The organism is Thermomicrobiales bacterium (assembly GCA_023954495.1).
Lineage (GTDB): Bacteria > Chloroflexota > Chloroflexia > Thermomicrobiales > CFX8 > JAMLIA01.
The window spans coordinates 1-48,925 of the sequence record JAMLIA010000017.1 but is presented as its reverse complement, the minus strand read 5'-3'; the positions used below and the strand labels follow the sequence as shown (position 1 = coordinate 48,925).

Sequence of the window (48,925 nt, the reverse complement as noted above, 5' to 3'; positions counted from 1 at the left end):
ATCGTGGTTCGCTATTTGGGGTTCACTCCATCTCACTGCCGGGCGCCCTCCGGGCAGCAAATGGCAGGACATGGGGGCGGCTGCCGATGAGACAGGCCGACGCTAACTGCCCACTCAGGACAGGCTATCGTGTCTGCGGATTCGACTATTGGACGCTGACGACTCGCCTCAGCGACGTTGAACAGAGTCTTTGCCCCTACCCCCGATCACTACGATGTGGCCGTGCGCGTGGGCGGTCGCGTTCGCGGGTGCGTGGGCCGCGGCCACGGTCGCGATCTCTGTCGCGGTTGCTCGGTCGAGGTCCGCGATCGTCGGGTCTGCGTTCGGGCGGTGGCGCACCTTCTTCACGCGGACGAGCGATCTCGACTCGCACGGCCCGACCGCGCAACTTCGTCCGTCCGAGCGCCTCGATGACGCGCTGGACGAGGTCGGTGGGGATCTCAACAAACGAGTAGATATCTCGAATCTCGATCACGCCGATGCTCTTGCCCGAGATACGCGCTTCATTGGCGATCGCTCCGACGATGTCGCTGGGTCGCACGCCGTCCTCGCGGCCGACATTGAGGAAGAGCCGCGCCATGCCGCGCTCTGCGCCAACTGCGCTGACCGGAATCTCGGATTCCTCCGGCTCAGGCTGGAGCAGCATCGAGATGGCCGCCGCCGCGATCTTGGATGGATCGTAGTGAATCGCCAACTCGTCAACCAGCGCCATCGGGCGATCCATCTCATCAGACTCGATCATCTCGCTGAGCGTCGCCGCCAGCCGCTCGCGCTGCTTGGCCGCCACGTCCGAGGCGGTCGGCACGCGGCGCAGCTCCAGGCGCTGCCCGACTGCACGCTCGATCCAGCGCAGCAGGCGGCGCTCGCGCGGCGTCACCAGCGAGATCGCCTCACCGGCGCGTCCAGCGCGACCCGTCCGCCCGATTCGGTGGACGTACGACTCCGGGTCGCCCGGCAGGCTGTAGTTGATGACGTGTGAGACGTGCTCGATGTCGAGGCCGCGCGCAGCGACGTCGGTCGCGACCAGCAATGTCGCCGTGCCGTTGCGGAAGCGGTTCATGACCCGGTCGCGCATCATCTGCGACAGGTCGCCGTGGATCGCTTCGGCGCTGTAGCCGCGGCTCTGCAGCGCCTGCGTCACGTCGTCGACCTCAACCTTGGTCCGGCAGAAGACCATCGCCGACGTCGGATTGTTGATGTCGAGGATGCGGGTCAGCGCCTCCAGCTTCGCGCGCTGGACGACCTCGTAATACGACTGGTGGATCTGCGGGACCGTGACCTGCTCTGGCTCAACCGCAATGCGGATGGGGTTACGCAAATAGCGGCTGGCCAGATGGCTGATGCGCGACGGCAGCGTCGCCGAGAACAGCGCCGTCTGGCGTTCGTCTGGCAGCGCGCCGAGGATTGTCTCGATATCCTCCATGAAGCCCATATCGAGCATCTCGTCCGCCTCGTCGAGGACGACGAAGCGCACCTGATCCAGCTTCAGCGTCTCGCGGCGCATGTGGTCCATCAGGCGGCCCGGTGTGCCGACGACGACATCAACAGGCTTGGAGAGCGCGCGCAGCTGCCGATCAATCGGCTGACCGCCGTAGACCGCGACAACCGACGTGCCGCGATGCTTGCCGAAGCGGTGGATCGCCTCGGCGACCTGCACGGCCAGCTCGCGGGTCGGTGCGACGACCAGCGCTTCCGGGCCGCGCGACTCACCGCTGAGGCGCTCGATCATCGGCAGGCCAAATGCAGCGGTCTTACCGGTGCCGGTCTGCGCCTGCGCGATGACGTCGTTGCCCTGCATCAATGGCGGGATTGCTTCACGCTGGACAGGGGTGGGCTCCTCGAAGCCGATTTCATCGAGCGCCCTCAGGATATCTTCGCCGAGCCCGAGCTCTTGAAACGGTCCTTGCATCCTTACCCCTATCACTGCCTGCTGCCGCATCAGCATCAACCTATAGAGCATACGTCAGCATGTCACCACCCGCGCTGGTTTCGGGTACGATGCTGGCGAGCAGCGGCCAACAATCCGAGCCGCAAGGTCAATAACGGAAAAGGGAGTGCGATGGCTTCGTTCAAACCCGCGGCGCTCGTCAGCGCCATGATGGAGCAGTCCGAGAGGCCGGTGGTGGGTCCAGCACCGGAGGGCTTGATCGGACTCTCATCGGGCGACCCGGATTTCCGGACGCCAGTTCACATTCGCCAGGCGATGATCGACGCTGTCAATGAAGGCTACTCGAACTACCCGCCGGGCAACGGCGACCCTGAGCTCCTGCAGGCGTTCGCCGATCTCCTGAAGCGTCGCTACGATGCCGACTGGAACCCGAACGACATCACCGTGACCAACGCCGGCACCGGCGCGCTCTTCGCGGCTATCGCCGGGTACCTCAATCCGGGTGACGCCGTGCTCATTCCAGAGCCGACCTTCTCGCAGTATGCCGACATCTCCCGGCTGGTCGGTGCCGAGGTCGTCTGGGTCAAGCAGACTCCCGACTTCCACCTGGATCCGGACGCCATCCGGTCGGCCGCCGAGGCGCACCCGAACGCGAAGATGCTCGTCATCAACAACCCGAACAACCCGTCCGGCGTTGTCTATGGCCGTGAAGAGCTGGAGGCAGCGGCGGCGATCGCCCGCGAGCACAACCTGCTGATTCTGGCCGACGAGGTCTACGATCACCTGATTCTCGACGACATCCCGTTCACCTCAATGATGAGCATCCCTGATGCGCAGGATCGCCTGCTGTACTGCAACTCGTTCTCGAAGACGTTCGCGATGACTGGCTGGCGGCTCGGCTGGGTCGCAGCCAGCCCCGGCCTGATCACGGCAGTCTCGCGTGTCGCCCGCAGCAGCGGCGGTGGCGTCAACTGGGCGCTGCAACGCGCCGGTATCGCCGGCATCAACGGCCCGATGGACGCCACTGAGGAGATGCGCGCCGAATACGCCGCGCGCCGTGACCTCATCGAAGAGCTACTGGAGGGCGCGGAAGGCCTGACCTGGACGCGGCCACAGGGCGCGTTCTACGCCTACTTCAAGTACGACGCGCCGGTGACAGCGCGCCGGATGGCCGCGCTGACCCGCGAGGCCGGCGTCGCGCTGCGCTCCGGCACCGAGTACGGGCCGAGTGGTGAGGGCTACATCCGGCTCGCGTTCGCCGCCAGCCGCGCCTCAATCACCGAGGGCATGCTGCGCCTGCGCTCGACAGTCGCCGCCGCCCGCGACGGCAAGATCTCCTGAGACACGCGCAACACGACGCCCCTGCTTTCCGCTCGGAAAGCAGGGGCGTTTCTCGTTTGGTGAGCAGAGCTACGCGCGGAATCCGCCGGCCACGAGCAGCAGCAGGCCGATGCCGAGGGCGACGCGGTAGATGACGAAGATGTCGGTCGAATGGCGCTGCAGGTAGCGGATCAGCACCGCGATGGCGAAGTAGCCCACCACGGCTGCCGTCAATACTCCGGCGATGAACACACCGCGCTCGCCGGCCGGGATGCCATCTCCCGCCAGGCTGATCATCTCCTTCAGCCCGGCACCGAGGATGATCGGCACACCGAGCAGGAACGAGAACCGCGCCGCCGTCGCCCGCTCCAGCCCGGCGAAGAGACCGGCCGTGATTGTGCTGCCGGATCGCGAGACGCCCGGCACGATCGCCAGCATCTGGGCGAACCCGACCAGCAGCGCAGTCCGGAACGTCACCTGTTGCAGGCCGCGACCAGCACGCTGCCGCCCGACGCGATCGGCGATTCCGAGCAGGAGACCCATGCCCATCAGCAGCAACGCCAGCACGACCATCGCCGTCCCGCTGATCGGGTCGGAGTGGAAGTAGTCATCAATCGTCGACTCAAACAGAAACCCGGCGATCGCCGCAGGGACCGTCGCCACCGCGATGAACAGGCCGATCCGACCCATCTGATCGTCCGGCAAGCGACCGCGCCGCAGGTCAGGCAGGCCGGCCAGCACGCCCCGAATCATCGCCAGCAGGTCGTCGCGGAAGTAGACGAGCACGGCCATCAGCGTGCCAAGGTGGGTGGCGACATCGAACGCCAGCCCGAACGGCTCCCAGCCAAGCAACCAGGGCACGATAATGAGGTGCGCCGACGATGAGATCGGCAGGAACTCGGTCAACCCCTGGACGATCCCAAGGATGATCGCCTTGAGAATGTCAGCATCCACTTAGCCAACCGCCTCTTCCGCCGCCCGCGCCTCGCGCCACGAGTAGCTCTCACGCCACCAGAAGATCAGCCCCAGCAGCGTCACCGGGAAATAGAGCACCGCGTGGACGACGATCGCGTAGGAGAGCGCCAGCGGTCGGGCGATGCCCAGCGCGCCATTCAGCACCAGCAGCACGCCCGTTTCGAACGGCCCGACGTAACCCGGCGAGCTGGGGATCAGCGTCGCCAGGTTCGCGACCGCCGTCACCAGCAAAATCGCGGCCGGTGACAGGTCGAGGCTGAACGCCTCCGCGATCAGCAGGTACATCGAGGCTTCCAACAGCCAGGCCAGGATCGACGTCAGGCTGACGCCGATGAGGTCCTGTCGTCGGTTCAGAATACCCAGACCATCAATGAACGAGCGCACCAGCGCCTCGGCACGCAGGCCGATTCGCTCCGGCAGCAGCCGGATGCCGAGACCAACGACCGACTCACGCAGGGAATCGGATCGAGCCACTACCGTCAAACCGATCAGCAGCACCGGGAACAGCACCAGCGCGATCAGCGCGATCGTCCGCAGATCGCCGGTCAGGGCAATCGAGAGCGAGGCAACGGCGATGAACAGCAGCATCGTGAAGCCATCGAAGATACGCTCGATCGCGATGGTACCCAGCGACGACGACTTGCGGATGCCGAAACGCGCCGAGAGCGCATACGAGCGCACGACTTCGCCGGCGCGGAACGGCAAGATGTTGTTCGCCATATAGCCGATAACGACGATGGGAAAGAGGCGGCGCGGCGAGGTATCGCGCACAGATCGGAGCAGGTAATGCCAGCGCACCGAGCGCACCGCGACGCCGAGAAAATAGAGGACAAATGAGGGCACAACCCAGCGGTAATCGGCCTCGCGCAGGGCTTGCCAGATGTGGCCGAAGTCCTGATTGCGCAGCGCGAAGTAGATGAAGAACAGGCTAACGAAAATTCCGACCCAGAATCGCCAAGAGCGCATGCGTATCGTGTTGCTCCGCTACGAAGGCAATGCGCCTCAAGCCATGACGCCGCGCCATGACGCCGGCAACGCCTCGGCACCCAGCCTTGCGTCGTATCCCGAGGGGACACAATCGCGAAGGATACCACCGCCGATGACAACTCCCGCGCCCTCACATCGTCACGTGCGACGAGGCCGCTACCTGGTAGGCCGCAGCACGTCGAACAAGGAGATTCGCGCAAACATTCCGTACGGACAGGACCAGGCCTGTCCTCGCCGTGAGGCGACACCCCCGCCCGGATCAATTGCGCGCCGAACGCGCGCCACACGCATTGGGATTCCGATCCGGAATGGTTGCGCACACCCGGCCAGCAGCACGACCATCCAACATAGGCAAGCGGGCGTCGTGGCTGCCAGTCGGAATGGGCGTATCGCAGTCACTCGACGCGGGAGGGTCACCTCACGGCGAGGGCAGGACCCGGCCTGTTCGTACGGAGGTAAATCTTCCTATCGCACCCCGCCTACCTCCGCGCCTTCCTCTACTTCTTCTGCCGCTTTTTCATAATGCGCGCGATGACCATGCTCGCGGCCAACGTCGAGACGCCGGTGACGATGCGGGTCAATGCGCCCGGCTTGCTCGGCTTGCTCGGCGCTGCCGGTGCTGGCTCGGGCGGCGGGCCGACGAGGATCGGCTGCGCCATGCCTTCGACGATGTGCGTGCCCTTCCGCGCGTCCATCTGGCGCGCGGCCTGTCGCGCGGCCAGCTCGTCGAGCGGGTTCTCGATCTTCTGCAGGTTGTGTGCCAGGTCGCGCACCGTCTCCGGATCGTTCGCCCGCGAGACGACTGCGTTGACCTCCGCGCCGGTGATGAAGATGATCGAGCTGACGTACAGGAAGAACATCAGGACGACGACGCTGCCGACCGTCCCGTAGGCGCTGCCCGGATTGGCGAACGTCGTGTAGTAGCGAAAGCCAAATAACAGGGCGATCCAGGCCACCGTCGCGAACACCGCGCCCGGTGAGACCCAGCGAAACGACTGCTTCACGTTCGGCGCGAAGTAGAACAGGAGCGCCTGCACCAACATGATGAAGATGATCGGCGCGACAATCTGGACGACTGACCAGGAGTAATCGAACACGCTCCCGAGGCCCAACCGATCGGCAACCGCGTCCCCGATCGGCTTGCCGAAGACCAGCATCGCGAAGGCGAGGATCACCAGCACGCCGACGACGAGCGTCAGCCCGATGGCGGTCAGCTTCAGCTTGATGAAGCTGCGGTCCTCGATCACGTCATACGCGCGGTTGAACGCCTTCATGACCGTTGAGACGCCGTTCGAGCCGGACCACAGCGCGATGCCAGCAGTGAGCAGAACGCCGAACAGCGCCGCGCCACCGCTCACCTGGTTCAGTGCGCCATCGACCAGATCCAGCAGCAGCTGGCGTGTCTGATCTGGTGCATTCTCGTTGATCAGGTCGACCAGACGATCAGCAATTGGCACGTCGGCGACACGGTTGAGCAATGCCGCGAGCGCAAGAACCAGCGCGATCAGCGGCGGAATCGCAAAGATCGCGTGATAGGCAACGCCGGCAGCGATCTCCGGCACATCATCTTTCTTGAACTCATCAAGCGTGCGCTTCGCCAGCACGGTTACAGGAATCGTGCCGTCCGACTGCTCAGCATTTCCGCGCGCCATCCCCTACCCTCCCGGAATGTGTTGTCGTCATCGCTTGTTGTGGACGCAAGTGTCATACCATGTGGCTGTCGGGGAATCACGCACTCAACCGATCAAGACGGATCAGGGAGGCAACCATGGGACGTGGCTTTGCAATCGCCGCCGCCGTTGCGCACGATGTCACACGCATCGTCGCCCGCGAGGCGGAGATTCACGGATATACATCATTCTGGGTCAATGACACACCCGGCGCAGACGGGTTGGCAGCCCTCGCTGCCGCCGCCGAGGTGACCGAGCACATCCGGCTCGGTGTCGGTGTCGTCGCGCTGGATCGCCGCTCGCCAGAATCCATCGCCGAGGATGTCGCCCGGCTCAACCTCCCGCAGGACCGCCTCTGGCTCGGTGTCGGATCGGGTGCCGACCGCAAAGGACTGTCGCTGGTGCGCAACGGCGTTGAGGTGCTGCATCAGTCGGTCACCGCTCCGATCATCGTTGGTGCGCTCGGACCGAAGATGTCCGCCCTTGCCGGTGAGGCGTCCGAGGGCGTGCTGTTCAACTGGCTGACGCCCAGCTTCGCCGAGACCGCCGGAACCTGGGTGACCGACGCCGCCGCCGAGCACGGCAAGCCGCGTCCCGCCCTGATCGCCTTCGTCCGCTGCGCGCTGCTGCCGCAGGCCGAGGCGCGGCTGGAGCAGGAGTCCGGGCGCTACGGCAGCTATCCGAAGTACGCCGCGCACTTCCAGCGCATGGGCGTTGATGCGCGCGGCACAACGGTCAACAGCGACCGAGCCGATGTCCTGCAGGCCGGCATCGCGGCCCACGAAGCTGTGCTGGACGAGGTCGTCGTTCGCGCCATCACCGCCGATGACAGCGCCGAAAGCATTCTCGAGTTGCTGCGCGCTTGCGCACCACCAGCAGGGGGGGAGTAATGGGTCGCGGATTCGGCATTATCTCCACGACGCCACTCGATGTCGTCGCGCAGGTCGCCGCCGAGGCGGAGCAGCGCGGCTACTCGTCGCTCTGGACAAACGACATCCCCGGCGGAGACGGACTGGACGTGCTCGCGGCCGCTGCCGGCGCAACGACAACGCTCCGGCTCTATACCGGCGTCCTCGGCGTCAGTCGACGATCTGCTGATGACATCCTGCGCGCGATAGAGCGTCTCGCGCTACCGCTCGATCGCCTCACGATCGGTCTCGGCACCGGTGGCGCAGAACGTCCACTCCGCGCCATTCGCGAGACGATCGAGGCGCTGCGACCGCGTATCGACGTGCCGATCATCATCGCCGCAACCGGACCGAAGATGCGCGCGCTGGCCGGCGAGATCGCCGACGGTGCGCTGTTCAACTGGCCCGTTCCCGAGACAGCGACAGCCGCTCGCGAGCAGGTCCGCGGCGCAGCGGACCGCGCCGGGAGACCGCAGCCATTTACCAGCGGCTACATCCGTTGCGCCCTGATGCCGCAGGCGGAAGCGGCGGTGAACGCCGAGATCGGCCACTTCGCCGCCGGTGGCGTCTACGCCACGCAACTCGCGGCGGTCGGCAAGACTGCGCACGACGCCGTCATTCAGGGCACCGATGCTGCGGGACTTCAGCCGGGGATCGCCGCATTCGAGCCGATCCTCGACGAGGTGGTCGTCCGGGCAGTCACGGCAGACGAATCAGCGGCCAGCTTGCTGGAGCTGCTGCGGGCCGGGGCGCCACCAACCTGACCCGGCGACTGAAGAGAAAGGACCGCGCCATGCAAGCCAAGGAGATCCTCGACCGCGCGCGAGACACCATGTCCGTTCAGCGGGTCTTCGGCGAGCCGATCCGCGATGGCGACCTGACAGTCGTGCCGGTCGCCCGTGTGGCCGGTGGCGCAGGAGCAGGCTCCGGCCAGAACGACGACGGCGGGGGCGGGTTCGGCATGAACGCGCAGGCCATCGGCGTCTTCGAAATCCGCGACGGCACGGCGACCTATAAGCCGGCCATCGACGTCAATCGGGTTATTATGGGCGGGCAAATCATCGCAGTGGTGCTCATCCTCGTTGTCGGGTCGATCATTCGCGCCAAAGCGCGCTCCGGTGACTGAGGACTGGGCGACGCGAAACGGAGCGAGCCGTGCCACGCCGCATCGCCATTCTCGGTCTGACGCACGACCACGTCTGGACACACCTGACTGAGCTGATCCAGCGAGACGATGTGGAGGTGACGGTCGCCGAACCGCGCAACCACCTCCGCGATCAAGCTGCCGCACTCGATCGCGCGATCCGGCTCTACGAGGACGCGTCGACCCTGCTAGAGCGCGAGCATCCCGATGCCGCGCTCATCTTCACAGACAACGCCGCCGCAGCCGATCTGGTTGAACTGGCCGCAGGCGCAGGTGCTGCCGTGATGGCCGAGAAGCCGATGGCCAACAACCTCGCCAACGCCGACCGCATGGTCGTCGCCTGCCAACGCGCCAGCGTCCCACTCATGGTCAACTGGCCGACCGCCTGGAACCCCGCCATCCGCGCCGCGCTAACGATGGCGCGCACCGGAGCGATCGGCGAGATCACGCGCTTCACGTTTCGCGGAGGCCACGCCGGCCCGCGCGCCTTCGGCGTCTCGGACGACTTCGCCGAGTGGCTCTACGATCCCGCGCGCAACGGTGCCGGTGCCTACATGGACTACAGCGGCTACGGCACATCGATGGCGCGCTGGCTCCTTGGCGTGCCTGAGCGGGTGCAGGCCACGATCGGCCGCCTGCGCACCGATGACATCGAGGTCGACGACAACGCCGTGCTGACGCTGCGCTACCCGCGTGCGCTGGCAGTGATCGAAGCGACCTGGACAGCAGCCGGCCCGGTGCCGCAGCCTGGCCCGATCATCTCCGGCGCGCAGGCCAGCCTCGTCGTCCTGCCCCGCACCAGCACCGAGCCACCGCGACTGCTGCGCTACGCAGCCGACACACCCGAAGGCGAACCCATCATCGTCCCGCCCCTCCCGACCGGCGAAGACACCGCGATGGGCTACCTGCTCGCCCGCCTGGACGACGGCAAACCCATCGACGGCCTCGTCAGCGCAACCGTCGGCCGCGACACCCAGGAGATCCTCGAAGCCGGCCTCGTCGCCGACCACCGGGGAACGACGGTCTCACTGCCACTGCATCGAGAGTGATTGGTGGTGTGTCGGCTGCGTCAGCACTCAGGTACGCTGCGCAGTCGGCTTTTCCGGGCGGCTTGCCTGATAGAAACATTGCGGTCGACTATTGAAATCGCAACCGAGCGATCTTCCACCCGTTCGACCCAGTCCAACGCCGGGGCAGATTTTTCTCGCGTACGCGCATTCGATCCACTCACACCACCGCGCTCCCCACGACCGCAACCAGCAACCCAACTGCGAGGCACACCCAGACCTTGCGGGTCAGCCAGGCAGCGGCGGCACCGGACGCGAGGGCGACGAACCCGATGGCGTCCGGCCGGCCGGTCCCGCCGATGAGCGCGACCGTCACTGCCGCGAGCACGGCGATTGGCGTGAAGCGCAAGCCGCGCTCGACCGTTGGCGGCAGCCCGACTCCGGAGAGCACGAAACCGCTCAGGCGCACGGCGAAGAGCGCCACAGCCATGACGACGATCGCAGTCGCCGTCATTGAAGCCTCGCGCATCGGTTGAGGCGGCTGTCCCACCAACTGCCTGCTGCGCTGCCCGCCACCGCCGCGGCCAGCAGGGCGACGCCGACAGGCACGACGCCGCTGAGCAGCAGCATCGTCGCCCCGGCGGCCAGCAACGTCACCAGCGCTGGCGACGTGCGGATGATCGGAGCCAGCACGGCCAGGAATGTCAACGGGGCGACGAGCGCGATCCGCGCTGATGGCAGATCCGACACGACACTACCGGCAAGCGAACCTGCGAGCGTGCCGACGTTCCAGCCGACGTACATGCTCAACCCGGCCCCCAGCAACACCTGCCAACGGATCACGCCGCCGCGCGCTGCAATGGCGAACGAGCTATCGGTCAGGGAGAACGCAACCAGTACTTTGCGCCAGTGCGACAGGCGATTCGATCGCCCGGCCACCACGCCGAGCAGCACCAGATGGATATTGATCGCGGCGACGACCAGTGCGTACGCCCCGAGCGACGGCGAATCGGCAGCGACGGCCAGCGCAGCCAGCTGCGCTCCGGCCGAGAAGATCGTCAGGCTCATCGCCTGAATCTCGACGAACGACAGCCCGGCATTGTGCGCGGCCACGGCGAACGCGATGCCAGTCGGTATCGCCCCGGACCAGAGCGGGACCATCGCGACAAACCCATCGCGCAGCAGTCGCCGGTCGGACTGTTCGTCGGCGACTCGCAGATCGCCAGTGGATGCAATATCCATCTGCCCAGGCTCCTGTTCGGTTCTTGACGCAATGCGGTCACCTGCGCACCATGCTAGGGAGCGACCGCCGCGCGGTCATCGTCATCGGAGTCGAATTCGACGGAACTGGTACTGGGTCATGCCGAAGAACCTGAGCGCGCAACAGCCAACCGCAGACGCAGACGCCACGCTCGATGCAGGCTGGACGGGCACCCACACCGGTGGGGAGCTGATCCGCGCGCTGCGTCAGGCCGCGCAGCGAACCCAGCTGTGGGTCGAGGCTGAGGCCGGGCTAGGCACCGGCTATCTCCAGCGCGTCGAGGCCGGCAAGGTCGCGCAGCCGACGCGCGAGACGGTCGAGCGCATCCTCACAGCGCTCGATGCGCGCCACAGTGAGCGCCGTCTCGTCCTCGCGCAATACGGCTACGCCCTGCCGACGCTACCGCCAACTGACGCCGAGCGCGACTGGGCGCGAGCCGAGATCGAGCCGGACCTGCAGGCGACGCCATTCCCCGCCTATCTGCTCGACTGCCTGCATCGCCTGATGAGCTGGAATAGGCTCGTCCCGCGCATGTTTGGCATCGTTGCCGAGGACCCGACGCTCGGCGGCCTGGCCGGTTGCTCGCTGCCGGCTGCCTGGTTCGATCCAGCCTCGACACTGCCGGATCGCGTCGCCGACCCGGAGCGTTTCTTCCCGGCCATGATCCAGACGCTGCGCTACGAGATGCGGCAATACGGCGCTGAGCCGTGGCAGGGCGACATCCTCGCCGAGCTCCAGCCGCTGCCCCTCTTTCGCCACTATTGGGACATGGCAATGCAGCAGCCGCTAGCTGCGATCTCGCAGCGCGCACTCGTCCCGATCCGCCTGCGGGTGCCGCAGGCCGGCATGCTGACGTTCCGGCTCGTCTCCGAACCGCTCACCCGCGACCACCGCTTCCGCACGATCGGCTACGTACCGGCTGACACGGCGGCGATGCAGTGGTGCGTGGCTGCAACCGGCAGCAACGCGGGCAGGGGATGACCGCCGGCGGCTCGTCGCGTACGATGGCGGCATCGAACAACGAGCGTCAGCGAAGGACCTGTGCATATGGCGGACCCGATTCGGATCGGCGTGATCGGTTGTGGGCGTATCCTGCCGGCGCATCTGCGCGGGCTGCACGCGCTCCGCGAGGCGGGTGTTGACGACTTTCGGGTGACTGCGCTCGTTGCGCGCAACCCCGACGACGCGCACCGCTTCCGCAAGCGTGGCGAAGGACCAGCACCGCGTCCACCGGTCTCGCTGAACCCCAGCGATTCGCTGGCTGCGCCGCACCGCTACGTCAGCGACTTTCAGGACGATGTCGATGCTGCGGTCTACCCCGATGTCGCTGCGATGCTGGCGTCTGGCACTGTCGATGCCGTCACGATCACGGCGTCTCTGTCGCTGCATCATTCGATCGGTCTGCAATGCCTCGCTGCCGGGCGGCATGTCATGGTCGAGAAGCCGCTGGCCGTCTCGATCCGCGCCGGTCGGGCGATGGTCGAGGCAGCCGACAGCGCCGGACTGACACTCGGCGTGATGGAGATGGTGCGCTACGCACCGGCGCTGCGGCAGACGCGCTGGGCGATCGAGCGCGGCGAGATCGGCGAGGTGCAGATGGTCGCATCCGTGTCGATCGGCACCGAGGAGTGGTCGCCGGACATCATCGTCGCCGACACGCCCTGGCGGCACCACAAGGTCGAGGCCGGTGCGGGACCGGCGCTGGACATCGGCGTCCACATCGCGCACCGCCTGCGCTACCTGGCCGGAGACGTCGCCCGCGTCTCAGCCATCACCCGTACGTTCGAGCCGGAGCGCGTCCGCCGCCCCGCCGCGCCACCAAGCGTGGCAGCCTCAACGAGCGCCGATGTCGACGACGCGTTCTTCGCGTTGGTCGAGATGGAGTCCGGCGCGGCCGGCACGCTCTCGTTCACCTGGGCGGGGCACGGCGCGCCGATCGGGCTGCCGGGCGGCATGGCAATCTACGGCGCACGCGGCTGCATCCACGGCACGACGATCATCCGCGACGACGGCACGCGCGTCGATATCGCCGACCTGTTCGAGCAGCAGGCAACCCCCGCAGAACGCGAATCTGCCGCTCCCCACGGCGTCACCGATCCGTTCGGCCTCGCCTACCTCGACTGGCTGCAGTCCATCCGCACCGGCACCCAGCCAGAAACGAGCGGCACAGAAGGCTTGCGCGATCTGGCCACAGCCTTCGCCATCAGCGAATCATCCGTTGCAGGTGCTTCCGTGTCCGTCGCCGATGTCGAATCCGGACAGATCAATACCTGGCAACGTGAGATCGACGCGCACTACGGTCTGTGAACAGGATTTCGCTACTCCCCTTACCAACCATGTAGGGGCGTATTGCATACGCCCGTCTGGCCCCCGACCCGCGCGACCGGCACGGGCCGACAGGGCCGGGGGCTGGACAGGCGTATTACATGCACCCTTCGAGCAGATCCTCCGCGCCTACGGTACCGCCGGTGCCTGCACCTCCGGCGTCGAGCCGATCTGGGTGAGTTGGTAGTCAATGGCGAACTTGCCGTCACTGCCGTCGGCGTTCGTCCAGGTGAGATCGCCCTGCATCTGCAGCGGCGTCTGCAGCTCGGAATCGATCCAGACATCCAGCACGCCGTCCGGGTTGGTGACGGCTGTGCCGCCGAGGAAGGACGCCTGCTGCAGGTACGTCTCGGCAGCGACGCGGCGATGCTGGGCGGTCCGACCATCGATCGTCTCGGTGCCGAGATCCTGCGCGTTCGTCTCAGCCGGGATAGTCGGGACGATCTGCAGGAACGTTGCCGGCGAGAAAAGCGTCGTGTCGGTGCCCTCCGGCTGTCGCGCCGGATCGCCACCGGCCTGGGCGATAAAGGCATCGTCGCCGATCTTCCACAGCTCCAGCTCGGTGCCGCTGTTGTTGGCCTTCAGGTGGAATCGGTCGGTTGCCGACTGTTCGATCTGGTAGTCGATCGTCGCGTCGCCCGGTCCGCCAATGCCGGTCGCCTGGATCTTGATCGCCAGGGTGAAGTTCGGCACCTGGTTGGAATCGAGCGGGGCCATCTCGCCAATCGGCGACTCCGGCACGGCTGTCGCGGTTGGCGAAGCGGCGATGGTCGCGGTCGGCGAGGCGCTGCTCGTCGGTGACGCTGCGGCGGTCGGCGAGGCGGCGGTCGTCGGCGTGGCAGCCGAGGCCTCCGTCGCGGTCGGCGAGGCGCTGGCTTCAGTGGTGGATGTCGCTGTCGGTTCCGTTGGCGCAGTCGTCGCCGTCGGCGTGGCGTCGCTACCGCCGATCGAGCAACCGGCCAGCAGCAGCATGAGGATCAGACCGGCGATGAACGCGATGAAACGACGACGTTGGGCAACCATCAGTCGGTTTCCTTTCGGACCTGGGCGCGGGCTTGTTGGCAACGTGCCAACAGCATCACCAGCGGACATCTGCAGCGGGGCGGCCGCTGTCATCAAACGACGAGATCACCCAGGCGCACGAGCGCACGAAGCCGCCGAGACCGTCCTCAATCAGCAGCTCCCGCAGGGCAGCCGGTTCAAGCTCGGTGTCGGCGCTGACCCGCACAAAGCGCGCACCGGTCTTGCTCTCGACATCGTCGGCGTCAACCAGCGCACAGAGGACGCAGACCGTGAGCTGCCGACCGGCCTGCTCAACAAGGTAAACGATCCGCTCCGGCTGGACGACCGCACCAACGGCAGTCAGCGCGATCCGGCGCGCCGCCTGCTGCAGGCTCTCGCCCTTGCGCACCTCGCCGTTCGGCAACGTCGCGCTGCCGAATGCGGCCAGCAGCAGCACCTCGCCGCTGCCGCCCATGTCCGACGGCATCGGGATGATCGGCGCGACGCGCAATTCGATCCCGCTCGACTCCGGGCTGGCCGGTTTCGGCAGCCAATCTTCTTCGATCATCGTGGCTCTCTCCCTGCCGCGCTGAGCGCCTACCAGCGTTCGCGGTGCGCGAAATCGTCTAGCGACCGCCGGCCGCGCTTCAGCGATGGCGACGGAGTGTCTGTGTCTGGGTAGCCAATCGGGATCACACCGACCGGCGTCACCTCGTCGGGGATGCCGAGCAGCGCCTTCAACCCGGGCGTGTCCGGGATGCCCGCGTAGCCCGCCGCGAGCCCGACATCGACGACCGCCAGCAGCAGCGTCTGTACCGAGCAGCCGATGTCGATGAACCAGAACGGCACCGGCCACTCGATCTCGCTGCCGTCATCCTGAATCTTGTCCGATTCCTGATAGCGACGATGATAAGCGGCCTCGCTGACGCACGGGATCGCCTGCACCGGCGCTTCGGAAATCCACGGATGCCCGAAGGCGGTTTCGTAGTGCTCGTCCTCCCCGCAGCAGCGGGCAACAGCCTTGCGCATCTCCGGGTCGGTCACGATGATGAACGATTGTCCCTGCGTGAAACCGGCGCTCGGCGCGCGCTGCGCCAGCGTCATCAGCGAATCGATGACTTCGGGGGCGATCGGATCGGGCTTGAAGTGGCGGACCATCCGTCGCTTTCGGACGACATCTGCAAATTCCATAGCTGCCTCGTCCATCGTCTGTTGTGCGGCTTTTCGGCATCTGTCCGGCAGGCGGACCGCGGCTGACGATACCCCCTTCGTGCCACCGAGGCAAGCGCAGAGGGTATCCTCTCCACAGGCCAATGGTGGGAAATGGAGGAAGTGATGAGCGACAGGCAGCAGGCACAGGAGCGCCTCTTCGCCGAGCTTGAGAAGCGCGAAGGGGAGCTGATCGAGCTGATCCAGAACCTTGTCCGGGCGAAATCGACGCTCGGCAACGAGCGCGAAGCGCAGGACATCGTCGCGCGCTATGTCCGCGAGGGTGGCGTTGAGCCGGACGTCTGGGAACTCGACGACTCGGTCCTCGATCTCCCGGGTGCCGGCAACAGCGGCGTACCGTTCGCCGAGCGCCCGAACGTCACCGCAACCTACCCCGGTGCGGGCGGTGGCAAATCCCTGATTCTCAATGGACATATCGATGTCGTCAGCTCAGAGCCGAATGTGAACTGGACACGCGACCCGTGGGCGGCGGAGATCGAAGGCCGTCGGATGTACGGGCGCGGCGCGTACGACATGAAGTGCGGCACGGCGCTGAACTTCTTCATCGCGCGCGTCATCCGCGACCTCGGCATCCAGCTCGACGGCGATCTGATCGTCGAGAGCGTCATTGAGGAAGAGTGCACCGGCAACGGCGCGCTGGCCGGACGCTTCCGCGACGGTGCAGATTCCACGCGCTACCGCGCCGACGCGGCCATCATCGCTGAGCCGACCGACGGTGAATACATCGCAGCCCACGTCGGCGTCACCTGGTTCCGCGTCACCGTACTGGGCGCGATGGCGCACGCAGCCGTCGCCTGGTCGGGCGTCAACGCGATCTATCGCATGCTCCCGATCATTGAGCAGCTTCGCGCGCTTGATGCCGAGCTGAACACCGAGAGCCATCCGGCCTACGAGCATGTCCATCACCCGATCAACCTCAACATCGGCGTCATTCGCGGCGGCGACTGGCCATCGAGCGTGGCCGGCGAGTGCACGATCGAGTGCCGCCTGTCGATGTACCCGGGCGTGACCGTCGAGCAGACTCGGGCTCGCGTCCACGCAGCCATCGACCATGCCGTCGAGCGCGACGAATGGCTCAGCCAGCACCCACCGACAGTCGAGTGGTACGGCTTCCAGAGTCCGGGCTCGATGATCGAACCGACCGAGCCGATTCTGGAGACGCTGGCGCGCCACCACCTGGCGATTCGCGGCGAGCAGCTCGCGCCGCGCTCGCTGGCCGGCACGACCGACATGCGCAACTTCAATATCTACGCCGACATCCCGGTCTTCTGCTACGGGCCGGGCGGCTTCGGCGCGCATGCTGCCGACGAGTGGCTCGATCTCGATACGCTCGTTCCGACCGCCAAGGTCATCGGTGCGACGATCCTGGAGTGGTGCGGCGTGCATCTCGCTTGACAGGTTTGTCTCGCCATCCCGATAATCAGCAGCGTCGGCCGCCCCTCGGGCGGTCGACGCATGTCGTGCAATACGTGCCTGCCGGAACTGGAATGCCCACATGACGACGCTGCTCCACCTTGCTGACTCTTACCAGCGCGAGTTCTCCGCGACGGTCACCGCCGTCGACGCAGACGGCGTCATGCTTGACCAGACCGCGTTCTACCCTACCGGCGGCGGCCAGCCACACGACACCGGCACGCTGATGAGCGGTGGCCGCGTCTGGGACGTCATCAAGGTCAGCAAGCGCGGCAGCGATGTCGTGCATGCGCTGGAAGAGGGCAGCGACCCTCCGGCAGTCGGCACCGAGGTACACGGCGTCATCGACTGGGAGCGCCGCTACCGGCTGATGCGCACACACACGGCGCTGCACGTGCTCTGCGGCGTCGTCTTCCGCGAGTTCGGCGCACTCGTCACCGGCGGCAACATGGCCACCGACAAGGCGCGGATGGACTTCGAGCTGGAAGATCTGTCGGCTGAGCGCGTGGCACACATCGAGAAAACCGCCAACCAGGTAATCCGCGACAACCGCGCCGTCAGCTGGCGATCACTCCCGCGGGAGGAGGCCTTCCAGATCCCCGACCTGATCCGGACCAAGATCAACCTGCTCCCCGAATCGATCACCGAGGTCCGCATCGTCGAGATCGAAGGACTTGATCTGCAGGCGGACGGCGGCACGCATGTCCGCAACACGCAGGAGGTCGGCGGCATCCGCGTTATTGGGACGCGGTCGAAGGGGCGCATCAACAAGCGGCTTGAGATTGAGCTGGTGGACGACGGCATTGAGGTGGGGGGTAGATGAACTGGGATCGGATCGTCGCGAAGAGGGCGCCAGACATTCACGGCTGGCTGAAGGCGAGCCCTCCGGGCATCGAGCGTATGTGGGCTGCCGAGGGTCTGATCTACCTCTCCAATGGTGCGCCCGCGCTGGAGCAGATACCGGTCACCCGCCTGCGCCAGGCTCACGCTGATGCCTGGGAGGATCCCGGTGAAACCCTTTCCTATGGCGAGACCGAGGGCCACCTGCCGCTCCGCGAAGAGATCGCCACCCGCATGATGCGGCGCGGCGTCACGACCGACGCCAGCCACATCCTCATCACCAATGGCTCGCAGCAGGGACTGGACCTCATCGGACGCGCGCTGCTCGATCCCGGCGATGTTGTCGTCATCGAGGGGCCGAGCTATTTCGGCGCGATGCAGGCGTTCGATGCATTCGGGATTTGCTACCGCATCGCGCCCGCCGACGAGCACGGCCTGATTCCGGAGGAGCTTGAGCCGCTGCTCCAACAGGAGCCGCGCCCGAAGATGCTCTACACCATCCCGACGTTCCAGAACCCGACCGGCACGACGATCCCCGACGAGCGCCGCCGCCAGATCCTCGCGATGACGCGGGCTGCGAACGTCGCGGTCGTCGAGGACGATCCCTACGGCGACATCTACTTCACGCCGGACCAGGTTCCGCCGCTGCGGGCGCTGGACGAGGATGTCATCTACCTCGGCACATTCTCGAAGACGCTCGCCCCTGCCCTGCGGATGGGCTGGATGATCGCACCGGAGCAGATCCGCCAGCTGGCCGAGTGGTCCAAAGAGGCGGCAGACATGATGTCCGATCGCTTCGTCCAGCGCGCCGTCACCCGCACGATCGAAGGCGGCTGGCTCGACCATCACATGGCCGATGCCCGCGAGTTCTACCGCGAGCGCCGCGATGCGCTGCTGGCAGCGCTGGAGCGCGAGATGCCAGAGGGCGTCACCTGGACGCACCCGCAAGGCGGCTTCTTCCTGTGGGTGACGTTGCCGGAGGGCTACAACTCGGATGACCTGCTGCCGCTGGCGGTTGATGAGGGTGTCGGCTACCTGCCAGGCTCGTGCTTCTACCCCGACCCGGCTCCCCATCGCGGCCTGCGCCTCTCGTACCCCAGCCCGGACGCCGAGACCATCGCCGAAGGCGTCCGCCGCCTCGGCATCGCTGTCAGGCGACTGCTGACTAGTTGACAGTCCAATTCCCGATTCCCCGTGGGGAATTGGGAATCGGAATACCCGTTCGCTTGCCTGCGCGTCCCGCGCTCGCAGCGAATCTGTCATGTCGCTGTAACAGAGCCCCCGTCCGTGTTCACACCATTTGCACGCCGCCGGTTCTACGGTGAGGGCGACAGACGGCGGCCTGGTCAGGTGACGTACCGAGCCGTGGGGTCATTGGGTCCCTGATCCTTCTGCCGCCGGGGAAGGAACAGACCCACCATGCTTGGACGACGCCGGCACGACACTGAAGACGGCCAGTCGACCCCGTCTGGCATCGATCTGCCAATCATTGCTGCCCGCAATGTGCTCAAGACCTACTACACCGGCAAAGTGAGCGTCCCGGCACTGCGCGGCGTGGATCTGACAATTAATCGCGGCGAGATGGTCGCCATCATGGGACCATCCGGCTGCGGCAAGACGACGCTGCTCAACTGTCTCTCCGGGCTCGACACGATCGACGAGGGCGAGATCCTCATCGGTGGTCAGGACCTGGCGAGCCTGTCCGACGACGCGCGGACGGACTTCCGCGCTCGCGAGATGGGCTTCATCTTTCAGTTCTACAACCTGCTACCGGTGCTCTCGGCAGTCGAGAACGTCGAGCTGCCGCTGCTCGTCTCCGGTACCAAGCCGAAGGAGGCCCGCGAGCGGGCCACCACCGCTCTCGGACAAGTCGGGTTGACCGAGTGGGCTGACCACCGGCCGGCCGAACTATCCGGCGGGCAGCGCCAGCGGGTAACGATCGCCCGGGCGCTGGTCAACGAGCCGGCCATCGTCTGGGGTGACGAGCCGACCGGCGACCTCGATAGCCAGAACGCGTACGAGATCATCGCTCTGATGCGTGAGCTGAACCTGCGCAACGGCCAGACCTTCGTCCTGGTCACCCACGACCCGGATATCGGGGCGGCCTGCGACCGCATCATCCGCATGCATGACGGCGCGATCATCAGCGACGGCGCGACCTGCCCGATCGACGGGCAGCTCGTCGAGTATCGCGTGGCCGAACCGGAGCTGATTGGGGGCAACCTGGACGGCGGCGCAAGGTGAACGCGATCTTCGGTGTTTCAACCACGACACTCATGGCCTATCTGCTCGTGTTGTTCGCGCTGTGCCTCGCCATCACCGGCTGGGTCTGGCTGCGGCACCGGGTTGTGTTCAAGCTTGGCGTCCGCAACATCCCGCGGCGCCCTGCCCAGACGATCCTGATCGTCATCGGCCTGATGCTCAGCACCCTGATCATTTCGGCCGCCTTCACGACCGGCGATACGCTCGACCATAGCATCCGCTCCGAGGTCTACGACCTGCTGGGCCCGGTCGACGAGGTTATCGTCGTCGCAGCCGGCCCGGAGCTGCCGAGCCAGCCGCAGCTCGGCGCGAGGATCCCCGAACACATCGCAACTGACCTGGCCACGGCGCTGAATAACAACCCCAACGTTGACGGCATCATGCCGTTGACGCTCAACTCGGTGCCAGTCATGAACCTCCGTACCCGGTTGAGCGAGCCGTCACTGATCATGACCGGACTCGATCCTGCGGCGGCTGATGCGTTCGGCGGGCTGCGGAACCAGGCCGGCGAGCCGGTCGATCTGGCGCGCCTCCCCGGCACCGGTATCGTGCTGGGCCAGACACCGGCCGACAAGCTGGACGCAGGAGTCGGGGATCAGCTCGTCGTCTACATCAACAACATTGCCCATCTGCTGACCGTCGAGGCGATCGACGAGGATTCGCCGCTGACCGGCATGCTCGGCTTCGGCGCTTCCGGCGGCTTCGCGATGCCGCTGCTGCGCACGCAGACCCTGACCGAAGCGCCGTTCAGCCTGAGCACAATCGCCATTTCGAATACTGGCGGAGTCGAGGACAGCGTCAGGCTCTCTGAGCAGGTAACGTCTGACATCGACGCCGCACTGCACGACACGCCCTATCGAGCAGTGCCGCTGAAACAGAACGGGCTCGACACCGCCGAAGCCAACGGCTCGATGTTTGTCAGCATGTTCCTGATCTTCGGCATGTTCTCAATTGCTGTCGGCATTCTGCTGATCTTCCTGATCTTTACGATGCTCGCTGCCGAGCGCAAGCCGGAGATGGGCATGGCCCGCGCCATCGGCCTGAAGCGCCGACAACTCTCGCAAATGTTCGTCGCCGAGGGCATGGCCTACGACCTCGTCTCGGCTCTTGTCGGCGCGGCGCTCGGCGTCGGCGTCGCCTTCGTGATGGCCGGCATGCTGTCGAGCTTCATCGGCGATGCGTTCGACATCACCCCGTCGGCCAGCTGGCGTAGCCTCGTCATCGCCTACACGCTCGGCATCGTCGTCACCTTCGTCACGATTCTCGTCTCCTCGTGGCGCGTCAGCCGACTGAGCATTGTCCAGGCGATTCGCGACCTCAACGAACCGCGGGCAATACGTGAGAGCCGCCGCTGGCTCGCCTTCGGCTTCATCGGTATGCTCGTTGGTGCGCTGATGACCTTCGGCGGTGGGTCAGGCGGCAACGCCTTCCTCTTCTTCACCGGTATGTCGCTCGTGCCGCTAGGCCTGGCCGCCATCCTGCGCTCCTTCGGTGTCCCAGCCCGGCCGGTCTACAGCATCGCCGCCCTGATCGTTCTCATCCTCTGGCTGGTTCCCGACTCGCTCACCGATTCGATCTTCCCCGAAACAAGCGGCGGCATAGAGATGTTCTTCATCTCTGGCATCATGCTGGTCGCGGCCGGCACGATGATCATCATTTGGAACGCCGAGGCGATCACCGACGCGGTCGGCCTGCTCGGCAAGGGCTTCAGCCGCTGGCTGCCAGCCCTGAAGACCGCCATCGCCTACCCACTCGCCAACCGCATGCGCACTGGCATGACGATCGCCATGTTCAGCCTCGTCGTCTTCTCGCTGGTCATGATGGCGGCGATCACCGCCAACATCGTCGGCATCCTCTCCGGAGAGCACGCCGGCGGCGGCTGGGACATCCGCACCACCCAGGCGACGACAAACCCGATCAGCGACTTCGAGCTGACACTGAGCGAGAACGGCGCAGACCCCACCCTGCTCGACGCCAGCGCCCGAACCGACTGGATCAACCCGTCCCGCGTCCAGATGCGTATGGCTGACGCAGAGCAGTGGAAGATCTACGGCGTCAATGGCGTCGATACCTCGTTCATCAGCGAGAGCGACATCCCGCTCCAGACCCGCGCCGTCGGCTACGACTCCGACCGGGCCGTCTGGGACGCGCTAGCAGCCGATCCGCTGCTGGCCGTCATCGACAGCATGGCGTTGCCGTCCATGGGATTTGACCCCGACAGCAGCGAATTTACGATTGATGGCGTTACGGCCAACGCCAAAACGATGCAGCCGCAGCAGGTCACCATCAGCGACCCGGCGACGGGCCGGACGCAGACCGTCACAGTCATCGGCATCATTGACTCGCGCGCATTCACCATGTGGGGCATGTTCCTCCAGGAACAGACCGTCGCGGACGTCTGGGGCATGCCGGACGCCGTCAACTACTACCTGCGGCTGGCTCCGGGGGTGAACCCCGACGACGCGGCCCGGACGGTCGAATCGGCGCTGATCAACTACGGCGTCCAAGCAGACTCGATCCGTACGATCGTCGACGAGACGATGGCCGCGCAGCGCAACATGATGCGATTGTTCGAAGGCTTCATGGCCCTCGGCCTGATTGTCGGCATCGCGGCGCTCGGCGTCATCGCCTTCCGCTCGGTGGTCGAGCGTCGCCAGCAGATCGGCATGTTGCGCGCGATCGGCTACACGCGCTCGATGGTCGCCGCCAGCTTCCTGATCGAATCGACAATGATCACCCTGCTCGGCGTCCTGTCCGGCACCATTCTGGGCGTTCTGCTCGCCTGGAATCTGATCACCAGCGATTACTTCATTGGCGGGGGCGGAAGCGGATTCATCGTGCCGTGGCTGGAGATGGCGTTGTTCATCGTTATCTCGCTCGTCGCCTCCCTGCTCATGGCCTATATCCCCGCGCGCCGTGCCGCTGGCGTCCCGATCGCGCACGCATTGCACTACGAGTAGCACAGGAGGAGCGACCCAACCATCAACACCACCGGCAATCTGCCTCAACCGGGGCTGTCCCGCCAGGACGACTACCACACGACAGGAGGAAACATGACTGGCATCTTCATCCGCAGTGCGCTGGTGCTTGCGCTGATCGTTCTTATCGCTGTCAATGGCTTCCTTACCTCGACTGCCGCCGGAGAGGCAGACGCGACCAGGTTCGACCGCATCGACCAGTACGTCACCGACCAGATGGACGGCTCGCGGATTCCGGGCGTTGCGCTCGCCATCGTCGACGGCGACCAAATCGTTCACAGCCGCGGATTCGGTGAATCCGGCTCGACACCGATCACCTCACAGACTCCATTCGCCATCGGCTCGCTGACCAAGTCGTTCACTGCGTTGGCGATCATGCAGCTCGTCGAGGACGGCAAGCTCGCTCTCGATGAGCCAGTCCAGCGCTACGTGCCGTGGTTCGAGGTAGCCGACACCGGCGCGGCGGCGCAGATCACCGTCCGTCATCTGCTGAACCAGACGAGCGGTCTGTCGCGCGCGACCGGCATTCGGCCACTGCTCGAAGAGAACGACGACACGATCGAGCAGTACGTCCGAAATCTGCACGATGCCAGGCTGAACCGGCCGGTCGGCGTGTCCTTCGAGTACTCCAACGCCAACTACGTCACGCTCGGCCTGATCGTCGAGACCGTCAGCGGCCAGCAGTATGGCGACTACGTCCGCCAGCACATCTTTGCGCCGCTCGACATGAACGACAGCTACGCCTCACACGAGGAGGGGCGTCGGCACGGCATGGCGGACCTCCATCAGTTCTGGTTCGGCCTGCCAGTCAAGGCAGACTCGCCGAATCTGCCGGCCCAGGCGCCGACCGGCTTCCTCGTCGCTTCGGCTGACGACATGGCCCACTACCTGTCGATGTATCTCAACGATGGTTCCTATCAGGGCCGTCAAATCCTGTCGCCGGGCGGCATCGCGACGCTACTCGAGCCAGCGACCAACCAGTTCGATCGCACGCTGCTCGGCACCGGATTCAGCGCGCGCTACGGCATGGGCTGGTTCAACGGACCATTCGGCGTTAGCCCGGCGTTGTGGCACCTGGGTGAGTTGCCGACGTTCAACGCCTGGATGGTGCTCTTGCCGGAGACGCAGCAGGCCGTCGTTGTCCTGATCAACGCCGGCAACCAGATGCCGCTCGCCGGAGCCAATCAGGTGTTCAGTCGCATCCCGATCGGCGTGACCCAGATCCTGAGCGGCAACGAACCGCCGACCGGCACGAGCCTCTCGCGCTTCTACACCGTCTTCGACCTTATCGTCCTGGCAATCATTGCAGCCCAGGCCCTGGCGCTCGCCCGCCTCCTGCGGCGGTCGTCGATATCGCCACGCCGGCCACATTCCCTCCGCGAAGGCTGGGCACTGGTGCGCCAGACCGTGCCTCTCGCCTGGGAGATCGGACTGGGCGGCCTGATCCTGCTCGGCTACCCGACGCTAACCGGCATCAGCTGGCGTGGAAATTTCGGCGCGACGCCCGATCTCGTCATCGTCCTGCTGCTCGTTGGCGGGCTCTGGCTGGCCACCGGCATCACGCGAATTGTCTCCCTCGTCGGACCTGCCCGGAGCCACAGCACGCAACAGCGAGGCCCGGACATCACTCGAGAGGCAGAGGCAGCATGACTGGCCTGCAGACCGGGAAGACACCCTGGGACGCCGACCTGCCACACATCGGCCAAACTGCCGCCGCTCGATCAGCTAATGCCGCGCATCGCGCCACGCCCGCTCCTGATCATCTACTCCACAACGAGCAATCAGGCCGCCGAAGCACAGCTCAGTCCACACTACTTCGACGCAGCAGGCGAACCAAAGGAGATCTGGCCCATCGCCGACGCCGGCCACACTCAGGGCTTTGCGACCCACCCGGCCGAGTACGAAGCGCGCGTGATCCGTTTCTTCGACGCGGCCCTGATTGGCCCAGCAGCTCCATGAAACCATCACGATGGTCAAGCTCTGCCATCAGTCGGGCAACTGAGCGGCCATCTGCAGAAGCGCCGTGGCGATGTGCATCCCGGGCATGCCGATGTCGCGGTTGACCAGTGCGACGGCGGTCAGTCGTCCACGTTTGCTCAGTCGGCCGTACGCACCAATGGAATAGCCGGGGCCACCGCCAGTATGTCCGGCGATCGGCGCGGCTGAGCCGATATCCATCATCAGGCCCAGCCCGTAGGCCGGCTCGGCGAACAGCGGGTGCGTCTCGCTAACGGCTCTGCCGGCCAGCATCGCAACCAGGCTCTCCGGCGCGAGCAGCCGTCCAGCAAACAGGCCATCGAGCGCTGCCGCTACCTCGTGGGCGGTTGAGCTGACCAGCCCGTGAGCTACCCAGCCAGGATGGTAGCGCGGCCTCACGTCGATCGGCGTGTCATCGTCCCCAATCAAGGTGCTGTACCCAGGACTGAGCGCCGCCATATCCGCTAGCGACTCGGCGACCGACGTCTCTTGCAGGCCGAGCGGCTCGAAGACCTCGGCGGCCAATGCCTCAGCGAACGAGCTACCGGTCACGCGCTCCAGCACATGCCTTAGCCACATGTACCCCAGGTTCGAGTAGCGGAAGCCGCTGCCCGGCTCCGCCAGATCGCCTCGTGCCAGCGTCCGACGCACGAATGCATCGTCCGACCACGGCTGTTGCGGGTGCTCGCGAACATCCCGCTGATATTCAGGCAACGCACCGTAATCCGGCAGACCGGCAGTGTGCAGCAAGACCTGCCGCAGCGTCGGCCGCGTGCGCAGCGGGATGTCGGGGAGATACGCCTGCAGCGAGTCGTCGAGCGCAAGAATGTCGCGCTCGGCCAGCCGCAGCAACGCCGCAGCAATCCACGTTTTGGTGACACTGTAGACCGGAAAGCGTGCGTCGACGTTGAGCGCGACCTCGCCAGCGAGATCGGCGCTACCGACGGTCATTTCGACGATCGGCACACCGTCGCGCCAGAGGGCAATCGCCGCGCCGGGGGCCTCGTCCCGGGCGAGAAGATCAGCGACCAGCGCCGGAACGGTTTGTTCCAGCGCTGGTCGCCATGCGTGATTCGCAGTGTTCCCCATCAGCCGTGATTAGTCGGTGGTGGCCTCGGCCGGTATTGCCGCCCGAATCACCGACGCCAGGCGGGCGATGCCGGTGTCGATCTGATCCGGCGTCACGGCGCTGAACGACAGACGCATCGACCGGCGGCCGCTGCCGTCCGAATAGAACGACGGGCCGGGGATGTAATCGACGAATTCCTTCTGAGCGACCGGCTGCAGATCGACGGCGTCGACACCCTCAGGCAGCGTCACCCACAGGAAGAAACCGCCCTTCGGTCGCGTCCAGCTGACACCTTCCGGCATCTCGCGCTCCAGCGCCGCCAGCATGTGCTCGCACTTGCTGCGATAGATCTGCTGCAATCGCGCGATGTGTTCGGCATGTCGCCCGGTGCTGACGTACCACTCGGCCAGCGCCGCCGTGTACGTGTTGCGCAGCGTGTCGTTGCGACCGCGCGAGAGGACGGCGATCACGTCGGCCGGGCCGGCGCACCAGCCGAGGCGCAGGCCGGCAGCGATCGTCTTCGACAGCGTGCCGAACAGCAGCACCGAGCCGGGCTTGGCCAGGCTGAACATCGTCGGCTTCTTCTCACCCTCGAAGCGCAGGTCGATGTAGGCGTCGTCCTCCAGAATCAGCAAACCGCGCTCATCGGCGATCTTCGCCAGCGCGTGACGGCGCTCGACCGACAGCTCGACACCAGCAGGATTCTGGAAGGTCGGGATCGTGTAGAGGAACTTCGGATGCTTGCCCTCGGCAGCCAGCGAATCCAGCGCCGCCTCGACTTTGGCCGGGTCGATGCCGTCCTCGTCGACGTCGATGCCGATCACCTCAGCGCCCGCCAGCTTGAACATGCCGGTCGCGCCCATCCAGGCCGGCGCATCAGCCAGGACAACGTCGCCCGGATCGACGACCATGTCGACGACAAGGCCCAGACCGCTCGATGCCCCTGAGGACAGCAGAATCTGATCGGGCGTCACGTCGACGTCGTAATCGCGCTTCAGCTTTTCGGCCATCGCGGCTGCCAGTCCGTCCGGCCCGACCGGATTGGCGTAGGCGAGGCTATCGCGGCGGTTGCTCTCGGCGAGGAACTCGGCGGCTTCGGCCATCTCATCCAGCGGCAGTGAATCGACGTCCGGATCGCCGTAAACAAACGAGATCATTTCCTTCGGCGACGTCCGCGATGGTCGGCTCATGCTTGAGGCGATCTTGCCCCGTCGTGACCAGCGTTCGTCCCAGCGGTTATCCATCGAGAACACCCTTCCAGCGGCGCGCAAACATGCATTCAATCGACGCAGGTTGGCAACTGCCAACGAGGCCGTATTCGGCGAGTATATCCGACATTCAGAAGACGCTCGGGAAAACCACGACACCCCGTGCCATCGTCGGCAATCGGGGTGTCGTGTGTGGATCTATGCGTGGCGACTCGCAGTCAGGACGTCGTCTTCGGCGTTGAAGCAGCGGTCGAGCGTCCGGTGATACGCGATCGACGGCGCGTTGTTGCACCAAGATCACGGAACAGCGCAAACAGCGCCTGGCGGAGCTCAATCGACGTTGAGAGAAGCTCCAGCTGCAGGTCTTCGGGGAAACCGCGAGCATCGAGCATGTCCTGAAACTCTGCGTCGAGTGTAGTGACTTCAGATTCAAGGCGAACAAAATCATCAACGTCCGCACCAAGAACATGAGCGATATCAGATAGAACCTGGAAGCTTGGCAACGTCTGTCCACGTTCCAGCCGGCTCAGGTGTGATGCGGAAATGCCGGCCTGCGATGCCAGCTCATCGAGCGTCAGCCCCTTCATCCGGCGCATTCGTCGGATCGCGGGACCGATCCGCTGACGCTGGACTCCTGGTCGTTGCGCCATGTGGGTTCCTCACTTTTCATGAAACAACTGCCTCACCTGGACGCGGCCATTGCGTCCACGCCCCGATATACAGCGGTCGGGGCTCTCCCTGGCCCGTCGGGACAATCTGCAGCGCGTCTGTGAGCCACATCATCCGTGTGACAGGCAGGGCCCATATCCGTTATACCCTGCTGAAGCAAACTTTGGAAGTCCCGAGACAGACAATTTCGGCGTTTGGTACGTTACGGATTTATCACATGACACTCATTTAGGACGGTACTTCAGTTCGCGACAAGGCTGCCGAACCCACTCTCCCATCGTGCAAGACTTGTCTTCCAAGGCGGTCGCCATCGCGAATCTGTGAAGCAGCTGAGGCCGCGTTGCACCCGCCCAACCAGCGTTCGCCCTTCCAATACCACGCGACTCGATACGTTCGCGCGCTCGCAGTACACTTCAGCATTATGCATACAAAGACTCGTCACCTCCGAATCGTTACACCAGTCGCACCAGGTAAGGCATCCCGGACGCTCACGAAGACGTCGACCGGCATCGCTGCGGCCGTCGGCTTCGGTCTGCTGGCGATCGCGTTCGATCAACTCTGCGAAGTGTTCAAGCGCCGCGAGATGAAGCACTGCGAAGCGCTCTCCGATGGGGCCGCCCACATCGCCACGGCGCTGGCCGTCTCGATACCGGCCATGCCGTTCGTCGAGCACAAGGCTCGTCTGGCGGCCTTCGCAGCCCTGAGTGCCGTCGCTATCGATCTGGACCACCTCATCGCCGCGCGCTCGATGAAGCTCATTCCCAGCATGTCGATGCCGGAGCGACCGGCGTCGCACTCGCTGCTGACCGTCGGCATCGTGTCCTACACGGCCGAGCGCCTCTGGCCGGGCACGCAGAGCGGTCTGGCGCTGGCCCTGGGTCTCGGCTCGCACCTGCTGCGCGATCTGGCAACAGGTGGCGCGCCACTCTTCCTGCCGCGCCGGATCATCGAAGTGCCCCGACCGCCGGTCGCCACAGCGATGCTCACCCTCGGTCTGTTCGGACGCTGGTACGCCCGGCGCTTGCTCGATCCGTCGCGTCCACGCCGCTCGAATCCGTCCGTCCTCGCTCCCGAAGCGTTGGTCGTTGGTTCCCGTGCCATCAGAGCCATCCGGCGTCACGCCGCTGCCGCCTGACGCCGCCGGACGGCGCGGGCCTGTCTACGCCGTCATCGTCAACTACCGCACGCCGGATCTCACGGCAGCGGCAGTCAGGCATCTGCGCGCGAGCCTGCTGGACGACCGCGACCTGATCGTCTACATCGTCGACAACGGCTCGGGAGACGACAGCATCGAGCGCTTGCGCGCGAGCTGCCCGGACGCGATGCTGATCGCCTCACCGCGCAACCTCGGCTTCGCCGGCGGCAACAACCTCGCGCTGCGCGACATCCTGGCGACTGTCTCAGCGCAGGTCGATCGCGACGATACGTTCGTGCTGCTGCTTAATAGCGATGTCGAAGTCGAGCCGACGACGCTGCCGCGCTGTCTCGGCTTCCTGGACACGCACCCGGAGGCTGCGGTCGTCGGTCCGCGTCTGCTGCTGCCGGACGGCTCGCTCGATCTGGCCTGCCGCCGTGGCTTCCCGACACCGGCCCGCGCTTTCTGGAAGCTGACCGGCCTCGCCAAACGCTACCCGGACAACCCGCGCTTCACCGGCTACAACCTGACGCATCTCGACGAGATGGAGACAACCGAGGTCGATTCCGTCGTCGGTGCGTTCATGCTCATCCGCCTCAGCGCGATCGATCAGGCCGGGCTGCTGGACGACACGTTCTTCATGTACGGCGAGGATCTGGACTGGGCCTGGCGATTCAAGGCACGCGACTGGCGAGTCTATTACTACCCGGAAGCGGCGGCGTTGCATCTGAAGGGCGCAACGTCTCGGCGACAGTCGTATCGCATGCTCTATGAGTTCTACCGGTCGATGTGGCTGTTCCACCGCAAACATTACGCGCCGCGAACGAACAGGCTGCTAAACTGGCTCGTATTGGCGGGCATCGTCGCCCGCGGCGGGATCGCAATGGCGTCGAACGCGCTGCGCCCCGCCCACGCCAAGCGCGTCGCGTAGGTACGTCGAGCGCGCGGCGATCGACGAGAGACGGAGCAGGACCGGCATGGCGAAATCCGGCGCGCCATCAGCGCCTGTCGGGCAAATCCCGGCGGACGCGTCGGCGAAAGCGACCGAGATTCCTCGTCGGCGTGATGCCGCACGCCACGACCTGTTCGCCGTCGTCTCCGGCCTGACGCTTTTCCTTACCGACGCCATCGCCCTGGTCGTGGCCTTCTTCTGCGCCTACCAGTTGCGCGACATCGTCGGTATCCCCAACACCTTCAGCCACCCACCACGCGAAACATCAGCGCTGCTCATCTCGATCGCCACCGGCTCGATCCTGATCGTGCTGGCCATCAGCGGCAGCTACCGCCACCAGCGCGCCGCCTCACGGATGGATCAGGCCTACCGCATCATCAGCCAGGTCTCGCTGGGTCTCCTGCTGGCGATCGCTGCGACATCACTCGCACTCGGCGCGGATTTCATCTACTCACGCCAGATGGTCGCCTATGGCTGGGTCTTCGCCATCACTGGTGTGACCACCGGGCGCTTCGTCCACACCAGCATCATCGGGCGGCTCCGTGCGCGCGGCGTCGCCTCCGATCGCCTGCTGATCGTCGGGGCCGGATCCACAGGCCGGATGGTGCTGGACAAGATCCGCCGCTCACCGCAACTCGGCTACCAGGTCGTCGGCTTCGTGCGTCATGCGCCGATTGACGACGAGCTACCGACCGAGATCGACGGCATGCCGGTGCTGGGGATGACCAGTGATCTGGCGCAGATCGCCGACGAGCAAACTGTCGACGAGATCATCATCGCCCTCGCCGGCATCCCACACGAAGAGATCCTCGACATGATCTACGCCGTCACCGAGCTGCCGATCTCCGTGCGCGTCTACCCCGAGTCGTTCCGCCTGCTGACCAGCGACAGCATCAGCATCGGCGATCTGAATGGGCTGCCGACCGTCAGCGTCCGGCGCATCGGCCTGCGGCGCTTCGACCACACCGTCAAGCGCATCCTGGACATTGCTGTCAGCGCGACGGCGCTCATCGTCTTCGCCCCACTCATGCTGGTCATCGCACTCATCATCAAGCTCACCTCGCCCGGCCCGGTCTTCTTCGCCCAGGAGCGTGTCGGTCAGGACGGTCGCGCGTTCCAGTTGCTGAAGTTCCGCTCAATGCCGGTCGATGCCGAGGACGAGACCGGGCCAGTCTGGGCCGTGCCGGACGACCCGCGACCGACGCGCTTCGGGCGCTTCCTGCGGCGCTACTCGCTCGACGAGCTGCCGCAGTTCATCAACGTCCTGCTCGGCGAGATGAGCGTCGTCGGCCCGCGACCGGAGCGACCCTACTTCGTCGAGCAGTTCTCGCAGCTGATCCCGGCCTACATGGCCCGCCACCACGAGAAGTCCGGCGTGACCGGCTGGGCGCAGGTCAACGGCCTGCGTGGCGACACCTCGATCGAGGAGCGCACACGCTACGATCTGTATTATGTTGAGAATTGGTCGATCCTGTTCGACCTGAAGATCATCGTCAAGACGATCTTCCACATCTTTCGCTCCGACAGCAACGCCTACTGAATCGCGCCGACGACATCGGCTATGACGTCCTCGGCGGCCTCGATGCCGATCGAGAAGCGCAGCAGGCCCGGACTGACACCGATGGCAGCCAGCTGCTCGTCGGTCAGGTTGCGGTACGAAGTCGACGGGTGGTGCACGACCGTCGTCATCACGCCACCGAGCGTCTCAACGAACTGCACCAACCGCAGCCGATCGACCACACATCGCGCCGCAGCAGCCGTCCCGAGATCGACCGACAGCATGCTGCCGAAACCACCGCGCAGCACCCGGCAGGCGACCTCGTGCGTCGGGTCGGACGCCAACCCCGGATAGTGCACGCGCTGCACGGCAGGGAGCGGCTCCAGCGCCTCGGCCAGCGCCAGCGTCGTCGCGCTCGATCGACTCAGCCGCACGTCCATCGTCCGCAGACCGCGCAGACAGAGCCACGCTTCAAACGGCGCGCCAACACCACCAACCCGCACCGCCACATCGCGCACCGGCTCGACCAGCGCAGCCGGACCGACCACCGCGCCACCCGAGGCGTCGTTATGCCCGGCGATGAACTTCGTCGCTGAGTGGACGACCAGGCTCGCGCCCATGTCCAGTGGCCGACAGTGCAGCGGCGTGGCGAACGTGTTGTCAACGACGAGCGGCACGCCGGATATCTGCGCCAGCTCGGCCAGCGCCGGCAGATCGCTCGCCAGCATCGTCGGGTTGGCGATCGTGTCGACCCATAGCAGTGCCGGTTTCGGCTCGGCAGACAGCGCATCACGCACCGCCGCCATGTCCGCGACATCCACCCACGTCGTCTCGACGCCGAACCGCGCCATCTCGCCGTTGAGGATGCCGCGTGTGCCGCCGTAGACGCGATGGGCCGCGACGACCCGGCTGCCTGCCCGGGTCAACGCTAGTAGCACCGCGAAGATCGCGCTGGACCCATTCGTCGTCGCAACCCCCGCCTCAGCACCCTCCAGATCGGCGAGTGCCTGCTCCAGCTCACGGTGATTGGGCGTGCCGTAGCGGCCATAGATATACGCCGGAGCGCCGTTCTCATAGACGGCGTCGATCGTGGCGACATCGGGATAGACCCAGGCCGTCGTCTGAACGAGCGGCGGACTGACAGGTCGGGTTATCGAGCCGGCAGCATCAGCGGCGGCTCCGGCATGAACGACGCGAGTCTGCTCACGATCGGGCATCTGGCGGTCACTTTCGGTTGAAGCGCGGCACCTGGAGAATCCGCCACAGTCTAGCAGGCGATGGCACTGGTCACGATCATGTAGCATTGCCGACCATGACTAGACGTACACTCCTGACGCTACCCCGAATCATTCTCCTCCTGATGCTGGTTACGGCTCTGGCTGCCTGTAGCGGACCCGACTCTGCCGAATCGACAGATGGGACCGACGCCGCCAGCACCGCCACGACGGTCACGAGTGAGCCGACCGCACCGGGCGCAACCGGCGACACGACCGCGCCACCAACCCCCACAACGGACGCCAGCGGGGAAGAACCGACCGCGACAACAGAACCTGCAGCGGACCCAACCGAAACGACCGAACCAACCGCGACGGTCATCGAGCCGACCGCCACCACGGCGGTATCTGCCGGTGACGACACGGAAGGGCTGCTCCCAAATCATCGGATCATCTCGTTCTACGGACATCCCAATTCCGAGCAGATGGGCATCCTCGGCGAGTATTCGATTCCCGATCTGCACGCCAAGCTGGCCGAGCAGGCCGCTGCCTACGAAGCGGCTGATCCGTCGCATCCAACCGTGCTGGCGTTCGAGATGATCGCGACAGTCGCCCAGCCGTGGCCCGGCGACGACGGCACCTACGTCGCCTACTCCGGCGACGAGCTGATCCAGGACTACGTTGACTACGCGACCGCGCATGACATGATCGTCATCCTCGACCTGCAAATCGGCTGGGACTCGATCCCACACCAGATCGAGGTCATCCGCCACTGGCTGGAATTGCCGAACGTCCACGTCGCGCTCGACCCGGAGTTCTCGACCAAGGCCAACGAGACGGTCCCGAACGACCGGATACCGGGTGAGTTCATCGGCGAAGCAGACGGCAACGACATCCAGAAGGCCGTCGAGATGCTGTCGCAGATCGTCGCCGAGAAGCAGATCCCGTCCAAGATCCTGATCCTGCATCAGTTTGAGTCGGAGATGATCTTCAACAAGGATGCGATCACGCCGCTGCCGGGTGTCGACATCGTGCTCGACATGGACGGATTCGGCGGCCCGGACGCCAAGCTTGGCAACTACGATCACTTCGTGACGCAGGAGCTGATTGAGTACGGCGGCATCAAGCTTTTCTACCGCCAGGACGATCCACTCCTGACCCCCGAACAGATCGTCGCCCTCGACCCACCAGCGCTGGTCGTCATTTACCAGTAGCCCGCGATCCATCGGCACGCGTTTGACAACCGTGCCGATCTCGCTATGATTTCATATTGTCAGACAATCGGACAGAGCGAACTTGAGGCAGTGCGGTGACAGGTACCAGGCAGGCTATTCCCGACGATCGACGGACATTAACCAATCAGCTTGTTCGCCACCTGCGGCGTCAGATCATGCTGGGCGAACGACCACCGGGACAGCACCTCGGCGAGGTCGCACTGACCGAAGAGCTCGGTGTCAGCCGCAGCACCGTCCGCGAGGCGCTGCGTTGCCTCAAGGCCGAATACCTGATCGAGACGCGCGCTCATCGTGGCAGCGTCGTCGCCAGCCTTACGCCAGCCAAGGCGGTCGAAGCCTGCCGACTCCACGCGATGCTCGAATCCGAGTGCTTTCGGGGTCTGGCTGTCCCGATCCAGCCTGAGAATCGTCGACACCTGCTGGATCTGACCGATCGCATGCGCCAACTGTCGCTGCCGGCCAACGTCAACGAGTTCATCGAGCTGGACCACATGTTCCACAAGAGCATCGTGGACATGAGTGAACACAAGCTGGTCGGCAGCGTCTGGGCCAGTATCAATTCGCTCATCGGCATCATCCTCACGCTGTCCATCCGTTACATCGAGCTCGACCCTGACAACGTGGCCAACCGCCACGTCGTGATCGTTGACGCGCTCAGCGACCCCGCTGGATCGCGCGATCGCGCAATCGAGATCATCGACGACCACTATCAATCGCTCGCTCGCCTATTCAGCGAGAAGCAGGAAGAAGCGAAGGGGTAATTCATCAATTTATGTCGGACACAATGACCGCGACACGGTTCCCAATTCTGGGCGAGCTACAGCCCGGCACGACGCAGCGTCACGACGTGCAGCTGCCAGGCGCAGCCCTTGAGAACGAACGCTGGCCAGTGATCTCAGTTACTGGTGCGACACCGGGGCCAGTGATCTTTGTCAGCGCCGGCGTCCACGGCGGCGAGTACCCGGGTATCGAAACGGCAGTTCGGCTCGCCAACGCGCTCGATCCGAGCGAGCTGACCGGCACCGTTGTCATCATGCCGGTCGTGAACCTGCCCGCCTTCTGGAACCGGACGCCATTCATCTGCCCGGTCGACGGGCTCAACCCGAACCGCATGTTCCCCGGTGAGCCAGACGGCACGTACACCGAACAGCTCGTCCATGCGCTCACCGAAGAGTTCATCGCCCATGCCGATCTCTATATCGATCTGCATGGGGGCGACATGGTTGAGGCGCTGGTCCCGTTCTCAATCTGCCGCAAGAGCCCGGACACTGCCGACACGAAGGCGCGTGAGATTGCCGAGGTCTTCGGGCTGCCCTACCTGCTCGTCATCGACAAGCCGGTCCAGCCAGCGAAAGGCTCGATGAGCTTCGTCGCGGCCGCCGAGCGCGGTGTGCCCGGGATTATTGCCGAGGCCGGCGGCGTTGGACTGCTCGAAGAGGAGCCTGTCCGGCTGCTCACCGAGGGGCTTTATCGCGTGCTGAGCCACGAAGGGATGCTGCAGCGCGACGTTGCTCCAGCCAATGACGTAACGATCCTCACCAACTTCGAGTGGCTGTACTCAGCACAACCTGGCTTCTTCCATACCACTGTTGAAGTCGACGACGAGGTCGCAGAAGGTCAGCAGGTCGGCACGGTCGACTCGCTGTATGGCGACGCTCTCGAATCGATTGTCTCACCGGTTGACGGTCGGGTCCTGTTCCTGACCACCAGCCCGGCAGTCGGAGCCAACGGACTCCTGATGGGTATCGGCATCCGCGAGGATGCGTAAGGACGCCTGGCGTGAATCCACAGCGGAAGGACGGTGCGAGGAGGCTGAAACTAATCCACGCGCAACGACGTTCAATACGAGGGGGCGAGGTCCAACATGGCTGATTTAGAGCGACTGACTTCTTTGGGAATATCCCGACGTGCGTTCGTGCGTCTGGCCGGCGTGGCTGCTGCGCTACCCGTGATGGGCGGGCTGCTGGCAGCGTGCGGGGGCGACGACGATGATTCGGCGGATGGTGGCAGCAGCTCCGGCGGCGAGGCGACGACCGGCACTGGCGACGCGACCGCTGAGACCGGCGGCGAAGAGCCGACAGCGGGCGGCGAGCTGATCGTTGGGCTGGATTCCGAGCCACCGACGCTCGACCCGCACACATCACCCAGCGCCGTCTCGTTCATGATCACCAGCTCGGTGTCAGAATCACTCACGTTCCTCACCGAGGAGCGCGAGCTGAAGCCGTGGCTGGCTGAGTCGTGGGAAGCATCGACAGACGGAACCAGCTACACATTCAAGCTGCGCGAGGATGTGACCTTCCAGGACGGCTCACCGTTCAACGCGGAGAGCATCAAGGGCAACTTCGATCGCATCGTCGATCCCAACTTCCAGGCCGGCAGCGCTCTCGCGTCGCTGGCTGGCTACACCGGCACCGACACGCCCGATGAGTTCACCGCCGTCGTCAACTTCGAGGCACCGTACGCGCCGTTCCTGACCTATACGGCCGGCGCACCACTCGGCATTGTCTCGCTGAAGGCGGTCGAAGAGCTCGGTGACGACTTCGCGACGCAGATCGTCACAACCGGCCAGTTCAAGGTCGAGAGCTACACCGCCAAGGACAACGTCGCGCTTGTCCGCTGGGACGAGTACAACCGCCAGGCACCGTGGGCCGAAGCGGCAGGTCCTGCGCTGCTCGACCGGATCGTATTCAAGTTCATCCCGGAGAGCAGCACACGGGTCACGACCGTCGAGACCGGAGAGACTCAGTTGATCACCGGCGTACCAGCGCAGGATCTCGCCCGGCTTGAGGGCAACGGCGATCTCAGCGTGCAGAAGATGCTCTGGGGTGGCATTCCGCGCATCCTGATCCTGAACACGAGCATGGAGCCGACCGATGACGTCAACGTTCGTCGCGCGGTCAGCCTCGCCATCGACCGGCAGGCACTGGTCGACACCGTGTTCGCCGGCATCGGCGAAGTCTCGATCGGCATGCTGACGCGCGCGATGATCGACGACGAATCTCTATCGCAACCATACGACCCGGAGCAGGCGAAGCAGCTCCTGGAAGAGGCCGGTTGGACCGGCGATGGCACACGTGAGAAGGACGGCAAGAAGCTCTCATTCCTGTTGAATGTCATCGATGCAGGCTCGGGATCGCCGCCCGAGGCGCAGCTGATTCAGGCCAACTTGAACGACGTCGGATTTGATTGCCAGATCAAGGCGCAGGCTCGCGCACCGTGGTACGAGGACAACTACAACTGCGCCACCAACGGGCCGGTCATGTTCTTGCGGTCGGGTGACTACGATGGTCTCTACGCGATGTTCCATTCATCACTGATCGGCAAGAACTTCAACTTCGCCTGCCTCGACGATCCGGAGATCGACTCGATGCTGGAGCAGGGCCGCACCGAGACCGACCAGGCAGCGCGGCGCGCGCTCTACCTGGAGATCTGCCAGAAGCTGGCGGACATGGCCGTCGCGGCACCGTTGGTCGATGAATACGCCGTCTGGGCAGGCAAGAAGGAAGTCCAGGGGCTGATGTTCAACGGCTATACGTATCCGCAGTTCGGCCTGGTTTCGATCCAGTCTTAGACACAATCACCGCCCGACGTACTCGGGCACAAGGGGGAGCGGCACTGACGCCGCTCCCTGGGGGGCAGGGCTATGGGGAGATTTCTGATACAGCGGCTACTGTCGACGATTCCGGTCGTACTCGGCGTGTCGATCGCTGTCTTTGCCATGCTGCATCTTGTCCCCGGCGACCCGATCCAGATGATGCTCGGTGAGTTTCAAACGACACCCGAGCAGGTCGAGAAGCTGAAGGCGCAGCTCTACCTCGACAAGCCACTGCCGGAGCAGTACCTGCGCTTCGTGACCAATGCCGCGCAGGGCGACCTGGGGTACTCAATCCGCAGTAAGCGACCAGTGATGGACGAGATCCGCGACAACCTTCCGTCGACGATCGTGCTGACGTTGGCGGGACTTGCCATCGCCGTCGTCATCGGCATGACGCTCGGCATCGTCGCAGCAGTCAAGCAGAACACCTGGGCCGACCTCGCCGCGATGATCATGGCGATGCTTGGCGTCTCGATGCCCAGCTTCTGGCTCGGCTTGCTGCTGATATTCGGCTTCTCGCTCAAATTCAACTGGTTCCCCGCGACCGGCGGGGGAGACTTCAAACACCTTGTGTTACCGGCGGTGACGCTCGGCCTCGGCGCGTCCGCGATCATCGCGCGGCTCACCCGCTCGACGATGCTGGAGGTACTCCGCCAGGAGTACATCATCACGGCACGGGCAAAGGGCCTGCGCAACTCGGTCGTCATCATCCGCCACGCGCTACGCAACGCCATGATCCCGACGATCACCATCCTCGGGCTTCAGTTCGGGCAGCTCCTCGCCGGAACCGTGGTGATCGAGACCGTCTTCGGGCGGCCCGGCATCGGTCGCCTCATCGTTGCGGCAATCCTGGAGAAGGACTTCCCGCTCGTCCAGGGCATCGTCCTGTTCATTGCGCTCGCCTATGTCCTGATCAATCTTCTCGTCGACGTGCTGTACGCGGTGCTCGACCCACGCATTTCGATTGGGGTAACGATCCATGGAAGAGGTGAGTACAGCACCAGCGACCGCAACGCGGGCATGCAGGTGACCCGCGCCAAGCGCCCCAACCTGTTCGCCCGGTTGCGGCGCAGCAAGGTCGCCGTCGCCGGTTTCGTCGCGCTCCTGATCCTGGTGATCATGGCTGTGGCTGCGCCGATCATCAGCCCGTATGAGCCGAACGCCGTTGCGCCGAAGGACGCATTGCTGGCGCCGTCCGGGACGCATCTGTTCGGTACCGACCAGTACGGTCGTGACGTCTTCAGCCGGGTTGTCTATGGCACTCGGCTATCGCTCATGGTCGGCTTCATCTCGGTCACGATCGCGGTCGTCATCGGCACCCTGATGGGCCTGATCGCCGGCTACTATGGCCGCTGGACCGACACAATCATCATGCGCTTCGTTGACATCATGCTAGCGTTCCCGGGCATCCTGCTGGCCCTGGCGCTCGTCAGCATCCTCGGCCCGAGCCTGCCGAACCTGATGATCGCCGTCGGCATCTCGTCGGTGCCGGCCTATGCCCGCATCGTGCGCAGCTCGGTGCTGTCTGCGCGCGAGAACGTCTACGTCGATGCAGCCCGCGTCGTTGGTGCGACCGACGGTGTCATCATGCGCCGCCACGTGCTGCCCAACGTCGTCGCGCCGGTGATCGTGCTGGCCACACTCGGCACCGCGTCGGCCATTCTCTGGGCAGCGTCGCTGAGCTTCCTTGGCCTGGGCAGCCAGCCTCCGACACCAGAGTGGGGTCGCATGCTGTCCGAGGGACGCAACTACCTGCGCGAACAGTGGTGGATCGCGACCTTCCCCGGCATTGCCATCATGGTGACCGTCCTGGCCATGAATCTGCTCGGCGACGGTCTGCGTGACACGCTCGACCCGCGACAGCAAATCCGCGCCTGAGGTGCCCGCTTCCTGAGCTTTGAGAGGAATCAGTACGAGTGAAGAGGTTGAAGTGAGCAAGATCATTCTGACGCCCGCGACCGTCATCGACGGCACAGGCTCAGCGCCGCTGGCCGGGCAGGCAATCACGATCGAGGGCGATCGCATCACGCAAGTCGCACCGGTCGGCGACCTCAGTGCCGCCGACCGCACCGCTGCGATCGACCTCCCCGGCAAGACGGTCATCCCCGGCCTGATCAATAACCACGTCCACCTCGTCCTGCCGGGCGACAACACGCCGTTTGTGCCGTGGATCGATCTGCAGTCCGACGCCAGCCTGGCCCTGATGGCGACGCACAATATCCAGACATCGTTGCGCGCAGGCGTCACGACCGTGCGCGACTGCGGCGGCCGCAGAGAGGTCATCCTCGATGTACGCAACGCTCGTGCGGCCAACCTGATCGACGGCGCAGGCATCATCGCTTGCGGCTGGACGCTCACCATCACCGGCGGGCACACGCGACAGTTCGGCGGCGAGGTGGATGGCGAAATCAACCTGGCTCGCGCCGTTCGCGAGGTCATCTCGCGCGGCGCGGACTACGTGAAGGTGATGGCGGCCGGCGGCGGGACACCCGGCACATTCTCGCAATACCCCAGCTTCACCGAATCGGAACTTCGCGCCATTGTCGAAACCGCCCACGGGCTGGGCAAGCTCGTCTGCGCCCACTGCATCGCAACCGCATCGATCGAGAACGCGATCAACGCTGGTGTCGACCTGATCGAGCACGCTTCGTTCTACGGATCGAACCTGATCCCGCAGATCGACGAGCGCGTCGCAGAGAAGCTCGCGGCGTCCGGCATTCCGGTCACGCCAACGCTGCAGGTCAACCGCGATCTGGTCGATCTGCTCGACGAGGGTGACGAGCGCTCGATGTGGCAGCGGCGGCAGGAGACGCAGCGCGAGATCGTCCACAAGCTCCAGGAGCTCGGCGTGCCGCTGCTGGCCGGCTCCGATGCCGGTTGGCGAGCCACGGCGTTCGACACGTTCTGGAAGGAGCTCGACGAGTTGGTGGCTTGCGGGCTGCGACCGGTCGATGCGATCCACGCCGCAACCGGTGCCGTCACTGCTGCGCTCGGTTATGACGACTTCGGGACGATCCTGGCTGGCCAACGCGCCGATGTCGTCGTCGTTGACGGCGATCTGGCGAGCGACATCGCGGCGCTGCAGCAGGTCGAGATGGTCATTCAGCACGGCCAGATCGCCCACGAGCGATCCGCGCAGGCATAGAACACCGATCTTCGAAATGCCAAGCGGGCGGGGAAATTCTCCCCGCCCGCGACTCTCGTACTCGAATATCCCTACTCGCTCGGCGGCAGGTGCGTGCGGCCGGCCTGCGAGCCGCCGTTGACGCCCCAGACAGCCCCGCTGACCCACTCCGTCTCGTCACCACACAGGAACGCAACGGTGTTGGCGATGTCCTCCGGCCGGCCGGTCCGCCGCAGCGGGATGCCGTTCAGCAGCGTGGTGACGTACTCGTGCGTTCCCTCCGGCACCGGCTGCGCGAGCACCTCGTCGAGGATCAGGCCGGGCGCGACCGCATTCACGCGGATGCCGTAGGGGCCAAGCTCGATTGCCAGCACCTTGGTCAGCATCTCCAGCGACGCCTTCGAGCCGCAGTAGTGCGATCCACCGGTCCGCGCCGACGTGCCCGCGCCGGACGAGATATTGACGATCGATCCTTTGACTTCCTGCTCGATCATGTGCCGCGCGATCTCGCGGCTGAGGATGAACGGGCCGCGCAGGTTCACGGCATAGACCAGATCCCATTCGTCGGTCGACATGTTGACGACCTGCCGGTTGGGGAAGATACCGGCGCAGTTCACCAGCCCATCAATCTGCCCAGCCGCCGCAATCGCCTCGGACGCCAACCGCTTCAAGTCGTCCTCGCTCGTCAGGTCAGCGACGATCGCCGTGACGTCGTCCCTGCCGCCAAGCGCGGACTCCAGGCGCTCGCCATCGTGGTCGGTCGCAATAACATTCACCCCCTGGCTGGTCAGCTTCTCGACGATCGCGTGGCCGATCCGACCGGTCGTGCCGGTCACAAGAATGTTCTTTGCTGTCATAGCGTTTCCTCTCTGCCTCATTAGCCTCTGCGCAGTATCGCGGCGATAGGCCATGCCCGCAACGCCCCGGGGGGTGCTATGGTGTGCGCCGCACAGACGGGTATCTTCGACCGGTTCGGAAATGGAGCAACGTGATGGGGATCTCACCGCAGGCGGCAGCGCTGCACAAGCGCGCCATCGTCATCGACGGGCACAGCGACATCCTGCTGCCAGTGCTAAAGGGGATCACCACACTCACCGAACCGTTCGATCGCGACGCACACGGACAATCAGCCGCCCGAGTGACGCGCAATCTGGAGAATGTCCCCTACCAACTCGATCCAGAGGCCATGCTGAACGCACCGGCCGGCCAGTACGAGCTGCCGCTGCTGGAGCAGGGCGGCATCACCGCGCAGTGCGTCGCGCTCTTCCTGCCGGATGACATGCTCGATACGGCGCTCGAATCGGCGCTTGAGATGGTCGCAGCGCTGCATCGCGCGGTCGCTGAGCACAGCGACCGCTGCCTGCTGGCAACCACGACCGCCGATATCCGCCGGGCGAAGGCCGACGGCAAAGTTGCCTACGTTCTGACGATGGAGGGTGCCGAACCCATCGGGCACCGCATCGACCTGCTCGATGTGTTCGCCCTGCTTGGTCTGCGGATGACGACGCTGACGCACAGCCGCCGCAACGTGCTGGCCGACGGCACCCAACAGGACATCGCGACCGGCGGCCTCACTGTCCTCGGCAAGCGCGCCGTCGATCGATGCCAGGAGCTCGGCATCGTCGTCGATGTCGCGCACCTCTCCGACCGCGGCTTCTGGGATGTCATCGAGCGCGCCACGCAGCCGGTCGTCTGCTCACACACCAGCGTGCTGCATCCATCGCCGGGCTATCGCGCCCCGTGGGACGAGCAGAACGCAACCTACGGCATGAGCAAGGCCGAGGCGATTGCGAAGTCAGGCGGGCTGATCGGCATCGTCTTCTGGAGTATGGCCGACACCGCCGAGCTGGTGCGTGAAGCCGACGCAATCGTCGCCCAGACCGGCATCGACCACGTCGCGCTGGGCACCGACTTCTTCGGCTTCCGCGATGCGCCGCAGGACATCCAGCACATCGGCGAGCTACCGGCCCTGACCGACGCGCTGGTGCGCAGCGGCTACGACGACGAGGCGATTCTCAAGCTGCTGGGCGAGAACTGGATGCGGGTCTTCGACGCCTGCTGGCACTAGCTGTCTGCGGCGTCCTTCTCGCTGGCTCGGCGACGGCGCGGCTTGGCGGCCTCTTCCTCCGCCAGCGCGCGGCGCAGGATCTTGCCCGAAGCGCTCTTCGGCAACTCCTCGCGGAACTCGATCTGGCGCGGCACCTTGTACTTCGCCAACCGCTCGCCGCAGAACTGCAGGACCTCCCGCCGCTCCAGCGTCTCGCCCGGCTTGACGGCGATGAACGCCTTGACGACCTGCCCGCCGACCGCGTGTGGAACACCGACGACGGCAGCGTCAGCGATCTTGGGGTGCGTGTAGAGCACCTCCTCGATCTCCCGCGGATAGATGTTCTCGCCGCCGGTGATGATAACGTCCTTCTGCCGATCGACGATCTGGAAGTAGCCGTCCTCATCCATGACACCGACGTCGCCGGTATAGAGCCAGCCATCCTCGGAGAGCACGGCGGCGGTATCCTCCGGCCTGTGCCAGTAGCCCTGCATCACCTGAGGACCACGCACCGCGATCTCACCGCGCTCGCCTATCGGCACTGGCTCGCGGGTCTCCAGATCGACAACGCGCGCCTCAGTGCTGGGCAGCGGCATGCCGATCGTGCCGATCCGCGAGCGGCCGTCCAACGGATTGGCGTGCGTCACCGGAGATGCCTCGGAGAGCCCGTAGCCCTCGACCAGGTGTCCGCCGGTCAGCTCCTCGAAGCGCTGCTGAATAGCGAGAGGCAGCGGCGCACCGCCACTGATGCAGTACTGGATCGAGCGCATCGACTCCTGCCGCTCCGGATTGCGATCGACCGCGCCGATGATGGCGCTGTAGAGTGTCGGCACGCCCGGCAACCCGGTCGGCTGGTAGCGCTTGATCTGCTCCATCACGTCGGCGATCTCGAAGCGTGGCACGAGAACCGTCGTCGCGCCGATGTAGGCCGCGATGTGCAGGCAGAGCGTGACACCATAGGAATGGAAGAACGGCAGAATCGAGAGGATCGTCTCCTCGCCCTCCTTCAGATCCCGCACCCAGGCGCGGACCTGCAGGACGTTCGCAACGAGGTTGCGATGCGTCAGCACGGCAGCCTTCGGCAGACCGGTCGTGCCACCCGTGTACTGGAAGGCGGCGATCGCGCTCGGTTCGATCGGCACCATCGGGTCGCGATTGGACGCGCCCTTCAGCATGGCCCGCAAGCTCTCGATGCCGCGCGCCGAATCGAACGGCACCGAGATCATCTCCTTGCGGTACTTCAATGGGTAGAGCAGGCGCTTCACCGTCGGCAGGAAGTCCTGCGGGCCGGTCATGATGGCCCGCTCGATGACGCCTTGCTCGATCAGCGGAGCAATCCGATCCCAGACGCGGTCGAGCGCGACAACGATCTTCGCGCCGGAGTCGGTCGCCAACTGCGCGATCTCGCGCTCGACCAGCAGCGGCGAGAGCGCCGCCACCACTCCGCCGGCCTTCATCGTGCCGAGGTGGACGATTGGGTACTGCGGCATGTTGGCCAGCACCACCAAAACGCGATCGCCCGGCTGAAAACCGCGCTCGATCAGCCGGTTCGCAAACGCCGACGACAGTCGATCGATCTCCCGGAAGGTCAGGTGTCGACCGTAGTAGGTGAACGCAACACGCTCCGGGTAGCGGGATGCCGCGTGACGAATCAGATCCGGCACCGTCTGATCGGTCGACTCAATGTCCGCCGGCACACCACTCGGGTAGTTCCGCAGCCACGGGCGCGCCGCGTATGGATCGTCGATACCTGCTTCGATTGTCGAATCCAGGTGTTGCTGGTTCATGACCCCACCTCACCGTCACACCTGCCGTCGTTGGGCGAACCGGCGCAGAGCGAAGCAAGTCTGGAATCGATGCGCTCCGCTCTGCGCAATTGTCGGCAATCCTACATGCCGCGTCCCGCAATCATCCTGCATTCACGATTGTGATCGGCTCGAACTCATCGGCCGGCTGGAAGCCGAACACGTAGCCGTAGAACGCCAGCTCCGCCTCCAGTGTCCTGCGAATGTTCTCGGCCCGCCGGAATCCGTGCTGCTCACCCTCGAACGCCAGGTAGGCGTACGGCAGCCCCTTGCGGTCGAGCGCCGCCACCATGTCTTCGGCTTGCGACGGCGGCACAACCTTGTCCTCCAGCCCTTGGAAGATGATCATTGGTGCCGCCAGCTGATCCGTGTGGTGGACCGGCGAGCGCGCGTAGTACGTCTCGATCGCCTCCGGATACGGACCGATCAGGCCATCAAGGTAGCGCGACTCGAACTTGTGCGTGTCCTTCGTCATCGTCTCGAGATCGGCGATGCCGAAGTGGCTGGCTCCAGCCGCAAACACATCAACGAACGTCAGCGCCGCCAGCGTCGTGTAGCCACCAGCACTACCACCACGGATCGCCATCCGCCCGCGATCCACCAGCCCCTGATCGGCCAGATATCCCGCCGCATTGGCGCAGTCGTCGACATCGACAATGCCCCAGTTGTCCTTCAGTCGCTCGCGATACTCACGCCCGTAGCCGGTGCTGCCGCCGTAGTTCACATCCACAACCGCGAAGCCACGGCTGGTCCAGTACTGAATCGACAGGTTCAGCACGCCGCTCGTCGCGCCGGTCGGGCCACCATGGCTGAAGACCAGCAGCGGCGGCAGTTCCCCAGCCGGTGCCTCGACATCGTCGTTGTGCGGCGGGTAGTAGAGAGCGTGCGCGGTCTTGCCGCCGGTCGTTGGGAACTCGATTGGCTGCGCCGGGGACAGGTATGCCGACCCAATCTCAACCGACGCGGCACGGCGAATAGCATCCACCGTTGCTCCACCGCCGGACAGATCAATGACCGCAACCGAGCTCGCCGCCAGCGGCCCACCGCCGATAACAGCGATGCGATCGCCACCGTCCGCGTCAATGCTGGCGAACCCGGTGAACGGCGTCTCGATCTCACGGACACCGTCCGCATCCGGCTCGATAATGCCGAGGTGATGCAAGCCGTTCTGCGCGTAGATGCAGGCGATGCGACCGCCGGAGATGAAGCCGTACTGCCCGGCGTCCAGCGACCAGGCCGGGCCGCCGAACTCAGCTTCCATCGGCGCGAGCGCGACGAGGCTATCGCCGTCCAGCCGGTAGAGATTCCACCAGCCGGTCCGGTCAGAGACGAAATGCAGCACACCCTCCGGCGACCACTCCGGCTGATAGATCGATTCCGATGGGCCACCGGCGATCTTCCGGACGTTCGCGACCGAGCCGTCCTCCGCCAGTTCAGCCACCATCAGCTCGGTGTCGTCCCACGGCATGTTCGGGTGATCCCACTCGACCCAGGCGAGCTGCCGCCCATCCGGACTCAATCGCGGGAAGGCGTAGAAATCCCGGCCACTCGCCAGCACGATCGGCTCACCGGAACCATCTGCCGCCAGCGAGACGATCTCATTGACTGCCTCGCCCTCCTCCGCGTGTCGCTCGCGAACGCAGACGATGCGGCGGCGGTCCGGCGATACCCGCATGTCGGCGTACCGCAGGCCGGACGGCACCTCCGGATCTGGCGAGATCGCAATCGGGTCGTCGCCGCGATCCTGCCGATACAGCTGCTGATCGACGAAGTTCGTGAACAGCACCACGCCATCGGCGATCGCGTACGACGCCCCGCCATACTCGTGCACCCGCGTCCGGGCGTTCGTCTCAGCCGGCGTCATGTCCGCAATCTGACCCTGCGCGTCCCGCCGAACGACGACGTAGCGACCACCCTCGGTCGGTCGCGACTCCAGCCAGTAGACCTCGTCACCGTGCAACGTCACCTCACTCAGCCGGATCGAGCCGCTGGCAATCAGATCCGCCGTGATCGGCGATGTCCAGGCACCGTATGGCGCGGTCACTCGGTCAGTCATTCAGGCTCCTCCTCGTGTATTGAATCGACACTGAGTTCGATGAGATTGCCGTCCGAATCGCGAATAGAGAAGTTCGCAGCCCACCTCGTGCAGATTGATCGTCAGTTGGCCAAAGGCTAGCGCGTGACGGCCAGCGCCAAACTCAACCGCTGTCATGCCGAGTGCGACCCGATTGAACGCTATCGTACGGCCAATGTCGGCCACCGTAAGCACCAGATGGTCCAGCCGCTGGATATCAGGTGCCGTCGCTACCGTCGTCACCCCGCCCATCGCTCGCGGGAACTTTTCCAGCGCCCGGGTCGTCATCAGACCAGCGATCACGTTCCGGCGGGCAGATTGCGTTGCCGGACGTGGAAGGAGACTATAGCGCGATGACCCTTCGTCCACACCATATCCTGACAGCCTTGTTCATCTTGCTACTCGCCGCCTGCGGTGGATCGGCAGACTCCACCGCCACGACCGCGCCGCAAACCGAACCCGCCGCCACCGAAACCGTAGCAGTCGCCCCGCCAACCGCTGATCTGCCGACCGCCACCGCGCAGCCCGAACCATCGGCAACCAACACCGCGGAGCCAGCCCCGACACTCACGCCTATCTCCAGCAACTCCGCCGACGCGGACAATGCGCAGCCAGGCTACCTGGACGACCGCAGCACGCCGGTTGCCGTCCTCGAATCCCTCTACAACGCGATCAACTCGAAGCAGTACGCACGTGCCTACTCGTACTGGGAGGAATCGAACGATCTCGCTCCGTTCGACCAATTCTCGGCCGGCTACGCCGATACCGATCAGGTCGAGCTAACGACCGGCGACGTGAACACCGGCGCAGCGGCCGGGAACCGGTACTACGGCGTGCCGGTCATCCTGCACGTCTCCCAGACTGACGGCAGCCAACAGATCTTCGCCGGCTGCTACACACTCCACCTCGCCCAGCCCGACATCCAGGCCGCGCCACCCTTCCACCCAATGGCCATCCAGCGCGGCGACCTCCAACAGGTCAATAGTGATGCCGACGCGCGCGCGATACTGGAGCAGGGATGCCAGGAAGCCAGGTAGAGTAGCGGGGCCTGGATGACACTTTCCGAAGCTGGTACACAAGCCCTGCATAGCCAAAACCTTCGCTCGGCTTGTGTCGTAGAATGCATTCACGAAAGAATCACTTCTGTTTGCACGCGAAAGTGATCGTCAGGTGCGACGCTTACTCGTTCTGGCATGTTCGCAACGCAAGCGATTGGACAGCGACCCGGTTCCCGCGCTGGAGCGCTACGATGGGCCCGCCTTCCGAATTGTGCGCCGGTATCTCACCATGACAGATGACAGAAATCTGGATATCCGCGTTCTCTCGGCGAAGTACGGCCTCATTCATTCCGATCTCCGAATCGATCACTACGATCAGAAAATGACGGAGGATCGAGCACGAGAAGTGTCCGCTGCCGTCATGAAGAAGATGCATCAGCTGCTTCGGTCGAATGAGAATTACGATGCACTGTTTTACGGAGGTCGCCTGTATCGGATGACAATACAGCCCGCGATTGATCTGGGCCAGATTCGCGCAACAAGCGGAAGCCTGGGCCAACAGCTCTCTCAAATGCGAGCATGGCTGTATGGAGACCACATCTGTCATCACCAACCAGGTACGTCCACATCGCGGTCGCAGGTTCGCTTACGCAAACACATCGTCACCATCACGCCTGATGAAGCGCGACGACAAGTACAAGCCCTTATTGCGAATCCAGCCAAGCAAGTCCCTGCGTTAGCGACATGGTTCGCAATTGTAGACGGACAGAAACTGCCAGCGAAGTGGCTCGTGTCACGACTCACAGGAATCCCGGTAGCCGAGTTCGTGACCTCAGACGCTCTACGCGTACTCTCCCAGCTTGGTATCCAGACCGGACGAGTCGAATGAGCCAGCGTCATCGCCCCAACGACTGGTCGACCGAGTCCGGTGTCCGCGACGACCTTCAGCGACAGCCACACCTTTACTTCAAGTTGGCCGAGAACGCATTGCTTGTCGCAGAGAACTTGCGCGACAATTACTTCCACAACACCGCCCTGTTCGTGCAGAAGCTTCGCCAGAAGATCATAGAGTCAGAACGTGTTGGCGAGTCCCCCATTTTGGAGATCAGATCGTG

Annotated in this window: 42 protein-coding genes; 26 read left to right on the top strand and 16 right to left on the bottom strand. The window is 64.9% G+C overall.

Going from position 1 to position 48,925, the window contains the following annotated elements:
- Window positions 1-196 precede the first annotated feature (196 nt).
- On the bottom strand, window positions 197-1,909 hold the full coding sequence (locus tag M9890_05365; protein MCO5176390.1) for a DEAD/DEAH box helicase: 1,713 nt from the start codon (window positions 1,907-1,909) through the stop codon (window positions 197-199).
- Between the two features lie 150 nt (window positions 1,910-2,059).
- Here M9890_05365 and M9890_05360 point away from each other — a divergent pair, with 150 nt between their 5' ends.
- Complete coding sequence (locus M9890_05360) at window positions 2,060-3,229, top strand: aminotransferase class I/II-fold pyridoxal phosphate-dependent enzyme (GenBank protein ID MCO5176389.1); 1,170 nt, start codon at window positions 2,060-2,062, stop codon at window positions 3,227-3,229.
- 69 nt (window positions 3,230-3,298) lie between these two features.
- On the opposite strand, the gene uppP is transcribed toward M9890_05360, so the two are convergent.
- The 3 genes from uppP to M9890_05345 all read right to left on the bottom strand — a co-directional run bounded on the left by uppP (window position 3,299) and on the right by M9890_05345 (window position 6,822).
- Entirely contained in the window at window positions 3,299-4,162 is an 864-nt protein-coding gene (gene uppP, locus M9890_05355; GenBank protein ID MCO5176388.1) for an undecaprenyl-diphosphatase UppP, read from the bottom strand.
- Window positions 4,163-5,149: a flippase-like domain-containing protein gene (locus M9890_05350; protein ID MCO5176387.1), complete on the bottom strand. Its 987-nt coding sequence runs from the start codon at window positions 5,147-5,149 to the stop codon at window positions 4,163-4,165. It abuts the gene before it with no gap.
- A gap of 518 nt (window positions 5,150-5,667) precedes the next feature.
- The gene (locus M9890_05345) at window positions 5,668-6,822 is read right to left on the bottom strand and encodes a YihY/virulence factor BrkB family protein (protein MCO5176386.1); all 1,155 of its coding nucleotides are present in this window, start codon (window positions 6,820-6,822) and stop codon (window positions 5,668-5,670) included.
- 116 nt (window positions 6,823-6,938) lie between these two features.
- On the opposite strand from M9890_05345, the gene M9890_05340 reads away from it, so the two are divergent.
- The 4 genes from M9890_05340 to M9890_05325 are packed head-to-tail and all read left to right on the top strand — an operon-like array spanning window position 6,939 to window position 9,941.
- On the top strand, window positions 6,939-7,730 hold the full coding sequence (locus tag M9890_05340) for an LLM class flavin-dependent oxidoreductase (GenBank protein ID MCO5176385.1): 792 nt from the start codon (window positions 6,939-6,941) through the stop codon (window positions 7,728-7,730).
- Window positions 7,730-8,512, top strand: coding sequence for an LLM class flavin-dependent oxidoreductase (locus tag M9890_05335; protein MCO5176384.1), 783 nt, complete (start codon window positions 7,730-7,732; stop codon window positions 8,510-8,512). The genes M9890_05340 and M9890_05335 overlap by 1 nt, the downstream gene beginning before the upstream one ends.
- A gap of 29 nt (window positions 8,513-8,541) precedes the next feature.
- Complete coding sequence (locus tag M9890_05330; GenBank protein MCO5176383.1) at window positions 8,542-8,874, top strand: hypothetical protein; 333 nt, start codon at window positions 8,542-8,544, stop codon at window positions 8,872-8,874.
- Between the two features lie 29 nt (window positions 8,875-8,903).
- Entirely contained in the window at window positions 8,904-9,941 is a 1,038-nt protein-coding gene (locus M9890_05325; protein MCO5176382.1) for a Gfo/Idh/MocA family oxidoreductase, read from the top strand.
- Window positions 9,942-10,119: 178 nt separating this feature from the next.
- On the opposite strand, the gene M9890_05320 is transcribed toward M9890_05325, so the two are convergent.
- Together M9890_05320 and M9890_05315 are read right to left on the bottom strand one after the other, a co-directional pair.
- Window positions 10,120-10,413 (bottom strand): AzlD domain-containing protein, encoded by a 294-nt coding sequence (locus M9890_05320; GenBank protein ID MCO5176381.1) that lies wholly within the window; start codon window positions 10,411-10,413, stop codon window positions 10,120-10,122.
- Window positions 10,410-11,141, bottom strand: a complete 732-nt coding sequence (locus M9890_05315; GenBank protein ID MCO5176380.1) for an AzlC family ABC transporter permease — start codon at window positions 11,139-11,141, stop codon at window positions 10,410-10,412. The genes M9890_05320 and M9890_05315 overlap by 4 nt, the downstream gene beginning before the upstream one ends.
- Window positions 11,142-11,259: 118 nt before the next feature.
- Between M9890_05315 and M9890_05310 the strand changes: the two genes are divergently transcribed.
- Window positions 11,260-12,141 (top strand): helix-turn-helix transcriptional regulator, encoded by an 882-nt coding sequence (locus M9890_05310; protein MCO5176379.1) that lies wholly within the window; start codon window positions 11,260-11,262, stop codon window positions 12,139-12,141.
- 66 nt (window positions 12,142-12,207) lie between these two features.
- Window positions 12,208-13,467, top strand: coding sequence for a Gfo/Idh/MocA family oxidoreductase (locus M9890_05305; protein ID MCO5176378.1), 1,260 nt, complete (start codon window positions 12,208-12,210; stop codon window positions 13,465-13,467).
- Window positions 13,468-13,614: 147 nt separating this feature from the next.
- Here M9890_05305 and M9890_05300 read toward each other — a convergent pair whose 3' ends face one another.
- Genes M9890_05300 through M9890_05290 form a run of 3 tightly spaced genes read right to left on the bottom strand, consistent with a single transcriptional unit; the run spans window position 13,615 to window position 15,678 of the window.
- A complete protein-coding gene (locus M9890_05300; protein ID MCO5176377.1) occupies window positions 13,615-14,508 on the bottom strand; it encodes a hypothetical protein in 894 nt (297 codons plus the stop codon).
- Window positions 14,509-14,563: 55 nt separating this feature from the next.
- Window positions 14,564-15,055, bottom strand: coding sequence for a hypothetical protein (locus tag M9890_05295; protein MCO5176376.1), 492 nt, complete (start codon window positions 15,053-15,055; stop codon window positions 14,564-14,566).
- Window positions 15,056-15,084: 29 nt separating this feature from the next.
- The gene (locus M9890_05290) at window positions 15,085-15,678 is read right to left on the bottom strand and encodes a nitroreductase family protein (GenBank protein ID MCO5176375.1); all 594 of its coding nucleotides are present in this window, start codon (window positions 15,676-15,678) and stop codon (window positions 15,085-15,087) included.
- A gap of 144 nt (window positions 15,679-15,822) precedes the next feature.
- Here M9890_05290 and M9890_05285 point away from each other — a divergent pair, with 144 nt between their 5' ends.
- The 7 genes from M9890_05285 to M9890_05255 all read left to right on the top strand — a co-directional run bounded on the left by M9890_05285 (window position 15,823) and on the right by M9890_05255 (window position 25,169).
- Window positions 15,823-17,112, top strand: coding sequence for an ArgE/DapE family deacylase (locus M9890_05285; protein ID MCO5176374.1), 1,290 nt, complete (start codon window positions 15,823-15,825; stop codon window positions 17,110-17,112).
- A gap of 100 nt (window positions 17,113-17,212) precedes the next feature.
- Entirely contained in the window at window positions 17,213-17,953 is a 741-nt protein-coding gene (gene alaXM, locus M9890_05280; protein MCO5176373.1) for an alanyl-tRNA editing protein AlaXM, read from the top strand.
- Entirely contained in the window at window positions 17,950-19,143 is a 1,194-nt protein-coding gene (locus tag M9890_05275) for a PLP-dependent aminotransferase family protein (GenBank protein MCO5176372.1), read from the top strand. Before alaXM ends, M9890_05275 begins: the two co-directional genes overlap by 4 nt.
- Before the next feature lie 246 nt (window positions 19,144-19,389).
- On the top strand, window positions 19,390-20,214 hold the full coding sequence (locus M9890_05270; protein MCO5176371.1) for an ABC transporter ATP-binding protein: 825 nt from the start codon (window positions 19,390-19,392) through the stop codon (window positions 20,212-20,214).
- The gene (locus M9890_05265; protein ID MCO5176370.1) at window positions 20,211-23,192 is read left to right on the top strand and encodes an FtsX-like permease family protein; all 2,982 of its coding nucleotides are present in this window, start codon (window positions 20,211-20,213) and stop codon (window positions 23,190-23,192) included. The genes M9890_05270 and M9890_05265 overlap by 4 nt, the downstream gene beginning before the upstream one ends.
- A gap of 93 nt (window positions 23,193-23,285) precedes the next feature.
- Window positions 23,286-24,860: a beta-lactamase family protein gene (locus tag M9890_05260; GenBank protein ID MCO5176369.1), complete on the top strand. Its 1,575-nt coding sequence runs from the start codon at window positions 23,286-23,288 to the stop codon at window positions 24,858-24,860.
- Window positions 24,861-24,938: 78 nt separating this feature from the next.
- Window positions 24,939-25,169: a hypothetical protein gene (locus M9890_05255; protein ID MCO5176368.1), complete on the top strand. Its 231-nt coding sequence runs from the start codon at window positions 24,939-24,941 to the stop codon at window positions 25,167-25,169.
- Between the two features lie 27 nt (window positions 25,170-25,196).
- Here M9890_05255 and M9890_05250 read toward each other — a convergent pair whose 3' ends face one another.
- From M9890_05250 to M9890_05240, 3 genes are all read right to left on the bottom strand, one after another.
- A complete protein-coding gene (locus M9890_05250) occupies window positions 25,197-26,276 on the bottom strand; it encodes a beta-lactamase family protein (GenBank protein ID MCO5176367.1) in 1,080 nt (359 codons plus the stop codon).
- Between the two features lie 9 nt (window positions 26,277-26,285).
- Window positions 26,286-27,500 (bottom strand): PLP-dependent aminotransferase family protein, encoded by a 1,215-nt coding sequence (locus M9890_05245; GenBank protein ID MCO5176366.1) that lies wholly within the window; start codon window positions 27,498-27,500, stop codon window positions 26,286-26,288.
- A 182-nt stretch (window positions 27,501-27,682) separates the two neighbouring features.
- A complete protein-coding gene (locus M9890_05240) occupies window positions 27,683-28,114 on the bottom strand; it encodes a helix-turn-helix domain-containing protein (protein ID MCO5176365.1) in 432 nt (143 codons plus the stop codon).
- A 440-nt stretch (window positions 28,115-28,554) separates the two neighbouring features.
- Here M9890_05240 and M9890_05235 point away from each other — a divergent pair, with 440 nt between their 5' ends.
- Genes M9890_05235 through M9890_05225 form a run of 3 tightly spaced genes read left to right on the top strand, consistent with a single transcriptional unit; the run spans window position 28,555 to window position 31,760 of the window.
- Window positions 28,555-29,268, top strand: a complete 714-nt coding sequence (locus M9890_05235; protein MCO5176364.1) for a metal-dependent hydrolase — start codon at window positions 28,555-28,557, stop codon at window positions 29,266-29,268.
- Window positions 29,228-30,199, top strand: coding sequence for a glycosyltransferase family 2 protein (locus M9890_05230; protein MCO5176363.1), 972 nt, complete (start codon window positions 29,228-29,230; stop codon window positions 30,197-30,199). Before M9890_05235 ends, M9890_05230 begins: the two co-directional genes overlap by 41 nt.
- 46 nt (window positions 30,200-30,245) lie before the next feature.
- Entirely contained in the window at window positions 30,246-31,760 is a 1,515-nt protein-coding gene (locus tag M9890_05225) for an undecaprenyl-phosphate glucose phosphotransferase (protein MCO5176362.1), read from the top strand.
- Here M9890_05225 and M9890_05220 read toward each other — a convergent pair.
- Window positions 31,754-32,935 carry an aminotransferase class I/II-fold pyridoxal phosphate-dependent enzyme gene (locus M9890_05220; GenBank protein ID MCO5176361.1) on the bottom strand — a complete coding sequence of 394 codons (1,182 nt, stop codon included), beginning with the start codon at window positions 32,933-32,935 and terminating at the stop codon, window positions 31,754-31,756. The genes M9890_05225 and M9890_05220 overlap by 7 nt on opposite strands.
- Window positions 32,936-33,030: 95 nt before the next feature.
- Here M9890_05220 and M9890_05215 point away from each other — a divergent pair, with 95 nt between their 5' ends.
- The 6 genes from M9890_05215 to M9890_05190 all read left to right on the top strand — a co-directional run bounded on the left by M9890_05215 (window position 33,031) and on the right by M9890_05190 (window position 40,907).
- Window positions 33,031-34,146 carry a hypothetical protein gene (locus tag M9890_05215; GenBank protein ID MCO5176360.1) on the top strand — a complete coding sequence of 372 codons (1,116 nt, stop codon included), beginning with the start codon at window positions 33,031-33,033 and terminating at the stop codon, window positions 34,144-34,146.
- A gap of 95 nt (window positions 34,147-34,241) precedes the next feature.
- Window positions 34,242-34,928: a GntR family transcriptional regulator gene (locus M9890_05210; GenBank protein MCO5176359.1), complete on the top strand. Its 687-nt coding sequence runs from the start codon at window positions 34,242-34,244 to the stop codon at window positions 34,926-34,928.
- 23 nt (window positions 34,929-34,951) lie between these two features.
- Window positions 34,952-35,935, top strand: a complete 984-nt coding sequence (locus tag M9890_05205) for a M14 family metallopeptidase (GenBank protein MCO5176358.1) — start codon at window positions 34,952-34,954, stop codon at window positions 35,933-35,935.
- Between the two features lie 96 nt (window positions 35,936-36,031).
- The gene (locus M9890_05200) at window positions 36,032-37,738 is read left to right on the top strand and encodes an ABC transporter substrate-binding protein (protein ID MCO5176357.1); all 1,707 of its coding nucleotides are present in this window, start codon (window positions 36,032-36,034) and stop codon (window positions 37,736-37,738) included.
- Window positions 37,739-37,810: 72 nt separating this feature from the next.
- Window positions 37,811-39,640 (top strand): ABC transporter permease subunit, encoded by a 1,830-nt coding sequence (locus tag M9890_05195; GenBank protein ID MCO5176356.1) that lies wholly within the window; start codon window positions 37,811-37,813, stop codon window positions 39,638-39,640.
- Between the two features lie 52 nt (window positions 39,641-39,692).
- Window positions 39,693-40,907: an amidohydrolase family protein gene (locus M9890_05190; GenBank protein MCO5176355.1), complete on the top strand. Its 1,215-nt coding sequence runs from the start codon at window positions 39,693-39,695 to the stop codon at window positions 40,905-40,907.
- A 71-nt stretch (window positions 40,908-40,978) separates the two neighbouring features.
- Here the strand turns inward: M9890_05190 and M9890_05185 are convergent, their stop codons facing one another.
- Window positions 40,979-41,743 (bottom strand): SDR family oxidoreductase, encoded by a 765-nt coding sequence (locus M9890_05185; GenBank protein ID MCO5176354.1) that lies wholly within the window; start codon window positions 41,741-41,743, stop codon window positions 40,979-40,981.
- Between the two features lie 134 nt (window positions 41,744-41,877).
- On the opposite strand from M9890_05185, the gene M9890_05180 reads away from it, so the two are divergent.
- Window positions 41,878-42,954, top strand: a complete 1,077-nt coding sequence (locus M9890_05180) for a dipeptidase (protein ID MCO5176353.1) — start codon at window positions 41,878-41,880, stop codon at window positions 42,952-42,954.
- On the opposite strand, the gene M9890_05175 is transcribed toward M9890_05180, so the two are convergent.
- Both M9890_05175 and M9890_05170 read right to left on the bottom strand, forming a co-directional pair.
- Window positions 42,951-44,720, bottom strand: a complete 1,770-nt coding sequence (locus tag M9890_05175) for a long-chain fatty acid--CoA ligase (protein ID MCO5176352.1) — start codon at window positions 44,718-44,720, stop codon at window positions 42,951-42,953. The two genes, M9890_05180 and M9890_05175, sit on opposite strands and share 4 nt — an antisense overlap.
- Before the next feature lie 121 nt (window positions 44,721-44,841).
- A complete protein-coding gene (locus M9890_05170) occupies window positions 44,842-46,794 on the bottom strand; it encodes a S9 family peptidase (protein MCO5176351.1) in 1,953 nt (650 codons plus the stop codon).
- A gap of 371 nt (window positions 46,795-47,165) precedes the next feature.
- On the opposite strand from M9890_05170, the gene M9890_05165 reads away from it, so the two are divergent.
- Both M9890_05165 and M9890_05160 read left to right on the top strand, forming a co-directional pair.
- The gene (locus M9890_05165) at window positions 47,166-47,849 is read left to right on the top strand and encodes a hypothetical protein (protein MCO5176350.1); all 684 of its coding nucleotides are present in this window, start codon (window positions 47,166-47,168) and stop codon (window positions 47,847-47,849) included.
- An 846-nt stretch (window positions 47,850-48,695) separates the two neighbouring features.
- Window positions 48,696-48,925, top strand: a 230-nt coding sequence (locus M9890_05160; GenBank protein ID MCO5176349.1) for a hypothetical protein, incomplete at its 3' end; no start/stop codon positions are given.

Excerpts from the sequence above, each read along its gene's own strand:
- M9890_05365 (MCO5176390.1), bottom strand. The coding sequence starts at position 1,909 with ATGCAAGGACCGTTTCAAGAGCTCGGGCTCGGCGAAGATATCCTGAGG.
- M9890_05360 (MCO5176389.1), top strand. The coding sequence starts at position 2,060 with ATGGCTTCGTTCAAACCCGCGGCGCTCGTCAGCGCCATGATGGAGCAG.
- M9890_05350 (MCO5176387.1), bottom strand. The coding sequence starts at position 5,149 with ATGCGCTCTTGGCGATTCTGGGTCGGAATTTTCGTTAGCCTGTTCTTC.
- M9890_05345 (MCO5176386.1), bottom strand. The coding sequence starts at position 6,822 with ATGGCGCGCGGAAATGCTGAGCAGTCGGACGGCACGATTCCTGTAACC.
- M9890_05340 (MCO5176385.1), top strand. The coding sequence starts at position 6,939 with ATGGGACGTGGCTTTGCAATCGCCGCCGCCGTTGCGCACGATGTCACA.
- M9890_05335 (MCO5176384.1), top strand. The coding sequence starts at position 7,730 with ATGGGTCGCGGATTCGGCATTATCTCCACGACGCCACTCGATGTCGTC.
- M9890_05330 (MCO5176383.1), top strand. The coding sequence starts at position 8,542 with ATGCAAGCCAAGGAGATCCTCGACCGCGCGCGAGACACCATGTCCGTT.
- M9890_05320 (MCO5176381.1), bottom strand. The coding sequence starts at position 10,413 with ATGACGGCGACTGCGATCGTCGTCATGGCTGTGGCGCTCTTCGCCGTG.
- M9890_05315 (MCO5176380.1), bottom strand. The coding sequence starts at position 11,141 with ATGGATATTGCATCCACTGGCGATCTGCGAGTCGCCGACGAACAGTCC.
- M9890_05310 (MCO5176379.1), top strand. The coding sequence starts at position 11,260 with ATGCCGAAGAACCTGAGCGCGCAACAGCCAACCGCAGACGCAGACGCC.
- M9890_05305 (MCO5176378.1), top strand. The coding sequence starts at position 12,208 with ATGGCGGACCCGATTCGGATCGGCGTGATCGGTTGTGGGCGTATCCTG.
- M9890_05300 (MCO5176377.1), bottom strand. The coding sequence starts at position 14,508 with ATGGTTGCCCAACGTCGTCGTTTCATCGCGTTCATCGCCGGTCTGATC.
- M9890_05295 (MCO5176376.1), bottom strand. The coding sequence starts at position 15,055 with ATGATCGAAGAAGATTGGCTGCCGAAACCGGCCAGCCCGGAGTCGAGC.
- M9890_05290 (MCO5176375.1), bottom strand. The coding sequence starts at position 15,678 with ATGGAATTTGCAGATGTCGTCCGAAAGCGACGGATGGTCCGCCACTTC.
- M9890_05285 (MCO5176374.1), top strand. The coding sequence starts at position 15,823 with ATGAGCGACAGGCAGCAGGCACAGGAGCGCCTCTTCGCCGAGCTTGAG.
- alaXM (MCO5176373.1), top strand. The coding sequence starts at position 17,213 with ATGACGACGCTGCTCCACCTTGCTGACTCTTACCAGCGCGAGTTCTCC.
- M9890_05275 (MCO5176372.1), top strand. The coding sequence starts at position 17,950 with ATGAACTGGGATCGGATCGTCGCGAAGAGGGCGCCAGACATTCACGGC.
- M9890_05270 (MCO5176371.1), top strand. The coding sequence starts at position 19,390 with ATGCTTGGACGACGCCGGCACGACACTGAAGACGGCCAGTCGACCCCG.
- M9890_05260 (MCO5176369.1), top strand. The coding sequence starts at position 23,286 with ATGACTGGCATCTTCATCCGCAGTGCGCTGGTGCTTGCGCTGATCGTT.
- M9890_05255 (MCO5176368.1), top strand. The coding sequence starts at position 24,939 with ATGCCGCGCATCGCGCCACGCCCGCTCCTGATCATCTACTCCACAACG.
- M9890_05250 (MCO5176367.1), bottom strand. The coding sequence starts at position 26,276 with ATGGGGAACACTGCGAATCACGCATGGCGACCAGCGCTGGAACAAACC.
- M9890_05245 (MCO5176366.1), bottom strand. The coding sequence starts at position 27,500 with ATGGATAACCGCTGGGACGAACGCTGGTCACGACGGGGCAAGATCGCC.
- M9890_05240 (MCO5176365.1), bottom strand. The coding sequence starts at position 28,114 with ATGGCGCAACGACCAGGAGTCCAGCGTCAGCGGATCGGTCCCGCGATC.
- M9890_05235 (MCO5176364.1), top strand. The coding sequence starts at position 28,555 with ATGCATACAAAGACTCGTCACCTCCGAATCGTTACACCAGTCGCACCA.
- M9890_05225 (MCO5176362.1), top strand. The coding sequence starts at position 30,246 with ATGGCGAAATCCGGCGCGCCATCAGCGCCTGTCGGGCAAATCCCGGCG.
- M9890_05220 (MCO5176361.1), bottom strand. The coding sequence starts at position 32,935 with ATGCCCGATCGTGAGCAGACTCGCGTCGTTCATGCCGGAGCCGCCGCT.
- M9890_05215 (MCO5176360.1), top strand. The coding sequence starts at position 33,031 with ATGACTAGACGTACACTCCTGACGCTACCCCGAATCATTCTCCTCCTG.
- M9890_05205 (MCO5176358.1), top strand. The coding sequence starts at position 34,952 with ATGACCGCGACACGGTTCCCAATTCTGGGCGAGCTACAGCCCGGCACG.
- M9890_05200 (MCO5176357.1), top strand. The coding sequence starts at position 36,032 with ATGGCTGATTTAGAGCGACTGACTTCTTTGGGAATATCCCGACGTGCG.
- M9890_05195 (MCO5176356.1), top strand. The coding sequence starts at position 37,811 with ATGGGGAGATTTCTGATACAGCGGCTACTGTCGACGATTCCGGTCGTA.
- M9890_05185 (MCO5176354.1), bottom strand. The coding sequence starts at position 41,743 with ATGACAGCAAAGAACATTCTTGTGACCGGCACGACCGGTCGGATCGGC.
- M9890_05180 (MCO5176353.1), top strand. The coding sequence starts at position 41,878 with ATGGGGATCTCACCGCAGGCGGCAGCGCTGCACAAGCGCGCCATCGTC.
- M9890_05175 (MCO5176352.1), bottom strand. The coding sequence starts at position 44,720 with ATGAACCAGCAACACCTGGATTCGACAATCGAAGCAGGTATCGACGAT.
- M9890_05170 (MCO5176351.1), bottom strand. The coding sequence starts at position 46,794 with ATGACTGACCGAGTGACCGCGCCATACGGTGCCTGGACATCGCCGATC.
- M9890_05165 (MCO5176350.1), top strand. The coding sequence starts at position 47,166 with ATGACCCTTCGTCCACACCATATCCTGACAGCCTTGTTCATCTTGCTA.